Annotated in this window: 55 protein-coding genes (1 of these 55 running past the window's edge); 32 read left to right on the top strand and 23 right to left on the bottom strand. The window is 63.5% G+C overall.

What is annotated here, in order from left to right; all coding sequences use genetic code 11:
• The 5 genes from XI06_RS31600 to XI06_RS31580 all read left to right on the top strand — a co-directional run.
• On the top strand, positions 1 to 327 hold the end of the coding sequence (locus XI06_RS31600; RefSeq protein ID WP_237864768.1) for an S-(hydroxymethyl)glutathione dehydrogenase/class III alcohol dehydrogenase. It extends 783 nt beyond the left edge of the window; 327 of the gene's 1110 nt are visible here — the last part of the coding sequence; the start codon falls outside the window, past its left edge; the stop codon is at positions 325 to 327.
• 30 nt (positions 328 to 357) lie between these two features.
• The gene (gfa, locus tag XI06_RS31595; protein WP_237864769.1) at positions 358 to 921 is read left to right on the top strand and encodes an S-(hydroxymethyl)glutathione synthase; all 564 of its coding nucleotides are present in this window, start codon (positions 358 to 360) and stop codon (positions 919 to 921) included.
• 635 nt (positions 922 to 1556) lie between these two features.
• Positions 1557 to 2009 (top strand): (2Fe-2S)-binding protein, encoded by a 453-nt coding sequence (locus XI06_RS31590; RefSeq protein WP_128950514.1) that lies wholly within the window; start codon positions 1557 to 1559, stop codon positions 2007 to 2009.
• 1 nt (position 2010) lies between these two features.
• Complete coding sequence (locus XI06_RS31585; RefSeq protein ID WP_271607171.1) at positions 2011 to 4323, top strand: xanthine dehydrogenase family protein molybdopterin-binding subunit; 2313 nt, start codon at positions 2011 to 2013, stop codon at positions 4321 to 4323.
• A gap of 53 nt (positions 4324 to 4376) precedes the next feature.
• Complete coding sequence (locus tag XI06_RS31580) at positions 4377 to 4640, top strand: hypothetical protein (RefSeq protein WP_237864772.1); 264 nt, start codon at positions 4377 to 4379, stop codon at positions 4638 to 4640.
• Positions 4641 to 4729: 89 nt separating this feature from the next.
• On the opposite strand, the gene XI06_RS31575 is transcribed toward XI06_RS31580, so the two are convergent.
• The 4 genes from XI06_RS31575 to XI06_RS31560 form a co-directional block, all read right to left on the bottom strand.
• Entirely contained in the window at positions 4730 to 6454 is a 1725-nt protein-coding gene (locus XI06_RS31575) for a methanol/ethanol family PQQ-dependent dehydrogenase (RefSeq protein ID WP_237864924.1), read from the bottom strand.
• 129 nt (positions 6455 to 6583) lie between these two features.
• Positions 6584 to 7231 carry a Rieske 2Fe-2S domain-containing protein gene (locus XI06_RS31570; RefSeq protein WP_237864773.1) on the bottom strand — a complete coding sequence of 216 codons (648 nt, stop codon included), beginning with the start codon at positions 7229 to 7231 and terminating at the stop codon, positions 6584 to 6586.
• Between the two features lie 262 nt (positions 7232 to 7493).
• Positions 7494 to 7958: a group III truncated hemoglobin gene (locus XI06_RS31565; RefSeq protein WP_271607170.1), complete on the bottom strand. Its 465-nt coding sequence runs from the start codon at positions 7956 to 7958 to the stop codon at positions 7494 to 7496.
• A gap of 264 nt (positions 7959 to 8222) precedes the next feature.
• Positions 8223 to 9074, bottom strand: coding sequence for a 3-hydroxybutyryl-CoA dehydrogenase (locus tag XI06_RS31560; RefSeq protein ID WP_237870971.1), 852 nt, complete (start codon positions 9072 to 9074; stop codon positions 8223 to 8225).
• Between the two features lie 272 nt (positions 9075 to 9346).
• Between XI06_RS31560 and XI06_RS31555 the strand changes: the two genes are divergently transcribed.
• From XI06_RS31555 to XI06_RS31540, 4 genes are all read left to right on the top strand, one after another.
• Positions 9347 to 9691 carry an ArsR/SmtB family transcription factor gene (locus XI06_RS31555; protein ID WP_237864775.1) on the top strand — a complete coding sequence of 115 codons (345 nt, stop codon included), beginning with the start codon at positions 9347 to 9349 and terminating at the stop codon, positions 9689 to 9691.
• A 55-nt stretch (positions 9692 to 9746) separates the two neighbouring features.
• Positions 9747 to 10157: an arsenate reductase (glutaredoxin) gene (gene arsC / locus XI06_RS31550; RefSeq protein WP_271607169.1), complete on the top strand. Its 411-nt coding sequence runs from the start codon at positions 9747 to 9749 to the stop codon at positions 10155 to 10157.
• Positions 10157 to 10861 carry an aquaporin gene (locus XI06_RS31545; RefSeq protein WP_271607168.1) on the top strand — a complete coding sequence of 235 codons (705 nt, stop codon included), beginning with the start codon at positions 10157 to 10159 and terminating at the stop codon, positions 10859 to 10861. Before arsC ends, XI06_RS31545 begins: the two co-directional genes overlap by 1 nt.
• Positions 10862 to 10998: 137 nt before the next feature.
• Positions 10999 to 11697, top strand: coding sequence for an ABC transporter permease (locus XI06_RS31540; protein WP_237864778.1), 699 nt, complete (start codon positions 10999 to 11001; stop codon positions 11695 to 11697).
• Here the strand turns inward: XI06_RS31540 and XI06_RS31535 are convergent.
• On the bottom strand, positions 11671 to 12480 hold the full coding sequence (locus XI06_RS31535) for an extracellular solute-binding protein (protein ID WP_237864779.1): 810 nt from the start codon (positions 12478 to 12480) through the stop codon (positions 11671 to 11673). The genes XI06_RS31540 and XI06_RS31535 overlap by 27 nt on opposite strands.
• Positions 12481 to 12733: 253 nt before the next feature.
• On the opposite strand from XI06_RS31535, the gene XI06_RS31530 reads away from it, so the two are divergent.
• On the top strand, positions 12734 to 13006 hold the full coding sequence (locus XI06_RS31530) for a hypothetical protein (RefSeq protein WP_271607167.1): 273 nt from the start codon (positions 12734 to 12736) through the stop codon (positions 13004 to 13006).
• Between the two features lie 143 nt (positions 13007 to 13149).
• Complete coding sequence (locus tag XI06_RS31525) at positions 13150 to 14268, top strand: hypothetical protein (RefSeq protein WP_271607166.1); 1119 nt, start codon at positions 13150 to 13152, stop codon at positions 14266 to 14268.
• 91 nt (positions 14269 to 14359) lie between these two features.
• Here XI06_RS31525 and XI06_RS31520 read toward each other — a convergent pair whose 3' ends face one another.
• A complete protein-coding gene (locus tag XI06_RS31520) occupies positions 14360 to 15676 on the bottom strand; it encodes an alpha/beta hydrolase (RefSeq protein ID WP_271607165.1) in 1317 nt (438 codons plus the stop codon).
• A gap of 68 nt (positions 15677 to 15744) precedes the next feature.
• Between XI06_RS31520 and XI06_RS31515 the strand changes: the two genes are divergently transcribed.
• The 3 genes from XI06_RS31515 to XI06_RS31505 all read left to right on the top strand — a co-directional run bounded on the left by XI06_RS31515 (position 15745) and on the right by XI06_RS31505 (position 19140).
• Positions 15745 to 15873, top strand: coding sequence for a hypothetical protein (locus tag XI06_RS31515; protein WP_271607164.1), 129 nt, complete (start codon positions 15745 to 15747; stop codon positions 15871 to 15873).
• Between the two features lie 66 nt (positions 15874 to 15939).
• Positions 15940 to 16830: a BJP family subclass B3 metallo-beta-lactamase gene (gene blaBJP / locus XI06_RS31510; protein ID WP_237889971.1), complete on the top strand. Its 891-nt coding sequence runs from the start codon at positions 15940 to 15942 to the stop codon at positions 16828 to 16830.
• 300 nt (positions 16831 to 17130) lie between these two features.
• The gene (locus XI06_RS31505) at positions 17131 to 19140 is read left to right on the top strand and encodes a putative bifunctional diguanylate cyclase/phosphodiesterase (RefSeq protein WP_271607163.1); all 2010 of its coding nucleotides are present in this window, start codon (positions 17131 to 17133) and stop codon (positions 19138 to 19140) included.
• 18 nt (positions 19141 to 19158) lie between these two features.
• Here the strand turns inward: XI06_RS31505 and hutU are convergent, their stop codons facing one another.
• From hutU to hutI, 3 genes are read right to left on the bottom strand one after another with little or no spacing between them, the layout of a single operon-like run.
• Positions 19159 to 20829 (bottom strand): urocanate hydratase, encoded by a 1671-nt coding sequence (gene hutU / locus XI06_RS31500; protein WP_271607162.1) that lies wholly within the window; start codon positions 20827 to 20829, stop codon positions 19159 to 19161.
• 27 nt (positions 20830 to 20856) lie between these two features.
• Positions 20857 to 22416 carry a histidine ammonia-lyase gene (hutH, locus tag XI06_RS31495; protein WP_271607161.1) on the bottom strand — a complete coding sequence of 520 codons (1560 nt, stop codon included), beginning with the start codon at positions 22414 to 22416 and terminating at the stop codon, positions 20857 to 20859.
• The gene (gene hutI / locus XI06_RS31490; RefSeq protein WP_237889974.1) at positions 22413 to 23627 is read right to left on the bottom strand and encodes an imidazolonepropionase; all 1215 of its coding nucleotides are present in this window, start codon (positions 23625 to 23627) and stop codon (positions 22413 to 22415) included. Before hutI ends, hutH begins: the two co-directional genes overlap by 4 nt.
• 102 nt (positions 23628 to 23729) lie before the next feature.
• On the opposite strand from hutI, the gene XI06_RS31485 reads away from it, so the two are divergent.
• The 7 genes from XI06_RS31485 to XI06_RS31455 all read left to right on the top strand — a co-directional run bounded on the left by XI06_RS31485 (position 23730) and on the right by XI06_RS31455 (position 31136).
• Entirely contained in the window at positions 23730 to 25088 is a 1359-nt protein-coding gene (locus XI06_RS31485; RefSeq protein WP_237889976.1) for a formimidoylglutamate deiminase, read from the top strand.
• Entirely contained in the window at positions 25085 to 25813 is a 729-nt protein-coding gene (gene hutC / locus XI06_RS31480) for a histidine utilization repressor (protein ID WP_237889978.1), read from the top strand. The genes XI06_RS31485 and hutC overlap by 4 nt, the downstream gene beginning before the upstream one ends.
• Positions 25814 to 25917: 104 nt before the next feature.
• Complete coding sequence (locus XI06_RS31475) at positions 25918 to 26862, top strand: ABC transporter substrate-binding protein (protein WP_237870999.1); 945 nt, start codon at positions 25918 to 25920, stop codon at positions 26860 to 26862.
• Positions 26863 to 26932: 70 nt separating this feature from the next.
• On the top strand, positions 26933 to 27706 hold the full coding sequence (locus tag XI06_RS31470) for an ABC transporter permease (protein WP_237871475.1): 774 nt from the start codon (positions 26933 to 26935) through the stop codon (positions 27704 to 27706).
• Positions 27703 to 28488: an ABC transporter ATP-binding protein gene (locus XI06_RS31465; protein WP_271607160.1), complete on the top strand. Its 786-nt coding sequence runs from the start codon at positions 27703 to 27705 to the stop codon at positions 28486 to 28488. The genes XI06_RS31470 and XI06_RS31465 overlap by 4 nt, the downstream gene beginning before the upstream one ends.
• Positions 28481 to 29713 (top strand): Zn-dependent hydrolase, encoded by a 1233-nt coding sequence (locus tag XI06_RS31460; protein ID WP_237889980.1) that lies wholly within the window; start codon positions 28481 to 28483, stop codon positions 29711 to 29713. Before XI06_RS31465 ends, XI06_RS31460 begins: the two co-directional genes overlap by 8 nt.
• Positions 29714 to 30044: 331 nt before the next feature.
• Positions 30045 to 31136 (top strand): FkbM family methyltransferase, encoded by a 1092-nt coding sequence (locus XI06_RS31455; protein ID WP_271607159.1) that lies wholly within the window; start codon positions 30045 to 30047, stop codon positions 31134 to 31136.
• 87 nt (positions 31137 to 31223) lie between these two features.
• On the opposite strand, the gene XI06_RS31450 is transcribed toward XI06_RS31455, so the two are convergent.
• Together XI06_RS31450 and XI06_RS31445 are read right to left on the bottom strand one after the other, a co-directional pair.
• Positions 31224 to 32114 (bottom strand): sigma-70 family RNA polymerase sigma factor, encoded by an 891-nt coding sequence (locus XI06_RS31450; protein WP_271607158.1) that lies wholly within the window; start codon positions 32112 to 32114, stop codon positions 31224 to 31226.
• Positions 32115 to 32134: 20 nt separating this feature from the next.
• On the bottom strand, positions 32135 to 32443 hold the full coding sequence (locus tag XI06_RS31445) for a hypothetical protein (RefSeq protein ID WP_271607157.1): 309 nt from the start codon (positions 32441 to 32443) through the stop codon (positions 32135 to 32137).
• A gap of 264 nt (positions 32444 to 32707) precedes the next feature.
• Between XI06_RS31445 and XI06_RS31440 the strand changes: the two genes are divergently transcribed.
• Positions 32708 to 34114 (top strand): DHA2 family efflux MFS transporter permease subunit, encoded by a 1407-nt coding sequence (locus XI06_RS31440; protein WP_271607156.1) that lies wholly within the window; start codon positions 32708 to 32710, stop codon positions 34112 to 34114.
• 25 nt (positions 34115 to 34139) lie between these two features.
• On the opposite strand, the gene XI06_RS31435 is transcribed toward XI06_RS31440, so the two are convergent.
• From XI06_RS31435 to XI06_RS31415, 4 genes are all read right to left on the bottom strand, one after another.
• The gene (locus XI06_RS31435) at positions 34140 to 34535 is read right to left on the bottom strand and encodes a lysozyme inhibitor LprI family protein (protein ID WP_271607155.1); all 396 of its coding nucleotides are present in this window, start codon (positions 34533 to 34535) and stop codon (positions 34140 to 34142) included.
• A 247-nt stretch (positions 34536 to 34782) separates the two neighbouring features.
• Positions 34783 to 35589: an ATP-binding cassette domain-containing protein gene (locus XI06_RS31425; RefSeq protein WP_237871010.1), complete on the bottom strand. Its 807-nt coding sequence runs from the start codon at positions 35587 to 35589 to the stop codon at positions 34783 to 34785.
• Complete coding sequence (locus XI06_RS31420; protein ID WP_237864799.1) at positions 35586 to 36668, bottom strand: ABC transporter permease; 1083 nt, start codon at positions 36666 to 36668, stop codon at positions 35586 to 35588. The genes XI06_RS31425 and XI06_RS31420 overlap by 4 nt, the downstream gene beginning before the upstream one ends.
• 117 nt (positions 36669 to 36785) lie before the next feature.
• A complete protein-coding gene (locus XI06_RS31415; RefSeq protein ID WP_237864800.1) occupies positions 36786 to 37805 on the bottom strand; it encodes a sugar ABC transporter substrate-binding protein in 1020 nt (339 codons plus the stop codon).
• A gap of 215 nt (positions 37806 to 38020) precedes the next feature.
• Here XI06_RS31415 and XI06_RS31410 point away from each other — a divergent pair, with 215 nt between their 5' ends.
• Genes XI06_RS31410 through edd form a run of 4 tightly spaced genes read left to right on the top strand, consistent with a single transcriptional unit; the run spans position 38021 to position 43663 of the window.
• Positions 38021 to 39256 (top strand): ROK family transcriptional regulator, encoded by a 1236-nt coding sequence (locus tag XI06_RS31410; RefSeq protein WP_377807326.1) that lies wholly within the window; start codon positions 38021 to 38023, stop codon positions 39254 to 39256.
• Between the two features lie 34 nt (positions 39257 to 39290).
• Positions 39291 to 40247, top strand: coding sequence for a carbohydrate kinase family protein (locus tag XI06_RS31405; protein WP_271607154.1), 957 nt, complete (start codon positions 39291 to 39293; stop codon positions 40245 to 40247).
• Between the two features lie 58 nt (positions 40248 to 40305).
• Positions 40306 to 41784 carry a glucose-6-phosphate dehydrogenase gene (gene zwf / locus XI06_RS31400; protein ID WP_271607153.1) on the top strand — a complete coding sequence of 493 codons (1479 nt, stop codon included), beginning with the start codon at positions 40306 to 40308 and terminating at the stop codon, positions 41782 to 41784.
• Between the two features lie 49 nt (positions 41785 to 41833).
• Entirely contained in the window at positions 41834 to 43663 is a 1830-nt protein-coding gene (gene edd, locus XI06_RS31395; protein WP_271607152.1) for a phosphogluconate dehydratase, read from the top strand.
• Positions 43664 to 43903: 240 nt separating this feature from the next.
• On the opposite strand, the gene XI06_RS31390 is transcribed toward edd, so the two are convergent.
• Positions 43904 to 45082 carry a hypothetical protein gene (locus XI06_RS31390; RefSeq protein WP_271607151.1) on the bottom strand — a complete coding sequence of 393 codons (1179 nt, stop codon included), beginning with the start codon at positions 45080 to 45082 and terminating at the stop codon, positions 43904 to 43906.
• 76 nt (positions 45083 to 45158) lie between these two features.
• Here XI06_RS31390 and XI06_RS31385 point away from each other — a divergent pair, with 76 nt between their 5' ends.
• Positions 45159 to 45485, top strand: a complete 327-nt coding sequence (locus tag XI06_RS31385) for a hypothetical protein (RefSeq protein ID WP_271607150.1) — start codon at positions 45159 to 45161, stop codon at positions 45483 to 45485.
• Between the two features lie 299 nt (positions 45486 to 45784).
• Positions 45785 to 46969: a response regulator transcription factor gene (locus XI06_RS31380; RefSeq protein WP_237871026.1), complete on the top strand. Its 1185-nt coding sequence runs from the start codon at positions 45785 to 45787 to the stop codon at positions 46967 to 46969.
• Positions 46970 to 47082: 113 nt separating this feature from the next.
• Here XI06_RS31380 and XI06_RS31375 read toward each other — a convergent pair whose 3' ends face one another.
• Positions 47083 to 47994, bottom strand: a complete 912-nt coding sequence (locus tag XI06_RS31375; RefSeq protein ID WP_237871027.1) for a hypothetical protein — start codon at positions 47992 to 47994, stop codon at positions 47083 to 47085.
• 345 nt (positions 47995 to 48339) lie between these two features.
• The gene (locus tag XI06_RS31370) at positions 48340 to 48609 is read right to left on the bottom strand and encodes a hypothetical protein (RefSeq protein WP_237864808.1); all 270 of its coding nucleotides are present in this window, start codon (positions 48607 to 48609) and stop codon (positions 48340 to 48342) included.
• A gap of 252 nt (positions 48610 to 48861) precedes the next feature.
• Between XI06_RS31370 and XI06_RS31365 the strand changes: the two genes are divergently transcribed.
• Positions 48862 to 50037, top strand: a complete 1176-nt coding sequence (locus XI06_RS31365) for an alpha/beta hydrolase family protein (protein ID WP_271607149.1) — start codon at positions 48862 to 48864, stop codon at positions 50035 to 50037.
• On the top strand, positions 50034 to 51176 hold the full coding sequence (locus XI06_RS31360) for a dienelactone hydrolase family protein (RefSeq protein WP_237889995.1): 1143 nt from the start codon (positions 50034 to 50036) through the stop codon (positions 51174 to 51176). Before XI06_RS31365 ends, XI06_RS31360 begins: the two co-directional genes overlap by 4 nt.
• 30 nt (positions 51177 to 51206) lie before the next feature.
• Here XI06_RS31360 and XI06_RS31355 read toward each other — a convergent pair whose 3' ends face one another.
• Positions 51207 to 51395, bottom strand: a complete 189-nt coding sequence (locus XI06_RS31355) for a hypothetical protein (RefSeq protein ID WP_237889996.1) — start codon at positions 51393 to 51395, stop codon at positions 51207 to 51209.
• Positions 51396 to 51475: 80 nt separating this feature from the next.
• Entirely contained in the window at positions 51476 to 51694 is a 219-nt protein-coding gene (locus tag XI06_RS31350) for a hypothetical protein (RefSeq protein ID WP_237864812.1), read from the bottom strand.
• Between the two features lie 296 nt (positions 51695 to 51990).
• On the opposite strand from XI06_RS31350, the gene XI06_RS31345 reads away from it, so the two are divergent.
• On the top strand, positions 51991 to 53187 hold the full coding sequence (locus tag XI06_RS31345; protein WP_237889997.1) for an alpha/beta hydrolase: 1197 nt from the start codon (positions 51991 to 51993) through the stop codon (positions 53185 to 53187).
• A gap of 74 nt (positions 53188 to 53261) precedes the next feature.
• Entirely contained in the window at positions 53262 to 53666 is a 405-nt protein-coding gene (locus tag XI06_RS31340) for a DUF5413 family protein (protein ID WP_237864814.1), read from the top strand.
• Here the strand turns inward: XI06_RS31340 and XI06_RS31335 are convergent.
• From XI06_RS31335 to XI06_RS31325, 3 genes are all read right to left on the bottom strand, one after another.
• Positions 53663 to 54535 (bottom strand): dienelactone hydrolase family protein, encoded by an 873-nt coding sequence (locus XI06_RS31335; RefSeq protein ID WP_271607148.1) that lies wholly within the window; start codon positions 54533 to 54535, stop codon positions 53663 to 53665. The two genes, XI06_RS31340 and XI06_RS31335, sit on opposite strands and share 4 nt — an antisense overlap.
• A gap of 166 nt (positions 54536 to 54701) precedes the next feature.
• Entirely contained in the window at positions 54702 to 55568 is an 867-nt protein-coding gene (locus tag XI06_RS31330; RefSeq protein ID WP_237889998.1) for a hypothetical protein, read from the bottom strand.
• Between the two features lie 508 nt (positions 55569 to 56076).
• The gene (locus tag XI06_RS31325; protein ID WP_237864817.1) at positions 56077 to 56262 is read right to left on the bottom strand and encodes a hypothetical protein; all 186 of its coding nucleotides are present in this window, start codon (positions 56260 to 56262) and stop codon (positions 56077 to 56079) included.
• Positions 56263 to 56572: the final 310 nt, after the last annotated feature.

Genomic DNA, 56572 nt, shown 5'->3' with positions numbered 1-56572 from the left:
GACTGCACCGGCAACACCACGGTGATGCGCCAGGCACTGGAAGCCTGCCATCGCGGCTGGGGCACCTCGATCATCATTGGCGTTGCCGAAGCCGGCAAGGAAATCGCCACCCGTCCGTTCCAGCTCGTCACCGGCCGCAACTGGCGCGGCACCGCCTTCGGCGGGGCCCGCGGCCGCACCGACGTGCCGAAGATCGTCGACTGGTACATGAACGGAAAGATCCAGATCGATCCGATGATCACCCACACGCTCAAGCTCGAAGATATCAACAAGGGCTTCGACCTGATGCATGAGGGCAAATCAATTCGTTCAGTCGTCGTGTTCTAGCTCAAGCGTCACCCCCAAGGAGGATCGGCCATGACTGTTGCACTCCACCCATCGATCGATAACGGCCTCAAACAAGGTACCGGGCACTTTGCCGGCGGCACGCTCGCCTGCAAATGCAGGGATCATCAGGTCAAGGTCGGCATCAAGGGCGACGTGGCGCACAACCACGCCTGCGGCTGCACCAAGTGCTGGAAGCCGCAGGGCGCGACCTTCTCGGTCGTGGCCGTCGTCCCGCGCCAGAACCTCACCGTGCTCGAGAACGGCGACAAGCTCCAGATCGTCGATGCCTCCGCGGTGATCCAGCGGCACGCCTGCAAGGCCTGCGGCACCCACATGTTCGGCCGCATCGAGAACAAGAACCATCCGTTCTACGGTCTCGACTTCATCCATCCCGAGCTGTTCCAGGAACAGGGCTCGCAGGCGCCGCAATTCGCCGCCTTCGTTTCCTCTGTCATCGAATCCGGCGTGAAGCCCGAGCAGATGGCTGGCATCCGGTCGCGGCTGAAGGAAATCGGCCTCGAGCCCTATGACTGCCTGTCGCCCGCGCTCATGGATGCGATCGCGACCCACGTGGCGAAGGCCAAGGCCGCCTGAGCAACGTTGCCTGACAAGGCTGAGTGACAAGCCGCTTGACGATGTCCCGTCCGCTCGCTGGTTCGCCAGCGGGCAGGATGGGTGCGGCTCTCGAATGATCGCGGCCATCCTGCCGCCAGTGCACCATGCGTATGCGAGCGCGTTCCGCTCCCTCAGTCCTGGTCTTTGAATGACTGCGCAGTGTCGCCCTCTTCCGTCTTGAAGTCAGCGCGGCCTAGCGATTCTCCCTCCCTCGACTGAGGACTACTGCTTCGTCCGCTCAGTCCCTCTGGCGGACGAAGCTTTTTTGTCTTTCGATTTTACGACCGTCCGTCGCGCGACCTCTTGCTGCGCCCTGCTTTTGACAAACCCAGGATGCAATCTGTTCACGTCAAGAACACCCGGCTGTGAACGCCGGTTCGACACGATCTCTGCTAGGGTCGCGTCGTCACGATGCCGCGCGAGTTCAATCAAATAAGAACAAAACGGGAGGTATCGAGCACATCCGGACATCACGATTCGCATTCCAGCTTCCTGCCGGGACCTGCCCGTGTGGGACGACGGGTTGGCGTGCGGTCACACGACGCTACGGACATTGCGCCGACCGAAATCGGCAATGTTGAAATCAGCAAGCTTATGAAGAGCGAGGGACGATCATGATCAAGGTGAAGATCAACGGCCAGGAACAGAGCTGGGATGGCGACCCGGATCTCCCGCTACTCTGGTTCCTGCGCGACGAAGCCGGGCTGACCGGCACAAAGTTCGGCTGCGGCCAGGCGCTGTGCGGTGCGTGCACCGTCATCGTCGACAAGGAGGCGGTGCGCTCCTGCATCACCTCGATCAACGACGTCGCGGGGCGCGAGGTTACCACGATCGAGGGGCTGCATCCGGACGGCGATCATCCCGTCCAGAAGGCCTGGCGCCAGGTCAACGTTCCCCAATGCGGCTTCTGCCAAGCCGGCCAGATCATGCAGGCGGCAGCGCTGCTGATGGACAATCCCAAGCCGTCACACGACCAGATCCGCGAGGCGATGTCCGGCAACATCTGCCGCTGCGGTTGCTACCAGCGCATCGAGAATGCCGTCCATCTCGCATCGACGGGAGTGTGACATGAATTTCATCGACAATCCCGGCAAGCTCCGTGGCTTCGAAAAGAACATTAAGGTCGAGAAGGTCTCGCGCCGCAGCATCCTGAAGGGGCTCGGCATCACCGGTGGCTTCGTGCTCGCGGCCCCCGTGATGACGCGCCAGGCCTTTGCCTATGAGACCGGCGCCGGCAAGATGCCGCATGGCGTCGTGGTTGATCCGCGCGTCTTCGTTGCGGTCGCGCCTGACGGCACCGTCACCATCCTCGCCCACCGCTCGGAGATGGGCACCGGCGTGCGCACCAGCCTGCCGCTCATCGTGGCCGAGGAGATGGAGGCCGACTGGTCCAAGGTCAAGGTCGAGCAAGCTCATGGCGACGAGGTCAAGTTCGGTAATCAAGACACCGACGGCTCGCGCAGTACGCGGCACTATCTGATTCCGATGCGCCAGATCGGCGCCTCCGCCCGCACCATGCTGGAGCAGGCCGCGGCCAAGCGCTGGAACGTGCCGGCGACTGAGGTGAAGGCGGTCAATCACGAGGTCGTCCACAGCGCCAGCGGACGCAAGCTCGGCTTCGGCGAGTTGGCTGCCGATGCCGCCAAGGAATCGGTGCCTGCTATCGAAGGGCTCAAGCTGAAAGACCCCAAGGACTTCCGCTATCTCGGCAAGGGTCAGGTCAGCATCGTCGATCTCCACGACATCACCACCGGCAAGGCCCGCTACGGCGCCGACGTGCGCCTGCCGGGCATGAAATACGCCGTGATCGCGCGCCCGCCGGTGACCGGCGGCAAGCTCACCTCGTTCGATCCGGACGCGGCACTGAAAGTGCCCGGCGTCGAAAAGGTGATGAAAGTTCAAGGCTGGCCGTGGCCATCGAAATTCCAGCCGCTCGGCGGCGTTGCCGTGATCGCGCGCAACACCGGCGCAGCGATCAAGGGCCGCGACGCGCTGAAGCTGGTCTGGGACGACGGCGCCAACGGCAAATACGACTCGGTCGCCTACCGCAAGGACCTCGAGGAGGCCTCACGCAAGCCGGGCCTGGTCGTACGCCAGGAGGGCGATGCGGATGCTGCGCTCAAGACGGCCGCCAAGGTCGTCGTCGGCGAATATTATTTGCCGCATCTCGCCCATGTCAGCATGGAGCCGCCGGTCGCGGTGGCCGACGTCAAGGGCGACAAGGCTGAGATCTGGGCGCCTGTGCAGAGCCCCGGCGGCACGCGTGAGGACGTCGCCAAGACGCTCGGCATTCCCGAGGGCAATGTCACCGTCAATGTCACGCTGCTCGGCGGCGGCTTCGGCCGCAAATCGAAATGCGACTTTGCGCTGGAGGCTGCGCTGCTGTCGAAGGAGCTCGGCGTGCCCGTGAAGGTACAATGGACGCGCGAGGACGACCTCCACCACGACTTCCTGCATACCGTCTCGGTGGAACGGATCGAGGCTGGCCTCGACAAGGACGGCAAGGTGATCGCCTGGCGCCATCGCAGCGTGGCGCCGACCATCGCCTCGACTTTCGCGGCCGGTGCCAACCATGCGGCATCGTTCGAGCTCGGCATGGGGCTCGTCGACATGCCGTTCGAGATCGCCAACATCTCCTGCGAGAACCCCGAGGCCGCGGCGTTCACCCGCATCGGCTGGTTCCGCTCGGTCTCGAATATCCCGCGCGCCTTCGCGGTGCAGTCCATGGTCGGCGAAATCGCGAATGCGACCGGGCGCGACCAGAAGGAGACGCTGCTGGCGTTGATCGGCAGCCCACGCATCGTCAAGCCCAACGTCAAGGACCTCTGGAACTACGGCGAGCCCTATGACAGCTACCCGATCGACACCGCGCGCCTGCGCAAGGTGGTCGAGCTGGTCGCCGAGAAGGGCGAGTGGGGGCGGACGGTGCCGAAGGGCAACGGCCTCGGCATCGCCGTGCACCGCAGCTTCGTCAGCTATATCGCGACCATCGTCGAGGTGGCCGTGGACGAAAAGGGCAAGCTCACGGTGCCACGGGTCGACACCGCGATCGACTGCGGCACCTATGTCAACCCGGAGCGCATCGCCTCGCAGATCGAGGGCGCGGCGATCATGGGCCTGAGCCTCGCCAAATACGGCGAGATCAGCTTCAAGAACGGCAAGGTCGAGCAGAAGAATTTTGACGGCTTCCAGGTCGTCAGGATCGACGAGGCCCCGCTGGTGACCAATGTCCACATCGTGCCGCCCGGGCCTGATACGCCGCCGAGTGGCGTCGGCGAGCCCGGCGTGCCGCCCTTCGCGCCGGCACTGATGAACGCGATCTTCGCGGCGACCGGCAAGCGCATCCGCGCGCTTCCGATCGGGAAGCAATTGGAGGCGTAAAGGAACAGACGCGGCCTCGCGCCGTTTCTCTTCGATCTGACAGGAGCAGATCGATGACCAATATCTCAAGGGCGCTCGCAGTCTCGCTGCTGTCGAGCGCCTTTCTTTTGACTGTTACGGCCGCGTTCGCGCAAAGCAGCACCACCACGCCGCCGACCACGGCGACGCGCCCCACCACGCCGGACCAGAGCTCGCTTCCCAACACCAGCGCCCCGCCCGCCTCGACCACCCAGACAACCGGGCAGAGCAGCACCGATCCGAAGATTCGGGAGATGAATCAGACGGAGAAGGACAAGGTGGACAGGCAGGGGAAGTAGGTCCGGTCGCACACGCAAAATGCGGCGGACGTTGCCGTCCGCCGCATTTGCCCCCTGTCGCTCCGCCGTCTTCGATCCGCCTGCGGAGCTTATTTCTTCAGCGCGAACACCCAGACCACGCCGCCTTGCGGCACGTTGGACTCGATGCCGATATTGTTGGTCGCGAGCGCATCCTGGATGCGCTGCGCGTCGACGCCCCAGCCCGACTGGATCGCGATGTATTGCGTCCCGTCGATCTCATAGGACATCGGCATGCCCATGATGCCGGAGTTGGTCTTCTGCTGCCAGAGCAGCTCGCCGGTCTTGGCGTTGAAGGCGCGGAAGTTGCGGTCGTTGGTGCCGCCGGCGAAGACGAGATCGCCTGCGGTTGCCGTGACCGATCCAAACATCTGCGACTTCGGGAAGTCGTGCTGCCACACCTTCTTGCCGGTCGCGGGATCCCAAGCCTGGATCTCGCCGAAATGATCGGCGCCGGGCTTGGTCTTCAGGCCGATGTCCTCAGGCTTGGTGCCGAGCCAGAGCTCGCCTGGCTTGAGCGGGATCTTCTCGCCGGTGAAGCCGCCGCAGAAATTCTCGTTGGCGGGCACGTAGACGAGGCCGGTCTTCTGGCTGTAGGCCGCCGATGGCCAATCCTTTCCGCCCCATAGCGACGGGCAGAACTCCACGCGCTTGCCGACCGCAGGCTTGTGCGCGGGATCGACGATCGGCTTGCCGTTTTCGTCGATGCCCTTCCAGACATCGGTCGAGACGAACGGCCAGCCGGCGACGTAGTTGATCTTAGTCGGCGTGCGCTCGAGCACCCAGAAGATCGCATCGCGGCCGGGATGGACCAGGCTCTTGATGCTGCGGCCGTCACGCTGCAGGTCGATCAGCATCGGCGCGTCGACCTCGTCCCAGTCCCAGGAATCGTTCTGGTGATACTGGTGATAGGTCTTGATCTTGCCGTTGCCGGGATCGAGCGCGAGCACCGACGAGGTGTAGAGATTGTCGCCGGGATGCATCTCGCCGGGCCACGGCGCGGCGTTGCCGACGCCCCAATAGATCGTCTTGGTGTCCTTGTCGTAGGTGCCGGTCATCCAGGCCGAGCCGCCGCCGTTCTTCCAGTCGTCGCCCTGCCAGGTGTCGTGGCCGGGCTCACCCTCGCCGGGAATGGTGAAGGTGCGCCACAGCTCCTTGCCGTCCTTGGCATCGTAGGCGGCGACATAGCCGCGCACGCCGAACTCGCCGCCGGAGCCGCCGACGATGACCTTGCCATCGACGATCAGCGGCATCAGGGTCATGTACTGACCCTTCTTGTAATCCTGCACCTTGGTGTCCCACACCACCTTGCCGGTCTTGGCATCGAGCGCGACGACATGGTCGTCGGTGGTGGCGAGATAGAGCTTGTCTTCCCACAAGCCGACGCCGCGGCTGGTCGGATGCAGCTGGAACAGATCGTCGGGGAGCTGCCGCTTGTAGCGCCAATATTCGTCGCCGGTTTTCGCATTCAGCGCGATCACCTGCCCCATCGGTGTTGCCACGAACATCACGCCGTTATTGACGATCGGCGGCGCCTCATGGCCCTCGACGACGCCGGTGGCGAATGTCCAGACCGGCGTGAGGTCTTTCACATTCGCGGTGTTGATCTGGTCGAGCGGGCTGTAGCCCTGCCCGTCATAGGTGCGCCGATAGAGCATCCAATTGCCGGGTTCCGGATTCTCCAGGCGCTGCTGGGTGACGGGCGCGTAATTCTCGATCGGGCCGGCGATTGCGGCGGTCGAGACGACACATGTGAAGGCGACGAAGCCGGACAGCAGCAATTGCTTTCTGGTCATGTACGTTTTCATGGACGTTCCCCTTTTCATCCGATTGAATTCTTGTTTTGAATTCTTGTCGTTCGTCCCGAAATCCGCCCCTCGGCGGATGCGGCCTCTCGTGAGGCGGGCCCATCCCCGCACCGTCCGTCATCCCGGCTGCGCGCCACCTACCTTTCCGACGAAGCCGCCCGCGACGCTGAGCGAACCGTCAGCGAGTGCCAGCGGCAGCGCGGCGAGCCGCCGCGGCGCCGGGCCGTACACCACCTGCGCGCCTTCGCGCGGGTCGTATTCGGAGTTGTGGCACATGCATTTGAAAACATCTTTGTCGCCGACATCGCTCTTGACCCAGGCGGTGACGGGACAACCGGCATGGGCGCAGATCGCCGAATAAGCGAGGATGCCGTCGACGGCACGCGCTTTGGTTTGCTCGTCGAGCTCGGCGGGATCGAGCTTGATGATCAGGAGCTCGTTGAGCCGCGAGGCGCTGCGCACCACCGATGTCTTGGGATCCTGCGGCCAGGCATGCACCGGCGGACCGCCGAGCGTCAGGTCAGCTGCCTTGATCAGCTTTCCTTCGCTGTCACCTTCGGAGAAGACGAGAAGGTCGCCCTTCTGCGGCCGCTCGTCCGAGCCGGGCGCATCTTCGCCCGCGCGCACCGGTGCGGAACAGCCGAGACACGCCGTGGTGGCGAGCGCACCGAGCAGCAGCGTTCGCCGCGTCTGCTCGGCGCAGGATTCGAGTTCCGCAATGTTGTCGGAGGATGACGATGCGATGTTGGTTGGTGCATTCGACATGCACAGTAGCAGGCGCTGGAACTCTGCCGAAATGAAGGCGAAGAATTGGCGCCGCAGCGCATCAATAAGGCTTTACTCGCTTTGATTGAACACGATTGCACGCATTCAAACGCGTTTTTGCCATTTCAACATCATGTCGCGCGATCGGCATGATGATTTTGCAGATCAGGTCGATGCTGTAGGAATTGGTGCAGCGCGTTTTCGCCACGCGATGCAACCGTGGAGCGATTCAACTGCACGTTATAAAGTCAGCTTCGCACGTTCAAGACCGTAGAACGTGGCGCGGCGACGCAATGCGACCAGCGATGGTGGCCGATGCCATCTCAAAACTGTCAGCGATGCGACGTGCCCTATCGATGAACAGGCTGGCCGCCGGCGGCGGGCAGACCTCGCGCGCAGTCTGTTCGAACAGGTCGAGCCAGCGGTCGAAATGATCGCCAATCAGGCTGAGCGGCATATGCGCTCGCATCGGCGAGCCGTGATAGCGGCCGCTCATCAACACCACCGAAGACCAGAAGTCTTTGAGCTTCGCCAGATGCTCGTCCCAATTCTGGACGATAGCAAAGACAGGCCCAAGCAGCGCGTCCTCGCGGACGCGGCCGTAGAAGCGGCTGACGAGTTCCCCGATCATCTCCTCGGTAATCCCGGTACGCTCGATCGCATCCTGGGTCAGCAGGTTCCGCCGCGCGGCCGCCGCCTCGCGCTCGGCCTTCAGTCGAACCGACATGTCCTTCGTTTTCCGTTTCGTTGTTCCCGCGAGCCGCCCGCTGAACATTGTCGGGCCAAATGCGCACGACGTCTTTGTCATAGCGCAAATTGCGGGATTGGGCGGAGCGGGCGTTTTAAGCCCGCCTGCCTGCCCTATGATCAGCATCGTAGGGTGGCAAAGGCGCACTTGCGCCGTACCCACCATCTCTCTCGATCGCGACAAATGCGTGGGCACGCTCCGCTTTGCCCACCCTACGGCACCGTCATTGTAGCGATTACTGGATCAGGCGCCGTAAGAGTAAAAGCCCTGCCCGGACTTGCGGCCGAGATGGCCGGCATCGACCATTTCCTTGAGCAAGGGGGCTGGACGATATTTAGGATCGTTGAAGCCCTTATAAAAGACCTCCATCACCGACAGCATGGTGTCGAGACCGACCAGATCAGCCAGCGCCAGCGGCCCGATCGGATGGTTGCAGCCGAGCTTCATGCCGGCGTCGATTTCCTCGGCGGTCGCGATGCCCTCCTGGAGCGCGAAGATCGCCTCGTTGATCATCGGGCACAGGATGCGGTTGACCGCGAAGCCGGGGCTGTTCTTGGCCGTGATCGCCACCTTGCCGACGCGCTGGGCGAAATCGAGCGCCTTGGCGTGGGTCTCGTCGGACGTCTGCAGGCCGCGGATGAGTTCCAGCAGCTGCATGACCGGAACCGGGTTGAAGAAATGCATGCCGATGAATCGATCCGGGCGATCGGTCGCTGCGGCAAGCTTGGTGATCGAGATCGACGAGGTGTTGGTGGCAACCAGCGTGCGCGGCGACAGCGTGGCGCAGAGATCCTTCAGGATCTTGACCTTCAGCTCCTCGTTCTCGGTTGCGGCCTCGATGACGAGATCGCAGTCGGCAAGCTTCGCCCGATCAGTGGTGCCGGTGATGCGCTTGAGCGCCGCCTCGCGATCGGCCGCCGAGATCTTCTCCTTCTTGACGAGGCGCTCGAGGCTGCCGCCGACGGTCGAGATGCCGCGGTTCACCGCCGCATCGGAGATGTCGACCATCACGACCGACAGCCCGGCCGCGGCGCAGATCTGGGCGATGCCGTTGCCCATGGTCCCAGCTCCGATGATGCCAACGGTATTGATCATGGAATGACGTCCTTCTCGTTGAACGGGCCGGCCTTGAGCGGCAGCGTGCCCGGTTTGACCTGAATTTCGAGCCGCGGCGCCTTACGTGCTGCACCGCATCCAGGCTCTTCCTTAGCGCATCCGTGGCGAGAATAAAGCTGCCTTTCCGCTCGAAAAGGACATGATTTGGCGACCTCGCGGACTGATCGGCCCGAGTTTTGCGGCTCTTTCCAGCCCCTGAAATGCCGAGATTAAAGTTGACGCGCCACCGTTATTTCAATAATCGTTGAAATATGGAAAAGACAGATGCCGTCACGGCGCTCGCCGCGCTGGCGCAGGACAATCGGCTCGACGTATTCCGCCTGCTGGTGCGGTCCGGCCCTGAAGGCATGACCGCAGGTGCGATCGCGGACGCGCTGGATCTGGCGCCAAACACGTTGACGTTTCACTTCGACCGGCTGCGGATGGCCGGGCTTGCCACTGTCCGGCGCGAGGGACGCTCGATGATCTATGCGGCGCGGTTCGAGACCATGAACTCGCTGGTCGGCTTCCTCACGGAAAACTGCTGCGGCGGCGTATCATGCGCACCCGCCTCGTCTTCGAAACCTGCGCGAAAGCGCAACAAGGCTCCAGCCTGAAAGGACAGACCATGAAACGCCTGCACGTTCACCTGTCCCTCCGAAAGTATCGGCCATGGACGTGATCATCTACCACAATCCCGCCTGCGGCACCTCGCGCAACACGCTCGCCCTGATCCGCAACGCCGGCATCGAGCCGCACGTGATCGAATATCTCAAGACGCCGCCATCGCGCGCGCTGCTGCAACAGCTTGCCGCACGCATGGGGCTTTCGGTGCGTGAATTGCTGCGCGAAAAGGGCACGCCCTATGCCGAGCTTGCGCTCGACAACGCTGACCTGACCGACGACCAACTGCTCGACGCCATGATGGCGCATCCGATCCTGATCAACAGGCCGATCGTGGTTACGCCAAAAGGCGTCAAGCTGTGCCGGCCCTCCGAAGAGGTGCTGGATCTTCTGCCTCCGCAGCAGGGTGAATTCGTCAAGGAAGACGGCGAGCGTATCAGGCTCGACCGCGGCGCCTGATGATGCCAAGCCCTGTACAGCCAAGCCTTGCACAGCGCGCATTTGCCGAATGGCTCGGAACGGCGTTCCTCCTCGCCGCGGTGGTCGGCTCGGGGATCATGGCCCAGAAGCTCGCCGGTGGAAACATCGCGTTGGCGCTCCTCTGCAACACGCTTCCCACCGGCGCCATCCTCGTGGTGCTGATCCTGATGTTTGCTCCCATATCGGGTGCGCATTTCAATCCGGCGGTAACGCTGGCCTTTGCCCTGCGCGGCGAGACCGCCTGGATTGATGCGGCGATCTATATCGCAGCGCAGATTTCGGGTGCGATCATCGGCGTGTGGATTGCGCATCTGATGTTCGAGCTTCCCGTCCTCGAGGTCTCGCTGACCGAGCGCAGCGGCGCGGGACAATGGCTCGCCGAGGCCGTGGCTACCTTCGGCCTGCTGCTGACGATCTTTGGCGTCGCATCGAAAGCCTCGGCTGCCGTCCCCTACGCCGTCGGCCTGTACATCACATCGGCCTATTGGTTCACGGCCTCGACCTCGTTCGCCAATCCCGCCGTCACCATCGCCCGATCGCTGTCCGACACATTTGCAGGTATCGCGCCACACGGCGTGCCGGCCTTCATTGCCGCGCAGCTCATCGGGGCGATCGTTGCCCTTCCGCTTGCGAGCTGGCTGTGGGGCGGAGCAAGCCTGAAGCACGCTCCTGCCCACGAATGAAAGGAGTGCCCAAGCCGCTCCTCCCCTGTATTCTCCGACAGTCGTCACAACGGCAGGGGGCGGGTTTTGAAGCGAGATCGCGGCCACGACAGTGACCATCCCTTGACATCAGGCCTGGCGCTGAGACATCACGCCGGATGAACGATTTCGCGCGATCCATCGCTGCCGCATTCACGCTGATTGGCCAAGCCGATCCCGAACTTCTCGGCATCGTCGCGCTGTCGGTGCGCGTCAGCCTGACGGCCAGCATCATCGCGCTGCTGATCGGCGCGCCGTTCGGCGCTTTGCTGGCGATCACGCGCTTTCGCGCGCGACAGGTCATCATCGTGCTGACCAACGCGCTGCTCGGCCTGCCGCCGGTTGTGGTCGGACTCGCGCTTTATCTTTTGCTGTCGCGCTCCGGCCCGCTCGGCGCGGCCGGCCTGTTGTTCACGCCGGCGGCCATGGTGATCGCGCAGACGTTGCTGGCAACCCCGATCGTGGTTGCGCTGGTGCACCGGCCCGCAACCCTGTTGTGGGCCGAATATGGCGACCTTGCACGGATTGACGGACTATCGACGCTGCGCAGCATCGGCCTGTTGTTCGCGCTCGGCCGGACCTCGCTGCTGACGGCGTTCCTGGCCGCGTTCGGGCGCGCCATCGCCGAGGTCGGCGCCATCATCATCGTCGGTGGCAACATCCGCGGCTTTACCCGCACGATGACGACGGCCATTGCGCTGGAGACCAGCAAGGGCGACCTGCCGCTGGCGCTCGGCCTCGGCTTGATCCTGCTCGCACTCAGCGTCGCCGTGTCGACCGTCGCCTTCCTGCTAGTGGGACGCGTTGGGGAAAAATAGCTGCTCGCTGCCGACCTTGTAGCCGGCAATCGCATCCTGGCCCTTTGGCGAGATCAGCCAGTCGATGAAGGCCTGCCCGTCCCTGGCCTTCACGTTGGGATGCTTGTCTGGATTGACCAGCATGACGCCATATTGGTTGAACAGGCGCTTGTCGCCCTCGGTCAGGATCGCAAGCTCGCCCCGATTCCTAAACGACAGCCAGGTGCCGCGGTCCGACAACAAATACGCATTCGACGACGACGCCATGTTCAACGCCGGGCCCATGCCCTGGCCAATCTCGCGATACCAGCCGTCTTTGCCGTTGGCGGGCTCGATGCCTGCTTCTTTCCAGAGCCGCAGCTCGGCGGCATGTGTGCCGGACTTGTCGCCGCGCGAGATGAACGTCGCTTTTGCAGCAGAAATCTTGCGCAAGGCATCGGCGACGTCCTTGTCGCCCGCGATCTTTGCGGGGTCGCTCTTCGGGCCGACGATGATGAAGTCGTTGTACATGACGTCGAAGCGCTTCACGCCCTGCCCTTCCGACATGAACTTGTCCTCGGCCGGCCTGTCATGGACGAACACAACGTCGGCATCACCGCGCCGCCCGATGTCGAGCGCCTGGCCGGTGCCGACCGCGACGACCTTCACCTCGATCCCCTCCGCCTTCGTGAACAGCGGCAGCAGATAGCCGAACAGGCCGGACTGCTCCGTCGACGTCGTGGAAGCCACGGTGATGCTGCGATCCTGCGCCCATGCGCCCGTCGACAAGATTAGAACCGCTGCGATGGCGGCAAGCTTCTTCATGACATCTTCCTCATTCCCAGATGATTCAAATTAGGCGGAGACAATGACGTGGGAAAGCCCGACGTTGGGCGCGTTCGCCCCATAGGCGCCAGCGCTATCATGAGGCCGGACTGCCTGGCAGACGTGTTGGCGGGCGCTTCACGCCGGCCTCACGGCTCTTGAACCTCGCGTGATCTGTCCCGCGATCACGTGACGGCGCGGAATATCGCACATTCCGATCGATCCCTAGGGATAGAACAGTTTGGAGCCTCCCATGACAAAAACGAACATCATCGCCACCTTGCGGATCGTGTTGTCGCTGGCGATTGCGGGCCCGGCGCAGGCCTGGCCGGGACAGCCCTCAAGCATCGACTGCGCCTGGGGCGGCGAAGCCGGGGACTGCGAAGCACTGACCATGGCGCTCCTCCGCAAGCACGCGCTGGCGCATGCGCGCAGCCACAAAGCAGAGCACTCCGTCGTGCCGTTTGCGTCGTCGCATCTGCCCGATCACGACGAGGATCCGCTTGCGTCGATGCATTTCGAATGAACGCAGTGGCGCGCAGGTCTGTGCAGATGTTCTGCAATTGGTCCCGCCTCAATTGACAGGGGCGTAACAGCCGGGGCAGTTTTTCACATTGCTGGCGAATCAGCGATTGCCCACGGCCCAGAGTACCTCTTGGACAATTCCCAGTGCTTTCGAGACTGATATCGTTGCTGAACCGCATTCCTGCGGTGAAATGGGCGTTCAATCGGCTTCGGCCCCTGCCGCACAGCGGCAGCATCGACGTGACGCCGAGCGCCGCGGATGAGCAGCCCGTCGTCGCAGCGATCACAGAAGCCGCTCCGACCGTCGATACGAGCGCCAGCGAGGATTCATTCCCGGAAACGTCGGCTGAAGCTGAGCCCGCCGCCGTCGAAGCGAGTTCAGTCCCTTCGGTTGAGGTCGCGAGCGAGCCGATTGCTGCGCCCGAACTCATCAGCAGCGATCCGCCGGTGGAACTCTTGGCGAATGTTGAGCCCGACGTCGTGGAAGAGGTCGCGGTCTCTTCTGCCGCAGTCGAAGCGATCGAACCTCAAGAGCCTGTCATCAGCAGCGGTGCATCATCGGATGATGACGCGGAGGTTGCGCCTGATGTTGCAGAGCAGGCCTTTGTTTCGCCGGTCGAGGTCGAGACCGTCGCGGTCTCCGAGTCCGTCATTGAAGACCAACCCGCCTCTATCGTTTCCGAGGAGATCGAAACCGTCGACGAGACGCCCGCTGTTGTGCACGACAACGACATCGCGACGCCTGCGGTCGCCGAGGTCAGGATCGACAACGAGCCCGCGCCTGATGTCGTGATGGAGATCGAGCCGGTCGTCGCAAGCGATCCAGCGCCGGTCGCGGCCGACGTCGCTGAGGATACGATCACCGACGCACCTGTCGGCGCAGCAGAGATTGAGCCTCCGCCAGCGCCCGCGCCGAAGAAGATCCGCCCAAAGGTCGTCGAGCCTGCCGATCGCGCCGCGCTGATCCGGCAGCGCTGGGCCGAGACCGGGATCAGGATGTGGAATCCGCGGCTGCATGGCACCGGCGAAGCCACTCTGAACATCCAGGGCCGCATCGGGCTGCTGCCGCCCGAGCCCGGCGAGACCATGCCGCGCTACGACAAGCTGGAATTCAGGATGCTCGGCGGGCAAGTCGCCTGCGAAGGCGTCATCGTCGAGGCGCCCGTGCACGCCGGCCAGCGCAGCTTCACCCGGCTCGCCGAACCGCGCAGCGCCGATCGCAGCCGTGAGCCGGTGCGGGAACGCCAGGCCGCCCTCGCCTGATCCTTGTCCTCACGCGATGACGCAACGAGCCTGCGCGGCGCCATGCGCTCGACCGCCGCGATGACGATCGGGCGCCGAACATCTCTCGCACTCACGGAATTGGATAGCCCTTCCAGAGCCATTCCAGCGCAGCCGGCAGCGTTTGCGCGATGGTCGGGCGATCGACGTGCTTGGCGTTGCGCACGAACAGGAACAGATAGTGATAGCCCTTCTCGGCGAGCACCTTTGCCATCAACTCGTTCGATAAGGTCCAGTCGTGCATGCCATCTGGAATGGTGGGGTTGGGATAGTACAGATCCTGGTCGCCGCCAAAGTACCAGAAGCGGATCGGCTTGGTCGGCGCGGCGACGATCAGCGGCACGCCAGGTGGATCGGCCGGCGTCAGCACACCCGCCTTTGAGATGAGATTGGGCGTGGCCGGCCCCGTCCATGCGCTGTGATATTCCCAGGCGCCGCCGCGCAGCGACGGATCGTGCGGCCATTGCTGATTGACCATGGTCGGCGAGAACGCCAGCACACGGTGATAGAGATCGGGATAGAACCAGGCCATGGTGAAGGCCGCAGCCCCGCTGGAACTCAGGCCCATGGTGGCGCGGCCCTCAGGATTTTTGGTCAGCTTGACGTCCGCATTCTTTTCGACCAGCGGCAGCACCTCGCGTTCGATGAAATCCGTATAGACCCCCGACACCGCATCATATTCGCGGCCACGCTGGCTGCCCTGCGCATCCTGCCCGCCATTGCCGACCTGGATCGCGATCATCGGCGGTACCCGGCGCTGCGCGATCAGATTGTCGAGCGTGGTGGCGATATCCTTGTATGCGTTGGAGCCGCCATCGCCGACCACGATGAACGGCGCCTCGGTGCCGCGCACATATTGCGCCGGCACGTAGACGTCGATGGTGCGCGACCAGATGCCGGGATGGCTGGTGGTGACGATCATGTTCGACTTGTCATCAGGCGCGGTCACGGTCGTCATGATCGAGGAATTGGTGCAGCCGGCGACATCGTCGCGGATCAGGCCCGGATTGTAGATGGTGCTGTCGTTCGAGGAAAGCGTGAACGATTTTGTCGTGCCGCGCGGCACGCCCTCCTTCGCGACGGTCTCGGGCGCGGGATTGTGGGTCGGACCGACGATGAAATTGCCCTCGGCGCCGGGCGGCGGCAGCGTGCCATCAGGCAACTCGGTCGCGCGTGGATATGCGGGATTGGAGGGATCGCGCGTCGGCGGCGCCGTCTTGAAATCGAGGCCAGTGGTGTCGATGAAGAACGGCGCGGCTTTATCCGTGGTGTTGGCGCTTGGCGGCACGGCCATGTTCTGGGTCACGCAGGTCGGCTGGGCGAAGCCGATCGAAGCGAAGGAGACGACGGAAATCAGCGTCCCCGCGAGGACGGAGAATGATCTGGTCATGTGAGCTCCCGGTGCTGACGGGTCTTGCTGGCCCGTCTTGAAGCAAAAGTATGGCGGGCGCCTCGCGCATGGTCAAACGCGACGAACGCAGTGCAGCGGCAATCGCCATGCTCAAATCGGACAGCGATCATTATTCCGCGCATGGCGCGGAATTTTTCCAACCCCAGGCCGTTGCTGCCGGAGCGCGCAACATCTAGCGTGCGGCTGGGTGATCCGCGCAAAGAAGCGGTCGCGACGACAAAAACACATCGGGAGGACAATCCATGAGAAAGCTCGCGGCCGCGCTGTGTGCGCTGGCGCTCCTCGCACCTGGCGCACAGGCGCAGACCATCAAGGATTTTCTGGCGCAGGTCATGGTGAAATGGACCGCGCCATTCGAGCCGTTCCGCCTGATCGATAACATTTACTATGTCGGCACCGAGGGCATCGCCGTCTACGTCATCAGGACGTCGCAAGGCTTGATCCTGATCGACACCGCGATGCCGCAGTCGACCGGCATGATCAAGGACAACATCGCCAAGCTCGGCTTCAAGGTCGCCGACATCAAATACATCCTCAACTCGCACGCCCATCTCGACCACACCGGCGGCTTTGCCGAGATCAAGCAGGAGAGCGGCGCGCAACTGGTCGCGGGCGAGCGCGACAAGCCGCTGCTCGAAGGCGGCTATTATCCGGGCGACGAGAAGAACGCGGACCTCACCTTTCCGCCTGTCAAGGTCGATCGTGCGGTGAGGGAAGGCGACAAGGTCACGCTCGGCGACACCACGCTGATGGCGCACGCGACGCCCGGTCACTCGCCCGGCTGCACCAGCTGGGAGATGACGGTGAAGGACGGCGGCCAGGACCGCCAGGTGCTGTTCTTCTGCAGCGGAACCGTGGCGCTGAACCGGCTGGTCGGCCAGCCGACCTATCCCGGCATCGTCGACGACTATCGTGCGACTTTCGCCAAGGCCAAGGCGATGAAGGTCGACGTCCTGCTCGGGCCGCATCCGGAGGTCTATGGCATGCAGGACAAGCGCGCCCAGCAGATCAAGAGCGAGACGCCCAACCCGTTCGTCAAGCCGGGCGAGCTTACGACCTACGCCACGGGTCTGTCGGAAGATTTCGACAAGGCGCTCGCCAAGCAGACGGCCGCGCTCCAGGCCGCGAAATAAACGACAGCGCGCGGCGGTCATCAGCGATGACCGCCGCGACATCAGGCCGCGCCACGCGGCGGAGGAAGCTATGGTTAGCGGAACGTAGCCGCGATCGATTTCGGACGATCTGCCGCGCCAGAAGCGGCTTCCTTCCGCCTCCCATCCTTAACATCGCCTCACCAATGCACGCGGGTGGAAAATCATGCGGTAGCGCGCAACCTGCGCTAGCGCATCCGCGTCAACTGCATCTAACGCGGTCTTTACCCCCGCCGTGCAAGATCGCCTTCGTTTTTGAAGGGATTTGGGGCGCGTATTGCAATGCCTGCCGTCAATTTGAAAGCCTACCTCGTCGCAGCGATAGAGCTGTTTCGCGTGTCTGACGACGCGGACCTGACGCGCGCCCAGTTCGACGCCTTCTCCAAGCAGATCCCGCTGCTTTACTTCATCCTGATCAGCAACACGATCGCGGTGGCCTATACCTACGTCAACGTCGCGCCGGACTGGTTGGCGATGATCGTGCCGAGCGTGCTCACGGCGCTCGCCGCGCTTCGGACCTTCTGGTGGTTGCGCCAGCGCCATCTCGTGCGCAGCGATGCCGACATCCTGCGCAATCTGCGCGCGACCAACTGGATGACGCTGCCGATCGCCGCCGGCTTCACCGCCTGGTCGTTCGCGCTCTACCCCTATGGCGATCCCTTCGCCAAGAGCCAGGTCGCGTTCTACATGGCCGTGACCGTGATCGGCTGCATCTTTTCGCTGATGCATCTGCGTTCGGCGGCGCTGATCGTGACGCTGATCGTCGACGTGCCCTATGTGCTGTTCTTCTGGGCCACGGGCGAACCGACGCTGAAGGCGATCGCGGTCAACAACCTCCTGGTCTCCGGCGCGATGGTAACGGTGCTGTTCATCTATTACCGCGACTTCGCCGATCTCGTCGCCAGCCGCAAATCGCTGCTGGTGCAGCAGGCGGCGACGCAGGCGCTGTCGGACGAGAACTTCCGTCTCGCCAATCTGGATTCCCTCACCGAGCTGCCGAACCGCCGCCGCTTCTTCGCCGAGCTGTCGAGCGCCTTCAACGACGCCGAGCGCAGGCACGTGAGCGTTGCGGTCGGCATCATCGACCTCGACGGCTTCAAGCCGATCAACGACAATTACGGGCATTCGGTCGGCGACCGCGTGTTGATCGAGGCCGGCCGTCGCATCCGCGAGGTCTGCCAGGGGTTTGGTCCGCAGCGTGTGGAGTTCGCCCGCCTCGGCGGCGACGAGTTCGGTCTCGTCGTCTGCGGCGACCCGGAGGATGCCGACCTTGAGCGGCTCGGCGAACGCATCTGCGAGCAGGTCAAGCTGCCCTACCAGCTCGACACCGCTCATACCGGCCTGTCGTGCTCGATAGGCTTTGCGCTATTCCCGCGCTCGGCGTCGACGGCCGAAGCGCTCTATGAATGCGCCGACTATTCGCTCTACCACGCCAAGCGTCATCTGCGCGGCCGCACCGTGATCTTCTCGAGCGAGCACGAGGCCGAGATCCGCAGCCGCGGCGTGATCGAGACCCTGCTGCGCACGGCCGATTTCAGCGCCGAGATGGATCTGATGTTCCAGCCGATCGTCGATGCCATGAGCGAGCATACCGCGGGCTTCGAGGCGCTGGCGCGCTGGCAAAGCCCACGCCTCGGCTGGGTCTCGCCGGCCGACTTCATTCCCGCTGCCGAGCGCATCGGCCTGATCCGTCCGCTGACGCAAGCGCTGCTGGTGCGCGCGCTCGCGGCCGCCAGGACCTGGCCGGATCACACCCGCCTGTCGTTCAACCTCTCGGCCCACGACATCTGTTCGCCCGACGGAATCCTGCCGCTGATCGCCATCATCGAGAAGAGCGGCGTGCCGCCGCGCCGCCTCGACTTCGAGATCACCGAGACCGCCGTCACCTTCGACTTCGCGCGCGCGCAGCAATCGATCGCGGCCCTGAAGGCCATGGGCTGCGGAATTTCGCTGGACGATTTCGGCACCGGCTATTCATCGCTGAGCCACGTGCATCGCCTGCCCCTGGACAAGCTCAAGATCGACCGCAGCTTCGTCGCCGACATCAACGAAAATCCCGTGAGCCACAAGATCATCAAGTCGCTGACGGGCCTGTGCGACGACATGGAGATCGCCTGCGTGGTCGAGGGTGTCGAAACCCGCGCCCAGCTCGATAGCCTGCGCCGCCTCGGCTGCGACTTCGTGCAGGGCTACTACTTCGCAAAGCCCATGCCAGGCGCGGCGATCGAGGACTACCTCGCCAGGGAGGGCGAGCGGCTCGACGCCGCTCACGGCGCCAAGGTCGTGGCCTGAGGCAGATTAGCCTCTTGGCTACTTCGCAAGGCTCGGCAGATCGAGCCCCTTGTCGCGGGCACAGTCGATCGCGATGTCGTAGCCCGCATCCGCATGGCGCATGACGCCACTTGCAGGATCGTTCCAGAGCACGCGCTCGATGCGCTTGGCCGCCTCCGGCGTGCCGTCGGCGACGATCACCATGCCGGCGTGCTGGGAATAGCCAATGCCGACGCCGCCGCCATGATGCAGCGAGACCCAGGTTGCGCCGCTGGCGCAATTGAGCAGCGCGTTGAGCAGCGGCCAGTCGGATACCGCATCGGATCCGTCCTTCATCGCCTCGGTCTCGCGGTTCGGGCTTGCCACCGAACCGCTGTCGAGATGATCGCGGCCGATCACGACAGGCGCCTTCAACTCGCCGCGCGCCACCATCTCGTTGAAGGCAAGGCCAAGGCGATGACGATCGCCGAGGCCAACCCAGCAGATCCGCGCCGGCAGGCCCTGAAACTTGATGCGCGCCTTGGCCATGTCGAGCCAGTTGTGCAAGTGCTTGTCGTCAGGCATCAGCTCCTTGACCATGGCATCGGTCTTGAAGATGTCCTCGGGATCGCCTGACAGCGCAGCCCAGCGGAACGGCCCCACGCCGCGGCAGAACAGCGGGCGGATATAGGCCGGCACGAAGCCCGGGAAATCGAACGCGTTCTTAAGGCCCATGTCCTGCGCCATCTGGCGGATATTGTTGCCATAGTCGAGCGTCGGAATGCCCTGCGCATGGAAATCCAGCATGGCCTGGACGTGCTCGACCATCGAGGTCTTCGAGGCGCGCTCAACGGCCTTTGGATCGGAAGCGCGCTTAGCCTCCCAATCGGCCAGCGTCCAGCCCTTCGGCAAATAGCCGTTGATCGGATCGTGCGCGCTGGTCTGGTCGGTGACGATATCGGGCTTGACGCCCCGGCGGACCAGCTCCGGGAAAATCTCTGCGGCATTGCCGAGCAGCCCGACCGAGACCGCCTTCTTGGTCTTCGCGGCCTCCGCCATGATCGCGAGTGCTTCGTCGAGCGTTGCCGCCTGGCGATCGAGATAGCCGGTGCGCAGGCGCATCTCGATGCGGCTCGGCTGGCACTCGACCGCGAGCATCGATGCGCCGGCCATGGTCGCCGCCAGCGGCTGCGCGCCGCCCATGCCGCCGAGGCCGGCGGTGAGAATCCATCTACCGGCAAGGCTGCCGCCATAATGGCGACGGCCGACCTCGACGAAGGTCTCGTAAGTGCCCTGAACGATGCCCTGGCTGCCGATATAGATCCACGAGCCCGCGGTCATCTGGCCGTACATCATCAGGCCCTGGCGATCGAGCTCGTTGAAATGGTCGAGGGTCGCCCAATGCGGCACGATGTTGGAGTTCGCGATCAGCACGCGGGGCGCATCGGCATGGGTGCGGAAGATGCCGACCGGCTTGCCGGATTGCACCAGCAGGGTCTGGTCGTTCTCGAGCTTGCGCAATGCCGTCGTGATGCGGTCAAAACTCTCCCAGTCGCGCGCGGCGCGGCCGATGCCGCCATAGACCACGAGCTCGCTCGGGCGCTCGGCGACATCAGGATCGAGATTGTTCATGAGCATGCGCAGCGGCGCTTCCGTCAGCCAGCTCTTGGCGCTGATCTCGCTGCCACGGGGCGCGCGGATGGTACGGTCATTATCCAGTCGGCGGTTCATGCGAAAAACCCCTTAGTCGAGCCCTGTTCAGTCAAGTTTTGGAAACGGATCGGATGATAGCGCAGTAAGCGCGACGGCCGGCAGCGCGTCGGCCTCGACCAACGCGGCGGCCTTGGCGAGATCGCCGGCCATATAGCGATCTGCGCCTAGCGCCGGCACCTGCTCGCGCAGCTTAGCGATCACCGCGACAAGCGGCGCGCTGGTGGCGTGCGGCGCACGCAGCGTGATGCCTTGCGCGGCGACCAGAAGCTCGATGCCCAGGATCGACGCGAGATTGTCGGCCATGTCGGACAGGCGCCGCGCGGCATGCGCGGCCATCGAGACATGGTCTTCCTGGTTGGCGCTGGTCGGCGTCGAATCGATCGAGCAGGCTGCGGCGCGCTGCTTATTCTCGGCGTAGAGCGCAGCCGCCGTCACCTCGGCGATCATGAAGCCGGAATTGATGCCGGGATCCGGGGTGAGGAACGGCGGCAGCCCGAAATTCAGCGCGGGATCGACCAGCGTCGCGATGCGCCGTTCACTGATCGCGCCGATCTCCGACAAGGCGAGCGCGATCGTATCGGCGGCGAAGGCGACCGGCTCGGCATGGAAGTTTCCGCCGGAGACGATCTCGCCCGTTTCGACCAGCACCAGCGGATTGTCGGTGACGGCGTTGGCCTCGACGATCAGCGTGCGCGCGGCCTGCGTGATCAAATCGAGCGCGGCGCCAGCGACCTGCGGCTGGCAACGCAGGCAATAGGGATCCTGTACGCGCTCGTCGCCCTCGAGATGCGACAGGCGGATATCGCTGCCGTCAAGCAGCGCGGTCAACGCAGCGGCCGCAGCGACTTGCCCGGGAAGACCGCGCAGGGCCTGAATCTCGGGGCGGAACGGCGCGGTCGAGGCCATGGCGGCATCGACCGACAGAGCACCAGTGACCAGTGCCGCACGGGCGAGACGAAATGCACGCAGCACGCCGGAGATAGCATAGGCGGTCGAGAACTGCGTGCCGTTGATCAGCGCGAGCCCCTCCTTGGGCCCGAGCGTCAGCGGCACAAGGCCAGCAGCCGCCAGCGCCTCGGCACCGGACACGGTTTTCCCGTCGACGATCGCCTGCCCCTCGCCGATCATCACCGCGGTCATATGCGCGAGCGGCGCGAGATCGCCGGAAGCGCCGACAGAGCCCTGCTGCGGCACCAGCGGACAAACGCGTCGCGCCAGCATGGCCTGCAATTGCTCGACCACCGCGCCGCGCACGCCCGAGGCTCCACGCCCGAGCGAGATGATTTTCAGCGCCATCATCAGCCGCACGATCGGCTCGGGCGTGGCCGGCCCGACGCCGCAGCAATGCGAGACGATGAGGTTGCGCTGAAGCAGCGCGGTCTGATCGGGCGGAATGCGTTTCGAGGCCAGCTTGCCGAAGCCGGTGTTGATGCCGTAGACCGGCGCGGCGCCGAACGCCGCCTTTGCAACGATCTCCGCAGCCGCCTCGACGCGCGGCCAGAACGATGGATCGAGTTCGACAGCAGCACCCGCCAGGACGCATGCGAGATCGTCAAGGCTCACCCTTCCGGGCTTGACGACGATCGCTGTGCCCTGCCCAGTCACTGGCCCCTCCACACCCGTCGATGCAGCGGATTGAAGCCAATGCGGTAGACCAGCTCGGCGGGGCGCTCGATGTCCCAGATCGCGAGGTCGCACCATTTTCCGGCCTCGAGCGTGCCGGTCTCATCGAGCACGCCGAGCGCCCGCGCGCCTTCGCGGGTAATCCCCGCGAGGCATTCGACGACAGTCATCCGGAACAGCGTCGCGCCCATATTCGTCGTTAGCAGCAGCGAGGTCAGCGGCGAGCTGCCGGGATTGCAGTCGGTCGCGAGCGCCATGGCAACGGCGTGCTTGCGGAACGCCTCGACCGGCGGCTTTTGCGTTTCACGGATGAAGTAGAAGGCGCCGGGCAGAAGGACGGCCACTGTGCCGGCCTTTGCCATCGCGGCGGCGCCGGCTTCGTCGGTATGTTCGAGATGGTCGGCCGAAAGCGCGGAGAATTGTGCGGCGAGCGCGGTGCCGCCAAGGTTCGACAGCTGGTCGGCATGCAGCTTGACCGGTAGCCCGAGTGCCCTCGCCGCCGTGAACACCCGTGCCGTCTGCTCGGCCGAGAATGCGATGCCCTCCATGAAGGCGTCGACCGCATCGGCAAGGCCTGCCTTTGCGACGGCCGGCAGCATCTCCTTACATACGAGATCGATGTAGCGATCCTTGTCCCCTCCGGCTTCCACCGGCAGTGCGTGCGCGCCGAGAAAAGAGGTGCGGATCGCAACCTTTCGCTGACGGCCAAGGCTGCGGGCGGCAGAAAGCTGCCGCATCTCGGTCTCGGTATCGAGACCATAGCCGGACTTGATCTCGACCGTGGTTGCGCCCTCGCCGATCAACGCATCCAGCCGCGGCAGTGCGCTCGCGATCAACTCGGCCTGACTCGCCTTGCGCGTCGCGGCGACCGTCGAGACAATGCCGCCGCCGGCACGCGCGATCTCCTCGTAGCTTGCGCCCTTCAGGCGCAGCTCGAACTCGCGCGCGCGGTTGCCGCCATAGACAAGATGAGTGTGGCAATCGACGAGGCCTGGCGTGATCCAGCGTCCTTCGCAATCGATCCACTGAATGGCGTCGGCATCGCCAGGAAAATCGGCCGCGGCGCCGGCATAGATGATGTGGCCGCCGCGCGCGGCAATCACACCGCGTTCGATCTCGCCGAGATCGGGACGATCGGCCCGCATGGTGGCGAGCCGGGCGTTATGCCAGATCCGGTCGAAGCGCTCTGCCATGCCACTGTCCCTTCGCGAAGTCCCTGCGCCCTGGGATGCTTGACTTATATGTCTAGACATATAATCGTACGGCGGTTCTGTCCAGCCGGCGTGTAATCAATCATGACCCGACTGCATTTCGCCTCCGCGCTCCTGCCCTCGGGCTGGGCCAATGACGTGCAGGTGGTGATCACCGCCGGCGCGATCGCGGCGGTGACGCCCGATGTGGCGCCTGCTGCCGACGACGAGCGCCACGCCATCGCGCTTCCGGGGCTTGCGAGCCTGCACAGCCACGCGTTTCAACGCGGCATGGCGGGACTTGCGGAGCTGCGCAGCGATTCCACCGACACGTTCTGGACCTGGCGCGAGACGATGTATCGCTTCGCGTTGGCGATGACGCCTGATGACGTCGCCGCCGTCGCAACGTTGCTGTATGTCGAGATGCTGGAGCAGGGTTTCACCCGCGTCGGCGAATTCCATTATCTGCATCATGATCGCGACGGCGCGCACTATTCCGACATTGGAGAAATGGCCGCGCAAATTGCGCAGGCTGCCGAAGCCTCCAGCATTGGCCTCACGCTGCTGCCGAGTTTTTATGCGCATGGGTCCTTCGGCGGCGCGGCGTCGCATGACGGCCAGCGTCGCTTCATCAACTCGGTCGATCAGTTCGCCGCGCTGATGGCGGCCTCGCGCAAGGCGATCGCAACATTGCCGGGCGCCAACATCGGCATCGCCCCGCATAGTCTGCGCGCCGTGGCGCCGGACGAGCTCGCGGCGATCGTTCCGCTCGCAAATGGCGGCCCGGTGCACATTCATGCCGCCGAGCAGGCGAAAGAAGTCGAGGATTGCCTGGTCTGGTCGGGGCATCGTCCGGTGCAATGGCTGCTTGAGCACGCGCCGGTCAATCAACGCTGGTGCCTCATCCACGCGACGCATATGACGGACCAGGAAATCAGCGCATTCGCCAAGACCGGAGCGGTCGCGGGGCTCTGCCCCGTCACCGAAGCGAGCCTCGGCGACGGCATCTTCCCGGCGCGCGAATTTCTCGATGCCGGCGGTGCTTTCGGCGTCGGCACCGATTCAAATGTGCTGGTCGGTGTCGCCGACGAGTTGCGCCAGCTTGAATATGGCCAACGGCTCAAGCATCGCGCGCGCAACGTGCTCTCCGGCGGGGCAGGCCGTTCCACTGGTCGCACGCTGTTCGATGATGCCCTTGCGGGCGGCTCCCGGGCGCTGGCGCAGCCAACCGTCGGGCTGATCCCGGGCGCGCGTGCCGACATTGTCACCCTCGACGCCATGCATCCGTCGCTGGCAGGACGCGCGCGCGATGCCGTGATCGACGGCTGGATCTTTGCAGCCGGCAACGGCGCGATCGATTGCGTCTGGGCCGGCGGCAACAAGGTGGTTGAGGGCGGCCAGCATAAACTGCGCCGGGACGCGCGCGCGCGCTTCAACACCGCCGTGCGGAGGCTCGTCGCATGAGCCTCGCCACCGACGCGGCCGACAAGCCGACGCTCTACAAGCGCATCCGCGCCGATATCGAAAGGCGCATTCTGACCGGCGAATGGCCGCCCGGGCATCGAATTCCGTTCGAGCACGAGCTCGTGGCGCGCTATGGTTGCTCGCGCATGACGGTGAACAAGGCGCTGTCGGAACTGGCACAAGCCGATCTGATCGAGCGACGGCGGCGTGCCGGCTCGTTCGTGCGTAGGCCGCAACATCAATCAGCGGTCCTCAAGATCGCCGACATCCGCGCCGAGATTACCGCGCTCGGCCGCACTTACGGCTACGAGCTGATCGGTCGCAAGCTGCGCGCGGCAACCGCCGCCGACCGCGAGCGGCTCGGCGTCAAGAAAGCCGGCAAGGTGGTCGCGATCTCCTGCCGCCACAGCGCCGACAACGTGCCGTTCGCCGTTGAGGACCGACTAATCGATCTTGCGTCCGTGCCATCTGCGGCGACCGCGGATTTCTCGCGCGAGCCGCCCGGATCGTGGCTGCTTCATCATGTTCCATGGACGGAAGCCGAGCATACGATCAGCGCCATCGTAGCGGATGACCGCACGGCTGAGGCGCTCGACATCGCCATCGGTGCGCCCTGTCTTGTGATCGACCGCTATACTTGGCGCAGTGCGCGCACGATCACCGCGGTGCGCCTGCTTTATCCCGGTGACTCTCACCGCCTTGTCGCGCGATTCAAGGGAGGCTGAGAGGAAATATGTCGGCACAAATCGTGCAACGTTTCGGGCAACGGTCCATAGGGCCGGCAGAGATCAACAGGACGTCAAACCATCTGGGCAAGAGGACGACAATCATGCGTAGTTCGACAGTTTTTGCGACAATCATTGCGCTCGCAGCCGCCACTCCCGCGCTCGCCGACGACGTCAAGGTCGGCATCGGCATCTCCGGCTGGACCGGCTTTGCGCCGCTAACGCTGGCGAAGGAAGCCGGCATCTTCAAGAAGAACGGCCTCGACGTCACCATCAAGAAAATCCCGCAGAAGGACCGCCACCTCGCCATCGCCTCCGGCGACGTGCAGTGCGCGGCAACCACGGTCGAAACCTGGATCTCCTGGAACGCCAATGGCGTCGCCACCAAGCAGATCTTCCAGCTCGACAAGAGCTATGGCGCCGATGGCATGGCCGTGCGCAACGACGTCTCCTCGATCAAGGAGCTGAAGGGCAAGACGGTTGCGGCCTCCGCGCCCGGCACCTCGCCCTATTTCGCGCTGGCCTGGATGCTGAAGAAGAACGGGCTCACGGTGAAGGACGTCACCGTCGTCAACCTCGAGCCGGCCGCCGCCGCGCAGGCCTTCGTCTCCGGCCAGAACGATGCCGCGATGACCTATGAGCCTTATTTGTCGACCGTGCGCGCCGCACCCGATAAAGGCAAGATCATCGCAACCACGCTGGACTATCCCATCGTGATGGACACGTTCGGCTGCACGCCCAAATTCCTCAGCGAGAACCCGAAGGCGGCGCAGGCGCTGGCCGACAGCTATTTCGAATCGCTCGAGATGATCGCCAAGGACCAGGCCAAGTCCTATGAGATCATGGGCGCCGACGTGAAGCAGACCGGCGAGCAGTTCGGCAACTCGGCAAAGTATCTGCGCTGGCAGGACAAGGCCGCGAACCAGAAGTTCTTCACGGGCGACTTCCTCGCCTTCAACAAGGACGCCACCGAGCTGCTGCTCGACATCGGCATCATCAAGGCAGCGCCGAAGGTCGAGGACCTCTTCGACGCCAGCTTCATCAAGTAAGTCTCTCATGATCGCTGGTCCTGCACAGACGCGGGACCAGCACATGATCGACCATTCGGATCACCTATCGATGCGTCCCCTGGATTCCGTGACATCGAAGCAGCGCGTGGCCTATGGCCTCGCCTTCTTCATACTGTTCGTCGCCCTCTGGTCCTGGGCGACCTTCGGTGGCCATGTGTCGAAGACCTTTCTCGCCAACCCGCTGACCATGGTGCAGGAAGGCTATGACCTGCTGGTCAAGCAAGGTTTTGTGTTCGACATCGGCATGACGATCTGGCGTGTCGTGGGCGGCTTTGCGCTCGCGGCCATCATCGCCGTGCCGCTCGGCGTGCTGATGGGCGCCTACAAGCCGATCGAGGCGTTCCTCGAACCGTTCGTCTCCTTCGCACGCTATCTGCCGGCCTCGGCCTTCATTCCGCTGCTGATCCTGTGGGCTGGCATCGGCGAGTTGCAGAAGCTGCTGGTGATCTTCATCGGCTCGGTGTTCCAGGTCATCCTGATGGTCGCCGTCACCGTCGGCGCGACCCGACGCGATCTGGTGGAGGCCGCCTACACGTTAGGAGCCAGCGACCGCGGCATCATCCGCCGCGTGCTGCTGCCCTCCTCCGCGCCCGAGATCGCAGAGATCCTGCGGCTGGTGCTGGGCTGGGCCTGGACCTATGTCATCGTCGCCGAGCTGATCGGCTCGTCCTCCGGCATCGGCCACATGATCACCGACAGCCAGGCGCTGCTCAACACCGGCCAGATCATCTTCGGCATTATCGTGATCGGGCTGATCGGCCTGCTCTCGGACTTCATGTTCAAGGCGTTCAACGCCTGGCTGTTTCCGTGGAGGCTCGCATGACGATCCTCAAGGTCGAGCAGGTCTCGCGCACCTTCCCGGCGCGCCACGGCAATGCGCCGACACGCGCGCTCGAGCCGACGGACCTTACCATCGGCAACAACGATTTCGTCACCATCCTCGGCCCGTCCGGCTGCGGCAAGTCCACCTTGCTGCGCATCGTTGCCGGCCTCGACCGGCCGACCAGCGGACGCGTCACGCTCGACGGCCGCGTGGTCACCGGCCCCGGCGCCGATCGCGGCATGGTGTTCCAGTCCTACACGCTGTTCCCGTGGCTGACCGTGCGCGAGAACATCGCCTTTGGCCTTCGCGAGCGCGGTGTGCCGGAGGCGGAGCGCAACAAGGTCGCCGACGGTTTCATCCGTCAGGTTGGGCTTGCCGGTTTCGAGAACCACTGGCCGAAGCAGCTCTCCGGCGGCATGCAGCAGCGCACGGCGATCGCGCGCGCGCTCGCCAATGATCCAAAGATCCTGCTGCTCGACGAGCCCTTCGGCGCGCTCGATAACCAGACCCGCGCCCTGATGCAGGAGATGCTGCTCGGCATCTGGGAGCGCGACCAGAAGACGGTGCTGTTCGTCACCCACGACATCGAGGAAGCGATCTTCCTCGGCAGCCGCGTCGTCGTCATGAGCGCCCGCCCCGGCCGCATCAAGGCCGAGATCGCCGTGGACCTGCCGCATCCGCGCTCCTACAAGATCAAGACCACGCCCGAATTCGTCCAGCTGAAGGAACGGCTGGTCGAAGAAATCCGCACCGAGGCGCTGAAGGTTGCTGAACATGCCTGACACTCAGCCGCGCGCCTATGGCGAGCGTGTCCTCGCCGATCTCAATGCGCTCCGTGCGCTCGGCACCTACAAGACCGGGGTGCACAAGCCGACTTTCTCCGAACCGCACAAACAGTCGCTGGACTGGCTTGTGCGGAAGCTGCCCGAGGCCGGGCTCACGGGTGCGATCGATGGCATCGGCAACATCCTCGGCACCAGCGCCAAGCCCGGACAGAAGCTGCTCGCGGGCTCGCATCTGGAAAGCCAGAACTACGCCGGCTGGCTCGATGGCCCGCTCGGTGTCGTCTATGCGCTCGAGGCCGCGCGCGTGCTCAATGCCGATCCTTCCGTGAATGGCGCGGTCGAGGTCGCCGCATGGGTTGACGAGGAAGGTCACTTCGGCAGCTTCCTCGGCTCACGCTCCTATGTGGGACAGGTGAGCGAGGCCGAGATCGACGCGGCGCGCGACCGCACCAACGGCCGCGCCATGCGCGATGCACTCGGCGAGATGGGGCTCGCTGGACGTCCACGCGTCGCGGCTGAACCGGGCCGACACATCGGCTACCTCGAGGCGCATATCGAGCAGGGCGACACGCTCGAAAGCGGCAAGCTTGCGATCGGCGTCGTAACTTCCATCGTCGGTATCTGGCAATACCGCATCACCTTCACCGGTGAGCAGAACCACGCCGGCACCACGCGCATGGCGGTGCGCAAGGATGCAGGGCTCGCGCTCGCCAAATTCTGCGTAGCGATCGACGAACGTTTCCCGGCGGCGTGCGGACCGCGCACGGTGTGGACCACCGGCCGCATCACGCTCGATCCGGGCGCACCCAGCATCATTCCCGGCGGCGCCGAGATGCTGTTCCAGATGCGCGACGACGATCCTTCTGTCATCGCGCGGCTGGAAGAGTTGCTGCGGACCATGGCGGATGAGGCTGGCGCCAAGGGCCCCTGCACCGTCGCCGTGGAAAGGATCCGCACCGGCGCCCCCGCGATGATGAACGCCGGTTTCCAGGACGCGATCGAAGCCGCGAGCAAGTCGCTAGCCGGGGGACGATCGCTGCGCATGCCGAGCGGCGCCGGCCACGATGCGCAGATGCTGGCGACCATCATGCCCGCGGGCATGCTGTTCGTCCCGTCGATCGGCGGCATCAGCCATCACTGGACCGAGAACACCGCCGACGCCGACATCGTTACCGGCGCGCAGGTGTTTGTCGAGGCCTGCCGGCGGATACTCGCCGGTTAGAACGACGTTCCGCCGCCGAACCACCGTCACCGTAATTCCCGCAATCCGAACACGCTCCCGCAATTGCGACGACCCGCCCCGCGCGCCTTGATGGACGAGGGCGCCGCGCCAGCTTCGCACCAGCATCGCACCGGAAACTCCCTTAACCGGGAGCACCGGCCGCGCCCGGTGGACCCCGCAAGCACGGCTGAACGCGAACTGACGGCGCGAGAGCGCAAGCTTGCGGTACCAACGCGCTCAACGACTAAGGTCAGAACCAGGCGCACCGCCGGATTCTGCCAACCGCCGGATCAAGAGAGGCTCAGCCATTCACATGTCTTCAGACGTTCAAATGTCTCCAGAGGTCGCAATTTCATTCCTGTCTCACTTGCAGGCCAAACTGTACGAGATAGCCACGAGAGATCTTGAGCAGAACCACGAGGCAGATCGTTATGGACCCGAGCCCAGGCGAACGCTGGGCCCCGATCTTCAAAAGCATCAGAGCAGGCTCGAGGCCGTCGCGCGATTGAAGAACTCGAAGACGCTTCCTCTGGTCTTGCTGGATACCTATCAGTTGCTGGAGGACGACTATTCCAGGGACGTCCTGCTGGAGCTGTACCTTCAACGTGTGATCGGGCACGACCTCGTCAAGATCTTCCGAAACTCTCCAAAATACTGGCAGGAACGGAGCCTGGCACGGAGCCTGCAAACGAACCGCCTGCCTGCGAAAAAAATAAGGAATATGACCTTCGAGCTGACTCACTTCGATCTGAAGGAGCTCGGCTACGATCTCAATCTGTTTTCCGCTCCCATCGGGATCGACGCCACCTTCCTGAAAGCGCAGTACGAGTACAGCGGGGTCAAGCCGGCGATCGCAGCAAAGACCGGAGACGTCGTCATCGAGGCCGGAAGCTGCTACGGCGATACGAGCCTGTATTTTGCATCGAAGGTGGGCCCCACGGGGAAGGTCATCGGGTTTGAATTCATACCGGACAATCTCGATATCCTGCGCCAGAACCTGGAGCTGAATCCCCGATATTCGTCAAATATCGAGATCATCGAGAGACCGGTATGGGAGTCATCCGACAAGATTCTCTATATGCTGAACAATGGCCCGGGAAGCCAGGTTTCCGAACGCCCCCTCTCCCACGGCGCGACCGAAATCAGAACCATCTCCATCGATGATGTGGTTCGCGACAGAAATCTGCCGCGTGTCGATTTCATCAAAATGGACATCGAGGGCGCCGAGCTCTCCGCACTCAAGGGCGCCGTGCGCACGCTCGATCGATTCAAGCCGACGTTGGCGATTTGCGTCTATCACAAGCCCAATGATTGGGTCGAGCTTCCCCTCTTCATCAATTCCTTGAACCTCGGCTACAAGATGTGGCTGGATCATTTTACGATCTACCCCGAGGAAACCGTGCTGTTCTGCAAGGCCGTCTGAAGAAGGCTGTCTGGAGCGGGCTGCGCCGCACTGAAGCGTTGCCAGCGAGACGTTGCCGTCCTTTGGATCGAGCAGGCGAAGGCGAGCTCACCCTCGATCCACTACGCACTCCGCACCATCGATGACATACGCCGCGTGACGAAAATCCCTGATGGTGGCGAGCTTGTCGGCGGACCAGTTCAGCAGCACGAAATATTTCGGCCGCCCGTTCAGCTCATTGGGATCGAACACCAGGATCGCGGGACGTCCATCGACCTGCCCGGCCACCAGGTGCCAGTCGCTGATCTTCGAATAATTGCCGAAGTAAGTTGACACCTCGGCCTTGCCTTTCAGCCTGGTGCGGTTAACGAGCTCGAGCCTGACGTCGTCGGCGATCATGGCGCGGATCGCGTCGAAGTCGCGGGCATTGAAATGGCTGACATAGGCGTTGAGCCGCATCCGATCGGCGTCCGATAGGCCCGGCTGCGGCGCATCATCAGGCTCCTCGGCGAACTCGCGCAGCTGAGTGCGCCCGCGATGCAGCGCGGCCTTCACCGCCGGCATGCTGAAATCCATGATGTCGCAGACCTCTGCAAGGGAGCAGCCGAGCACGTCCATCAGAATCACGCTGGAGCGCTGTGCCACCGGCAGCCGCATGAAGGTACGCAGGCTGGTCGCGGCGATCTGGCGGCTTTCCACCTCGTCGAGCTGGCCGGCGATCATGTCCACCTCCTCAGCCGAATGCAGCGCCTCCTGCCGGTTGCGGCGACGCAGGAAATCCAGCGCGGTGTTGTGCGCGATGCGGAACAGCCAGCCTTGCGGATTGACGACGGGCGAGACTGATGGCAGCGCGTCAATCGCCTTGATCAGCGCATCCTGCAGCACATCCTCACCATCAATGACCGAGCCGACCATGCGGGCGCAGTAGCGATGCAGCTTCGGCCGCATCTGCGCCAGCAGGGCCTCGATGTCGACATTAGCCAGCGGGTCTGGCGCCATTGCTCCTCCGCCTCGCCTGGTCAGGACTGATCCAGCATACGATAATTGCCGACAATCTTCACATCACGAACGAGCGGCGGCTCCGCGCAGCGGTCACGGATGCCGTCCTGGAACGCCTGAAACGCCTTCAGCTTCGGGATCGGGCTCGAGCCGTCCTCGGCCGCGGCCTCGACAAGATGGATGAAAGTGTCGTCCTCCAGCCGCAGCGTCAGATAGCGTACGCCGTCGGGGCTCGCTGCCTTCAATTCCGCAAATACGGCCGAGACCAGCTCGGCGTTCTTGTCAGCCAGCTCCGGCTTGGCCTTGTATCTGATCAACGTCCTTCTCATCGCGCGCTCCTCAGCTCATGTTGCGACCCGGTTGCTCATCACGCGCCATCGTCCACTTTAGCATGACCTTCCCGGAAGTCCGGCGCCCCGATTTCCCGGATCAAGCTCGCGTCAATGGCCGCGTCACCCCCCAAAGACGTTTGCCCGTTATCAAAGGATTCGGTCCGCAAGAGATTATTTCCGGGCGCACCCTTTGCCCCATCGGCCGCGTCTAGCCCGCAGAACGCGCCGCGACAGGGCGGCGCGAGACACGGAGAGAGGGCGATGCAGACCCCGACCAATCGCGGCGAGAAGAATTGGGTGCTTGGCGTCACCGCGCTGGCATCCTTCATGATGGCGCTGGACGCCATGATCATTACGACGGCGTTCGCGGCCATCCGCGCCGATTTCGGCAGCCCGGTCGAGACGCTGCAATGGACCGTCAACGCCTTCAACCTGATCTTCGCCGTGCTGCTCCTGACCGGCGCCGCGCTCGGCGATCGCTTCGGTCGCCGCCGCATGTTCGCGACCGGGATCGCCCTGTTCGTCGCCGCATCGGCCGCTTGTGCGCTGGCAGGCAACGCCGCCGCGCTGATCGCCGCCCGCGCGCTGCAGGGCGCCGGCGCCGCGCTGGTAATGCCGCTGGCGATGGCAATCCTGAGCGGCACGTTCGGCCAGGAGGAGCGGGCCCGCGCGCTCGGCATTTTCAGCAGCCTCACCGGCTGCGCGCTGATCATCGGCCCGGCCATCGGCGGCTTCATCACCGAACATTTCGGCTGGCGCTGGGTGTTCTGGATCAACCTGCCGATCGGCGCAATCGCGATCGCCCTGGTGCGGGCAAGGTTGCGCGAAAGCGTCGGACCTTCCGCCGCACTGGACATCCCGGGACTATTGCTCGTGGCCCTGGCGGCGCTCGCGCTGGTCTGGAGCCTGTTGCGTGGCAATGCCGTGGGATGGGCGAGCGCCGAGGTCATGGGCACGCTGATGTCAGGCCTGGTATTCACGGCGGGCTTCGTACTCTGGGAATTGCGCGCGGCCGCGCCGATGGTGCCGATGCGGCTGTTTGCATCGCGCGCCCTCGCCGCCGGCATGTCGGCGAGCGTGCTGTTCTACGCCGCGATGTATGGCGTCTTGTTTCTGCTGCCGCAGTTCCTGCAGACCACGCTGGGCTTCGATGCCTTCAGCGCCGGACTTCGCCTGCTGCCCTGGACGGCGACGCTGTTCGTCACCGCCCCGATCGCCGGCGCGGTCGTCAACAGGCTCGGCGAGCGGCCGCTGGTGGTGGCGGGATTGCTGATGCAGGCGATTGGCCTCGGCTGGATCGCGGAGATCGCCAGTCCCGCAGTTGCCTACTCCGCTCTGGTGGCGCCGCTGGTGCTGGCCGGCGTCGGCGTCTCGATGGCGATGCCGGCCGCGCAAAACGCCATCCTAAGCTCGGTCGCGGTGGCCGAAATGGGCAAGGCGTCCGGTGTCTTCAATATGGGCCGCTTCCTCGGCGGCATGTTCGGCATCGCGGCGCTGGTGGCCAGCTTCTCGGCCCACGGCGGGTCCTACTCGGCCGCGCATTTCGATAGCGGATTTGCCGCGGCGATGCGCCTTGCCGCAACGCTGTCGCTGGGCGGCGCGATTGCGGGATGTTTCCTGCCGGCACGGCGACGGGCCGCCGTCGCAGCCGCGCCACAAGACGCGTGACGCTCACGACAACAGAGCTTCGCTATCAAGGCTTGCCGCCGACGCGCTTTTCAAGCTGCAACGTTCGCGCGACCAGGTCATCCAATTCAAAAGACTGGGAGTCGAGAAATGCGACGGACCCATTGTCGGGATCAGCAGCCAGACGGTGGGTCTCGGTCAAATGGTGTTTGAGCCAGGCCCTCTGCTCCTGCTGCAATTGCGCTCGCGTCTTGTCCCCGGACCTATGCATAAGGGTCTGATAGGCGGCATTCAGCCTCACGTCCCACTTATCGATCTCGGCCTTGCCGCAATCCAACATTTTGGAGGAAACGCCGTCGGCCTGGGCCACGCACGCATCGAACTCCGCATTTTGCTGCGCGCTTGCAGAAAATGCGGCGACATAGAGCGCTGCTGCCAAAACAAGAGATGATTTCCAGAGCATCGTAACGGTCTCATGCGTCTGTCTGCCGAAACCTGGCCCGCGTGTTATGGCAATTTCGCGACGACTTTGAAAGGCAACGACATTGGCATCGAGAGTCAAAGTGCCGCCACGATGGCAAAGCCGTGCTCCGCACGGCGCAGCCAATCGGCGCCGGTACCAGCTGCCAGGGCATGACCATTGGCGATCGCCTTGCTCCAGGCGGACAGGTCGGGCCAAACACCAAGCCCTTCCCGGCTACCCGCGGCATTCAGGCGGAAGCCGCTGCGACTTCGATCGGTGCCCGAGCGCCGGTCATGAAGGCGACCGCATCCGACATTGTGTAGGCCTTGGGATCGATCACCGTGAGCCGGCGACCGAGACGGTGGATATGGATGCGATCGGCGATCTCGAACACATGCGGCATGTTGTGGCTGATCAGGACGACCGAAACGCCTCGCCGCCGCACATCGAGGATCAATTCCAACACACGACGCGATTCCTTGACCCCGAGCGCTGCGGTCGGTTCGTCCATGATGACAACGCGCGAGCCGAAGGCCGCCGCCCTTGCCACCGCCACGCCCTGGCGCTGACCGCCCGACAATGTCTCGACGCGCTGGTTGATGCTCTGCACGGTCATGAGACCAAGCTCGGTGAGCTTCTCGCGGGCGATGCGCTGCATGGCCTTGCGATCGAGCATGCGGCAGATCGTGCCGAGCGGCCCGGCCCGGCGCAATTCGCGGCCGAGGAACATATTGTCGGCGATCGATAGGCTCGGCGACAGAGCAAGCGTCTGGTAAACGGTCTCGATGCCGGCCGCCTGAGCGTCAAGCGGCGAACGAAATGCGACCGTCTTGCCGGCGAGCTTGATCTCGCCTGAATCAGGAACGAGTGCGCCCGAGAGTGCGCGGATCAGCGATGACTTTCCGGCGCCATTGTCTCCGATCACAGCCAGGATTTCGCCTGGATAGAGATCGAAGTCCGCATTGTCGAGCGCCGTCACACGGCCATAGCGCTTGTTGAGGCCGCGCGCCTGCAGGAGTGGCAATGCTCCGGGAACGTTCGATCCTGTGCTCATGCAGACACCTTGCGAATCCATTGATCAAGCGCCACGGCGATGATGATCAGCCAGCCGACGGCAAATTCCTGCCAGAGCACGTCGACATCGGACAACGCGAGCCCGTTGCGAAATACGCCGACGATCAGAGCGCCGATCAGCGTGCCGATAATCGAACCACGCCCGCCGAACAGACTAGCGCCACCGACGACCACCGCAGTGATGCTGTCCAGGTTGGCTGTCTGCCCGGCCTGCGGGCTGATCGAGCCAATGCGCCCGATCAATGCCCATGCGCCAAGTGCGCAAATCACACCGGCGATCACGTAGACACTAAAGAGAATGCGGTCCGTCCGGATGCCGGAAAGCCGCGCCGCATCAGGATCGTCGCCCACCGCGTAGAGATGGCGTCCGAAGGCCGTGCGATTCAGCACGAACCAGATCAACGCCACGAGGCCGACCATAAAGAAGGAGCCGTAGGTGAAGCGGGCGCCAAGAACGTTGACCGGCGTTCCCAATGCTTGCAGCAATGGGGCGATTTTCGCGACCTCCTGCGAGCGGATGGTCTCAGACGCCGAATACCAAAGGTTGAGAGCAAAAAAGATCGACCACGTCCCGAGCGTGACGATGAACGGCGGCAGCTTGAGCCGGGTCACCAGCGTACCGTTGAGCACGCCGCAGCCGGCACCCGCGGCAACGCCGACAACGAGCGCGATGGGAGCTGGCAATCCCACGGTGACCGCGAGCTTGCCCATGATGACGGAGCACAGCACCATGATGGCCCCAACAGAGAGATCGATGCCGGCGGTGATCACGATCAACGTCTGTGCCGCCCCGATCACGCCGATGATCGTGACCTGCTGGATGATCAGCGACAGGTTGAACATCGACAGAAAACGCGAGCCGACGGTGAAGCCGAATGCTGCGACGCTGAGCAGGAGCACGATTGCCGGCACCGCCGTCGGATTGGCGTGCAGGAAGTGCTGAAGCTTCTGCAGCGGCGATCTCGCACGAACCTCGAATTCGGCCACGCGACTCTCGCCCTTGTCGAGCACGAGCTCGAAGGCCTGGGCGGCCGGGCGGCTACTGCCGATATCGGTCATGGCCATTTTCCTCGTTGCATGCAGAGATCTGCCCGTCCAATCGCGGAACGGTTTCCGGCTTTGGCGCCCGGCTCGCGGGCGCCAATTCTTGCCGTTGGCTACAAGTCGAAGCTGCGATCAGCCCCAGCACTTCTTCAAGGCGGCAGCGCTGTCGATCGACGGCATTTCGCCGACCGGCTTGTCGGTAACGAGCTCGACGCCGGTGTTGACGAAGTCGAGACCGGGCGACGCTTTCGGCTTGCCGCCGCCGGCGGCAAAAGTCTTCACCGCCTCGACCCCCTTCGCCGCCATCAGCAGTGGGAACTGCATCGAGGTGGCACCGATGACGCCGTCCTTCACGTTGCGCACGCCGGGGCAACCGCCGTCGACGGAAACGATCAGCACATCCTTGTCGCGGCCGACCGAGCGCAGGGCCTCGTAGGCTCCCGCCGCCGCAGGCTCGTTGATTGTATAGACGAGCGAGATGTCGGGATTCTTCTGGAGCAGGTTCTCCATTGCCTTGCGGCCACCCTCCTCGCTGCCGAGCGTCACATCGTGACCGACGATACGCGTATCCTTCTCGTCACCGATCTTGGCGGGGTTGCCGAGATTGATGCCAAAACCTTTCAGAAAGCCCTGATCGCGGGCAACATCAACCGAGATCTGGTTCACGTTGAGGTCGAGCAGCGCAATCTTCGCCGATGCCGCCTTGGCGCCCAGCGTCTTGGCGGCCCATTGGCCGATCATTTCACCTGCCAGAAAATTGTCGGTGGCAAACGTCGCATCCGCCGCATTGGCCGGATCAAGCGGCGTGTCGAGGGCGATGACCAGAATGCCCGCCGCCCGCGCCTTCTCGACAGCCGGGACGATCGCACGGGAGTCGTTCGGCGTGATCAGGATGCCCTTGGCACCGGCGGCGATCAGGTTCTCGATGGCCGCGACCTGGCTCTCGTTGTCGCCATCGACCTTTCCGGCAAACGAGCGCAGCTCGACATCATTCGCCTTCGCCGCCTCGTCGGCGCCGGCCTTCATCTTCACGAAGAACGGATTGGTGTTGGTCTTGGTGATGAGACCCACGATCGGCTTGTCGGCCGCGAAACTGCTCGTGCCGCCCAGAGCCAGCGCGAATGCTGTGAATAGTCCGAGTGACTGACGCATCTATTCCCTCCTCGTTTGACGCCTTGTTGGCCTGCACGGTTTCGACCGCGTGTTGGGGCATCCTAGAGAGCGCCAAACGACCTTGTCAATAAATAAATCATCCCGACTTATTAATTGACAGGCATCGCCGATTGCGTTCATTGTTGCGGCCGACTGCCGGGAATGGGCCAATCGACCTGTCACAAGGACAGATTCCCCATTGTGAGGAGCCGAGAATGGAAGAAACAGCACCGGTTGCTGGAGCTACGGTGGCCTTCCCGGGCGACAGCCGCGGCACCACTCAAAGCGGCGTGCGACTGTACAACGAGCGCCTGATCCTTTCCCTCATTCGGCGCCATCGTAGTCTCGCCAAGGTCGAGATCGCGCGCCTCACTGGCCTTTCGACCCAAACCACGACCGTGATCATCAATCGGCTGGAAGCCGATGGACTGCTCCTACCGGGCGAGCCGCAGCGAGGCCGCATCGGCCAGCCTTCGGTCCCCTATTCGCTCAATCCGGACGGCGCATTCGGATTGGGTTTGATGATCGGCCGGCGCAGCTCGGATCTGGTGTTGATGGACTTCACCGCCGGCATCCGTGCCAGGCGACGCATGATCTATTCCTACCCCGCGCCCGAAGAGATCATGGCCTTTGCCGAACGCGAGATGCCGGGCCTTCTCGCCGAATTGCCCGACGCCCAGCGTGGCAGGATCAGCGGCATCGGCGTCGCAATGCCGTTCGAGTTGTGGAACTGGGAAGCTGATCTGCAGACACCACCCGGCGCGCTCGGCAAATGGCGTGACTTCAACGTCGGCGCCGAACTGTCGCGCCGTTTCGCTCCTTGGCCGGTGCGCGTCTGCAACGACGCGACTTCGGCATGCGCAGCCGAACTCACCTTCGGTGCCGGCGCGGCGTATCGGGATTTCGCCTATTTGTACATTGGCACCTTCATCGGCGGCGGCATCGTTCTGAACGGCAGCCTCTTCCCGGGCCGCAGCAGCAATGCCGGCGCGCTCGGCTCCATGCCGATCATGCGACGGGAGGAAAACGGCGAGGCAAGCCTTCAGCAGCTGATCCGCACCGCTTCCATCTATCAGCTCGAGCGCCGGCTGATCGCCGCCGGCCGACCCGGCACCGATATCTGGCTCTCGCCCAACGACTGGTCGAGCTTCGAGGAGCCGCTCGAAGCGTGGCTTTCCGAGGCTGCCGCGGCGCTGGCGCAGGCGATCACCGCCCTGCTCGCAGTGATCGACTTTGAAGCCGTCATTATCGACGGGGCCTTTCCGGTCGATGTGCGCCGTCGTCTCGTCGAGCGCACAAACGAACATTGGACCCGCATGGACCGGCAAGGCCTCACCGACGCTGTGGTGGTGGAAGGCTCGATCGGGCGCGATGCGCGCGCGATCGGCGGCGCGGCGCTGCCGTTGCTCGCGGCGTTCGCTCGCGACCACGACGTGCTCTTCAAGGATTGAGCATGGTCATCCTGATGAACGAGGGTCGCACATCATGATTCTTGTCTGCGGCGAAGCCGTGATCGATCTATTTGTGAGGGCGCACGGCGGGTCCAACATGACGACCCATGCCGTTGCCGGCGGCTCCCCCTTCAATGTTGCTGTTGGCCTCGCCCGGCTCGGGGTTCGAACGGCCCTCCTGAGTGGCATTTCGCGCGATCACTTCGGCGCGTTTCTCGCAGACAGGCTCGCTCGCGAGGACGTCGATGGGCGTTTTGTTGTGCGCACCGATCGGCCGTCCCCGATCTCGATCGTGGTGACGACCGACGATGGCCAGCCGAACTACACTTTCCACGGCGATGGGGCGGCAGACCGCTCGCTAGGGCTTGCCCACCTGCCCCGCACGCTGCCGGACGATATTCAGGCTCTGACCTTTGGCTCCTATTCCATGGCTGTCGAGCCGGTCGGCACCACGTTCGCCGCGCTCGCCGAGCGCGAGCATGGCCGCCGCGTCATCAGCGTCGATCCAAACGTGCGACCGACCGTCGTCGGCAACATGAAAGGCTGGGCCGACGCCGCGGAACGCTTCTACCGAACCGCCACAATGATCAAGGCGAGCGACGAGGATGTCCGCATTGCGTGGGGCGGTCGCGCCTCGATAGCCGATGCGGCCGCCTACTGGCTCGCGTGCGGTGCGCAGCTGGTGGTCGTGACTGAAGGAGCAAAGGGAGCAACCGCCTTTTCGACCACTGGCAGCGTCTCGGTGCCCGGTCGTTCCGCGATCGTGCGCGACACCGTGGGCGCCGGCGACACATTCCACGCCGCGCTGCTTGCGCAGCTTGCGAAAACCGGCCGGCTCCGTCCTGAAGCCATCGCGGCGCTCGACCTGCCGGCAATCCGCGAGTTGCTCGCTTACGCGACGGCTGCCGCGGCCATCACGGTATCCCGCGATGGAGCCGACATGCCCACCGCCGCCGATATCGATGCGAGTACGGAGCCATGCCATGCTTGACAGAGTGACGGACACAACGGGGCACATCAAAGGGGTTCGAATTGAAAAGGCGGTGGGCATGACAAGCCGCGTCATCCCGGTGGCCCCCTTCGTCCTGACCGTTTTCGGCGTGACAGGTGATCTCGCACGCCGAAAGCTGTTGCCGGCGCTGTTTCGCCGCGATTTTGCGGGTCAGTTGCCGGATGAAGCAACCATTCTCGGCGTCGCGCGCGGTGCAATGCCGCAGGATGACTTCCTCGCGATGGTGCGCGAGGCGATCGTCAAACATGTGCCGGCATCGGAGACGACGGGACCCGAACTCGATCGCTTCCTGGCCCGCATCTCCTACATGGCTGCCGATGCGGAAGGCGAGAACGGCTGGACCGAACTCGCGGGCCTTCTATCAGCCTATGCCGACCGCATCCAGGTCCACTATCTGGCGACGGCACCGCATCTGTTCGGACCGATCTGCGAAAGGCTCGGTCACTACGGTCTTTCAACAGGCGATTCCCGCATCGTCATCGAGAAGCCGATCGGCAAGGATCTCGAATCCGCGATCCGGCTCAATCAAGCCGTCGGGATGATCTTCCCGGAGGAGCGCGTCTACCGGATCGATCACTATCTAGGCAAGGAGACCGTGCAAAATCTGATGGCGCTGCGCTTTGCCAATGCGCTGTTCGAACCGCTGTGGAATGCAGCCCACATCGACCATGTGCAGATCACGGTCGCCGAGTCCATCGGCGTGGAGGAACGCGGCCCCTACTACGACAAATCCGGCGCGCTGCGCGACATGGTTCAGAACCACCTTCTGCAGCTGCTCTGTCTGGTGGCGATGGAGCCGCCACATTCGCTCGAAGCCGATGCCGTACGCGACGAGAAACTCAAGATCCTGAAATCGCTCGAGCGGATCGACGAGACAAACGCGGCGTCCCTGACCGTGCCGGGTCAATACCGCCCGGGCGCATGCAACGGCATCGCCGTCCCCGGTTACGCGGAAGAGATCGATGATCGCCAAAGCTCGACCGAGACTTTCGTCGCGCTCAAGGCTGCCGTTGCGAATTGGCGCTGGACCGGCGTTCCCTTCTATCTGCGCACGGGAAAGCGGCTGCAGCAGCGCAGTTCCGAGATCGTCGTGACCTTCAGAAAGGTTCCGCATTCGATCTTCAATTTGAATTCGGGAAAGGCGGTGCAGACGAGGCTCGCCATCCGCCTGCAGCCTGACGAGGGAATCAAGCTCTGGCTCATGATCAAGGAGCCCGGACCGGGCGGCATGCGATTGCAGTATGTCCCTCTCGACATGAGCTTTGCGGAAGCGTTCGACGTCTCGGTACCGGACGCTTACGAACGGCTATTGATGGACGTGGTCCGCGGAGACGCGACCCTGTTCATGCGCCGGGACGAAGTCGAGGCGGCTTGGCGCTGGATCGACCCGATCCGTCAGGCGTGGAGCCAGACGAATGAAATCCCGCGCCCCTATGTTGCCGGCAGCTGGGGTCCCTCCGCTGCCGTCGCACTGATCGAACGCGACGGTCGAACATGGATGGAGGACGGTCCGTGACCACGGGGCAGTGCATCGCCAATGCCAAACCCGCAAACAGGAGGCCAGTATGACGATCGCAGCAAGGGTCAATGCGCGGGTCGGCGAGGTGACGGATCGCATCATCAGGCGCAGCCGTGATAGCCGACAACGGTATCTCGACCGCATTGCGAACGCGGCGAGCACGCCGGTACGCCGGCAGCTGGGATGCGCCAACCAGGCCCATGCCTTCGCGGCTTGCGGCGCGCACGACAAGACTCTGATGCAGGATGGTCGCGTCCCCAATCTCGGAATCGTCACGGCCTACAACGATATGCTGTCGGCGCATCAGCCCTACGAACGTTTCCCTGAGCTCATCCGACGGAGCGCGCGCGCAGCCGGTGGCGTTGCCCAGGTCGCAGGCGGAGTTCCGGCCATGTGCGACGGCATCACCCAGGGCGAAGCGGGAATGGAGCTCTCGCTGTTCTCGCGCGAGGTCATAGCCTTGTCCACCGCGGTCGCGCTGTCACACCAGACTTTCGACGCCGCGCTATTTCTCGGTATTTGCGACAAGATCGTGCCGGGTCTCGTGATCGGCGCCCTCTCGTTCGGGCATCTACCTGCAGTCTTCATTCCATCCGGTCCGATGACGTCGGGCCTGGCCAATGACGCAAAAGCAAAGATCCGGCAGGCTTACGCGGAAGGAAAGGTCGGCCGCGACGCTTTGCTGCAAGCCGAGGCGCAGGCCTATCACGGCGCGGGGACCTGTACATTTTACGGGACCGCAAATACCAATCAGATGCTGATGGAGATCATGGGCCTGCAGCTGCCGGGCGCATCCTTCGTGAATCCGAACACGCCCTTGCGCGATGCGCTCACCTGTGCCGCGACCGAGCGCGCATTGGACATCACTTCGCTCGGCAATCAATACATCCCGATCGGTCGCGTACTCGACGAGCGCGCCTTCGTCAACGGCATCGTCGGACTGCATGCCACCGGCGGTTCGACCAATCTGACGCTGCATCTGGTTGCCATGGCCGCGGCGGCCGGCCTCACTTTGACCTGGGACGATTTCGCCGACCTTGCCGAGGTGACGCCGCTGATCGCGCGCATCTATCCCAACGGCTCCGCAGACGTGAACCATTTTCATGCCGCCGGCGGGATGAGCTTCCTGGTCCGGCAGTTGCTTGCTGCCGGGCTCCTGCACAGCGACGCCCTGACCGTCTGCGGCGCCGGGCTTGATGCGTACCTGCAAGAGCCGCGGCTCGATGCCGAGGGAGCGCTGACGTGGCACGATGGGCCGGCTGCAAGCGGCGATTCTGCCGTGCTCCGAGAGATCGGTGACCCGTTCCAGGCATCAGGCGGCCTTCGGGTTCTGAACGGCAATCTCGGACGCGCCGTCGTCAAGACATCCGCGGTCGCGCCGCAGCGCCATGTGATCGAAGCGCCGGCTCGTGTCTTCCATTCCCAGGAGGATCTGCAACGGAGCTTCGCTGCAGGCGAGCTCACGAATGATCTGATTGCCGTGGTGCGCTTCCAGGGTCCCAAGGCAAACGGAATGCCGGAGCTGCACAAGCTGATGCCGCTCCTCGGCGTCCTTCAGGACCGCGGGCTGAGAGTGGCACTCGTGACCGATGGGCGGCTTTCGGGCGCCTCGGGTAAGGTTCCCACGGCCATACACGTCACGCCTGAAGCGGCTGACGGCGGTGAGATTGCGCGGATTCGCGATGGCGACGTCATCAGGCTCGACGCCAAATCCGGTCGGCTTGACGTGCTCGTCGCCCCGAGCGAGTGGGCCACGCGAACCTGCGCGCAAGCCGATCTCTCCGCGGCGCATACAGGGATTGGCCGCGAGCTCTTCGGCTTCTTCCGCGAGCGCGTCAGCTGCGCAGATCGCGGCGCAAGCGTTTTTGTGACGTAAATGCAATAGGCGGCCAGCGGAGTTGAGATTTCGATACGTCTACGGACCGCCGCGCGCCGTAGAGGAGGTGTCTTGCTTGCGGAGGAGACGATCAGTCAGCTGTTGCACGGGAATACGCAACCAACGCAATACCGGCATTCGGCTCGAGCTACGATTTGATTGGTGCGCGCCGTAAGATCGTTTGGGGGCTGACGTGGTCAGCCCCCAAACGCATCTTGAGACAAGCGAACTCGTTCGATCTCAATGCGCCATAGCGGCACCCGCTATCAGATTTGACTGGCTGGGATTACCGCCGCCCGGCTGGACTTTCACGCCACCCATCGAAGTGCCACCCTCACGCGTGTCCGAGCTGCCGCCGTCGCCATTCTCCTTGCGCGCGAGGATCGATCCCGCCGCCAGCGTGCCGTCGTTACCGACATGATTATTGTCGCCACGACCGTCATTGCCGTCTCCATTGCCGGTGCGGCCGGACGTTGTGCCAGGCGCAAGCTGGCTGGCTTGGCTGCTCGCGGACTCGGTGCCGTTGTTGTCCGTGCCGCCACCCTGGCCCATTCTGCCGAGCGAGCTGCCGGCCGCGATGCCGCCGATGTCATGGCTGTTGCTGGAGTCGTCGTTGGGCGTGTTGTTCTTGCCGTCGCCGCCGGTCGTCGTCGTGTTGGTCCAGATGACTGTCCCGGTATTGGGGACGTAACTGGTGGTCTTCGTCGTCGTCTTGCCATCCTTGGTGGTGTGCACGATCGTCGTCTGGTCGAGCGTGTCGCTGCTCGCGTTGGTTACGACGACCGTGCCGCCGTTCCCGTCCGATCCCTTCGACGTCCAGACCTTCATCGGCTTTCCCGTGTTGACGACGGGATCGACCGGCTTGCCGGTGTTGACGAAGTTCGCGCCTGCAGCGCCGCTACCCGTTTCGGCACCATGCTTGTCCGATTCCCGTTCGCCGGGTGTGAGGCCGGCCGACGTATTGAGCGAATTGACGCCGCCCTTGGTGGCTTGATTCAGCAGTTGCTGGTCCGCTTTCTCCAACTCGGAGAGTTTCTTGTTGGCGTCGTCGACGCCATGCTGGTCCATGGACCCTGGCACATTCAAATGCCCGGCGCCTCCGGTGCCATCGCCAAAGCCCGGCACTTCACGCGGCCCGTGCTGGTTGAATTGCGAGCCGGGAAGATTGACGTCCGGTCCGTCCGGATTCTTCACGCCGGGCACTTTCGGAATGCCACCCGACTGGTTCTGTCCCACGACGAGTCCATCCGCTCCGGCCACGTTGGGCACGTTGTTCGTCGTGCCAGGCCTCGGCAGCCTGCCGCGCAGTTCTTCGGCATTCCTGATCGCGGCGATGGAATCGTTCGACCTGACAATCCCGGCGGCATCGATGAATGGACGCTGGATGCCGGTGACGGCCGAAGCGGCGGGATTGATCATGACGCGCGAGCCCGGTTGAAAGATGGTGCCGCCACCGGTCGTTTGTTGCTCGACCCTCGGCGGCAGTGGTTGCGGGTTGATCGAGCTTTTCGCGCCCGGTGCCACGCTCTGCCCGCCATTCAGAATTATTTTTCCCCGTTCGGATACAGCTGTGGTCGAACTGACCGAAGCAGGTCGATCGAACCGGCCGCCGTTGAAGCTGATCATCGATCGCGCGGGAGCCTGTGGCATGGCGGCGACCATAGGCGGTCTGGATGCAAACGCGGCGCCGCCGCCAAATCCGCCGAAGCCGTGGGCAGACGCCGGGCCAACGGCCGTCAGCGAACCGACAGCGATGAAGATGGTGGTTGCAAGCAACATCGAACGACGAGACATGATAGGCTCCTATTTTGACAGGATGTGACTATTCACACCTTGCCTTTCAGTCGCCGCAGCCACTTCGCGCGTTTTTTGGATTCAGATGCATTTACAGGCGTTTACATCCGGTTCACCGCCCATTAATCGCGCCGCATCCAGATTTGGCGAATTTTTTCGGCGTGCGCTGTGCGAGGTGATGATCTTGCGGCCCGCGCGCCATCGCCGCGCCGAACCGCTTTCAAGAGTTTTTGCTATAGTTGCCCGTGAGGGGGAGCCGATGAGCATGTCGCCTGAGAGGGGATCCGATCGCCGAGAAGAGTCCGTGTCAGCGGATCTTGTTGGCGCATGGTGAAACCGGGAATCCTGATCGTTGCAGACGATGCCTCGCTTCGCGCGACGGTTGCCCGCTGGCTGATTCAGGCCGGCTACGCCGTCGAACTCGCCGAGAGCCCGAAGCGTGCGCACGAGGTCGTTGCAAAAGCTACCATCGCCCTGGCGATTGTGGCACCGCAGGGCTCGGGTATCGAACTCGCACACAAGCTTGAGGACGCGGTCGAGCACGTCATGTTTTTCGGGACGCCCGACAACATCGCTGCGGCCGGTGAACCGCCAGTCTCGTCGGATCTCTGCATCACGCTGCCATTGAGCGAGCAGGACGTGCTGGCCAAGGTCAAGTCCGTGCTGCGTCCGGTCGCGGCCCGCGAAGCGCCTTCCACCCCGCAGCTCCTCCGCTTCGAGGGCTATACGCTCGACGCCGGTGCACGCACCTGCCTCGACGCGCGGGGCAAGGAAATGACGCTGACCCGCGCGGAGTTTTCCCTGTTGCTGGCGTTCGCGCAAAACCCGGGCCGCGTGCTCTCGCGCGACGAACTCACGCGCGTCGTGACCGGTCGCGGCGCGGAGCCCGAAGACCGCAGTGTCGACGTGCTGATCTCGCGCCTGCGGCGCAAGATCGAGACGGACCCAAAAACACCGCGGCTCGTCGTGACCGTACCCGGCGAGGGTTACAGGTTCACCGCCCGACCGCAGGCCATCATCGCGCCCGATCAGCCTGCAACGGCCCAGTCGGCAGCGGTCCAGGCATCGGATGCACCTGCCCCGCCTTTCGATCGACAACGATCGAACAGATTGCCGGTGTTCGCTGTGGCTGCTGCGCTCGCCGTCGTACTGGTCATGACCGTCGTTGGGTGGAAGGAGTGGAGCAATCGGGAGGCCCTGAAACGAGATGCCCAGTCGCCGACGCTCGCGGCCTCGCCAGACTTGCGGCCTTCGCCAACGCCCTCGCAATCAACGACTTCGCGCGAAGAGCAGCGCGCGACCGTCTACAAGCGCATGGTCGCGGCGCTGCAGGACAATCAATACACTTGGCGCACGGTCGAGCGACTGGCGATCCTGTCCGGCGTCGACGAGAGCGAGGCGCACGAAATATTGGCGGAACACCCGAACGAGGTCGTGCTCGGAAAATCGCAGGAGGGCAAGCTACTTGCTAAATTGGCCGGGCGCTCAGGCGCGGCGTCCGACTTGAAGTGACAGACGTCGCGCGCTTTGCCGGCGGCGTCATTGATGATCGGTACATGGTATTCAAAGGAAATCGGAGGCAACACGTTGGCGCGTTGCCTCCGCCTGCACAAGTCCCCGCGGCTTCATTTGGACTGATCCGCGGTCCGAACCGCGTCATTGTAGACGACCGGCGCCCAGGCGAAGGTGCCCAGCCCGCATTGGAGCCAGATCTTCTGGTAGCCGAGATAGAACATGGCAACTTCTTCGACGTTGCGCGCGGCGGCCACTTTTCCGTCCGTCGCCAGATCCTGAATCATCTGCCGAAGCTCGGCGACCTTTGCGCGGTCATCGTTCGAGAGTTGGGCGTTGGGCAGCAATTCGTCGATTCCCGCTGCGAGTGCAGGAATGGCATCGGCCTGGCACTGCGGAGCAGCGGGCTGTGCACTGACAGCGGGTCTCGTTTGCGCGGTGACGCCGGCGCTGCTTGCATTGGCCACGTGCACCGGGAGATCGGCGGGGACGGCTACCGGCACCGGAACGGCGACCGGGGGCGTCAGGATCACGATCGGACCGTGGCCCTTATCTGAATCATCATCGTCCTTCTTCTGCTTCGGCGGACACTTGTACGGATTGAGCGGGCAGACATTGTCGACGCCGGGACCAGGCTTGTAGGGCGGCGGCGGCAATTCCGAGACCGGGATCTGCGGCGGCTTCATCGTCGGGCTCCCGACGGGAAGCTTCGACACCGGGATCTCGGCCCTACCGTCGAGTGAAGTCTTCGCCTGGCCCGGCGGAATTTTCATCGGCACCTCGGGCGCAGGGGGGGTGGGTTTCTTGGGGGCCAACACATGAACGGCGTCCTGGCTCGCCTGCACGCCGGTTGTTGGGTGAAGTTGCCCGGCGATGTGCGGGCTGACGCCACCAAAGACCTGCGACGGCAAGGCCGCTGCCGGGGTGGCGGCGGAAGCGATGGTGGTGACACCGAGGGCAATCGCCATAAGGGTCGAAGTGCGTAACATGACTGTCTCCAGGGTTGGTTCGCGGCGGTTGAACATTCGGAGCTCACCGCCGTCGGGATGGGATGTGACCATTCACACCTGCACATCTGTACTCCCGCCACATCACGCCGTTCACGAGATTCCCAAGCGTTTACAGGTGTTTACACCATGTTAACCGGCCGTTTACGCACCAGCTCGCCGCTTTGGCTCACGGCCGCGGAGGCGGGCTGCGTCCTGCCCTCTGAATGCTCTCCATGTCGTGAGGCGCAGATCGTCGTGTGGTGTCCGCCGGCAGGATCGGAGGCACGAAAAGAAACAGGCCGCCCAATGAGGCGGCCTGTTCTCTGCCGATGATGATCTGATCCAGCGCCCGAACGAGCGACACGTGCCAACACGCTGCCGTTACCCGTTGGGCCAGCAGTACTTGCCCTCGTAGCCCAGATGGGTTCCGGCTGGACAAGCACGCGGACGATTGGGCCAGCAATATTTGCCCTCGTAGCCGGCATGCGTGCCCGGAGGACACGACAGCGCAGCCTCGATGATGTTCGCCCCGATCGACAGCGAAACGCCGTCGAACGGGGAAGCGGTGGCGACTCCGGTCGAGATGGCGAGAGCCAGAGCGCTTCCAGCGAGAAGCAACTTCGCGTTCGAGAGGATTGATTTGCGGGACATGACGATCTCCTTTGGTTGGTTCGAGATGGGTTGAGCATCCGGGGCTCGCGGCCCGTTGGGATGGATGTGAACATTCACACCATGCCCGTCTGTCATCGGGCCCGGCTTCGAAGTTCGCCAGATTTGCGAGCTTTTACTGCCGTTTACATGCGGTTCACTGGCCATTAACGCGCCCCGCGAAACCACCGTCGGCCTGGAATGACTACCGCCTGCGCAAGACCCGTGCACAATGCGGCCGTGCCACGTGGACCTTTGCAGAAGGACAACGCCGTGATGGGTGCCCGCCTTGCGATCCTGCTTGCGACGTTCGTCTGCATGGCGGCCTCGCCCGCATGGTCCGACGATCTCACGGAGACGCCTGTGTCGTTTCCCGTCACCATCGGGGCGAATACGGTTCGTCTGGAGGGGCTCGTCGTGAAAAGGTCCGACGCCCAGGGCCGGTTACCGATCGCCCTCTTTACCAACGGCGGCGCAGCAACCGCGACGGCCGGAGCGACCGTGACCACGGCAACCTACGCACATAACGCGCGGGACATGGCGCGACGTGGGTGGCTGGCGGTCGTCTTGATAAGGCGCGGCTTTGGCAGCTCCGAAGGCCCGAGACCGACACCGGTCGCGTGCCAGCCAGCTTCATTCGACGCATGGGCGACCACGGCGGCGGACGATCTGCAGTCAACCATCGGTGACATTTCGCAACGGCCCGACGCCGACGCTAGCAGAGTGATTGTAATCGGATCCGAAATAGCGGGCGTCGCGGCCGTGGCGCTGTCCGCGCGCAACCCGCGCGGACTCCTTGGAGTCGTTTCAATCTCGGGCGGGCTTCAGTCTGAATCGAACTGCCCGATGAATGACGTCCTGATCGACGGATACAGGAAATTCGGGAGCACGAGCCGCGTACCGAACCTCTGGATCTATTCCAAGAGCGACAAGATATTCGGCCCCGATCTTGCCGAGCGTTTGCACACCGCATTTCTCGACGCCGGCGGCGATGTCAAATTCGTCATGTTCTTCCACGACGGCGACGTGGGCACCCCCATCTTCGGCCAGGCGACCCGGGCCTGGTATGTGCAAATGGATGGCTTCCTGCGGGCAAGAAACCTGCCGACCTGGGGAATGACGGACGTGAAGGATGTGATCGACAGACTGAAAATTACGGACAGGATCGAACGAGAGAATCTTCAAGGGTTTCTCGTGCAATATTATTCGGCACCGGGCGAAAAGGCGCTCGCCTTCTCGCCGACCTTGCAAGCGGCATGGGTCCGTCCCCAAAACAAGCTCGGCGCTGAGCCGCGCCTGCCGGTGACCTATCAAATCAGCTCCAAAAGCCTGGACGACGCTCGCAGCGGCGCCCTGGCGACTTGCCAGAAAGCCGCACAGGACTGCGCCATCGTCATGGAGAACTTTCATTGGATCGGGGAAGAACGATGATTGGCGAGCGAAAGTCCGAGCGGGCCGCAACATCGCAGCTCTGCGCCAAGGCAATTACCGTAGCGATCGCCCTGTCGATCGGGATGGTGACATCGGCGATATCAGGTGACCTGGTTCAGGAACGGCAATATCTGCGCGTCAATATCGGAGGCAAGGACGTCCGTCTGGAAGCGCTGTTTGTCAAACGCGCCGATGCCAGGGGACGATTGCCGATTGTCTTCTTCAATCACGGCAGGCCCGCCTATCGTGAAATGACGTTGGATCAAAGTCTCACCGTCAACGATCCCGGCATCAATCTGTTGGCTGACATGGCACGGCGCGGCTGGCTCGCCGTGGCGATCCATCGGCGCGGGTACGGACTATCCGACGGTCCGGCCCAGGCGGATTCGTCATGTGCAGCGGATGCATTCATGGCGTGGATGAATGCGGACGCCGACGATATCGAAGCATCAATCGGAGTCGTCGCGAAGCGGCCAGATGCCGATCCAACAAGAATGATTGCGGTGGGTGGATCGGCAGGCGGCGCAGCCTCCGTCGCGCTGGGCGCGCGGAACCTTCCGGGTCTCGCGGCCGTCGTCAACATCGCCGGCGGCGAGCATTGGGCCGGCTGCGCGGCCGTGCGCGAATCCATTCCCGTCGATTTCAGGAACCTCGGCGCGCGCAGCCACACTCCTAATCTCTGGCTGTTTGCGAAGAATGATCTCAATCATCCGCCCGATCAGATCGAGGTCATGCGGTCGTCATTTGCTGGAGCCGGAGCCGATCTCAAGCTCGTACTGCTCGAGCCGATCGGCGAGGACGGGCATACCGGGATGTATTCGATCGTCGGTCGAACGCAATGGCTGGTGGAGCTCGACAGTTTTCTCAGGGCGCACAATCTTCCGACCTGGCCGATCTCCAACGTGGACGTCGTGCTGCAGAAACTGCAGTGGCCGCAGTCGTTGCGCGCCTATGTACAGGCCTATCTGGCCGCTCCAGGCGAAAAGGCCTTGGCGCGAACGCCCGGAAAACAGAATGCCTCATACCAGAGCGCGCTCACTCTCGACGACGCGCGCAAGCTCGCCCTGGACGCCTGTCAACGAAAGGGCGAGCCTTGCGTGATCGTGATGGAAGACGATCGCTGGACTGGATCGCTATGAGCAAGACCCCACCAGTCGAGGTTAGAAAGGTCACTTCTTCTTCCTGGGGGGAGGCGGGTACATTCTCGGATGCGCCGATGTAATCGGATGATAGTGCGCATAGACCTGTTCGTTGCGGGCGCCGAAAACCTGCGAGGGGAACGCGGGCGCCGGGCTGACGGCAGAACTCATCGCTGCAATTGCAAGTGCGATCGTCAAGAGGATGGAAGCGCGGAACATGACTGTCTCCTGTTGATACGAGGTGATTGAGCATGGCGGATGTGAGCATTGGCATTTGCGGCCCAACACCTGCCATGGCCTTAGCGGTCGCCGCCGGGCCGGGGCGGCATCAGGCAGTTGTGAGTCTCGCAATACTGCGGAGCCACTTTCAGCTGGCGTGGCGGCAGCGGCAACTGCTGGCCCTGAACCTCGACCGGGTGCAGCATCGTGCCTGCGTGCGGAAATGCCGACGCCGGAGCGACAGAGCCAAGCGACGCAACACCGAGTGCGATCGCCAGCAAACATTGAGTGCGCAACATGATGACCTCCTGGGGTACGGAATGGATGAGCATCCGGGCTCGCGACCGGTCTGCACGGGATGTGAATGTTCACACCTGCACATCAGTCACTCGGCCACCGCCCAAGTTCAGGGTATTGCGCAGCGTTTGCGGCCGTTTACATCGCGTTTTCAGCCTGTTTACAGGACATCTGTGCCGCCACCCCAGAGGCCGTGATGATCCCAACGCATTCGCTTCACCCGAACCGGTTCGCCGCCGTCACCGCCGTGGCCATCCTGTGGTGTGCCATTTCGCCGCTTCCCTTTGAAGGAACACTCATGGCGTTTGCACAGAATGACGCTTCCCGGCCGACGGAAGCTCCGCTGCGAAAAATCATCGCGGATTTGCAGCAGGGAGCTCCCGATACCGGCAGCATGGAGCCGGAGCTGGGCTCTGCCGTGCAGGCGCAGGCCGCGGCGATCGCGGGATTGCTCCAATCGCTCGGCCGCGTTCAGCAGCTCGAATTCACGGGCACCGAGAACGGCACTGATGTCTACAAGGTGACGTTCGAACGCGGCGCCGCCAGCTGGCGGATCCTCATGGCGCCGACCGGCAAGATCGCGGGCCTGCTGTTCAAACCAGTCGCGGCTCCCGAAACCAGGGGCGACGACGTTGCCATGGACGGCCTGTCGGGGACGTTGCTCAAGCCCAGGGATGTCGAGCACCCGCCGGTCGTGCTGCTCATCGGCGGCTCCGGCCCGACCGACCGGAACGGCAACCAGGGCGGCACGGGTCCCGGCGAACTACGGCAGCTTGCCGAACAGCTCGCCGAAAAGGGCATCGCGTCGCTGCGCTACGACAAGCGCGCCGTCGGACGCAGTGCCGTCGCCGGCCTTCGCGAGAAAGATTTTGTGCTCAACTCCTTCGTCGACGATGCCGTCACCTGGCTTGATTGGCTGCGACGGCGCCCCGATCTCGGACCCCGCATCATCGCCGGGCACAGCGAAGGCGGCGTGATCGCCCTGCTCGCTGCCAAACGCACCTCTGTTGCCGGCATCGTACTGCTCGCCACGCCCGGCAGGAAGCTCGGCGACGTCATCCGGGAGCAGTTGCAGGGATTTAGGATGGATGCTGCGCTCCAGAGCGAGGCGTCGACTATTTTGGCCACACTCGAGCGAGGTGAGTTGGTCCCCAACGTGAGCCCGGCTCTGCACGCACTGTTCAGGCCGAGCATACAGCGCTACATGATTTCCGAACTGGCGATCGACCCGGTGACAGAGATCAAAACTCTGACCTTGCCGGTGATGATCGTCTCCGGCGGGCACGATCTTCAGATCAGCTCCGCGGACGCCGACGCGCTATCCGCCGAACGCCCCGACGCGATTTGTCTCACCATTTCTGGTATGAATCACGTGCTGAAGATGGCGCCAGCGGATCGCGCAAGCCAGCAGGACGCATATTCGAACCCGAATCTCCCGCTCGCTCCCGGCCTCAGCGATGCAATTGCGAACTTCGTTCAGCAAGCGGCGCGCTGATTAGCCAAGGTTTGAATCCAGGTGCCGGACATGAACAGCATAGGCAGCGCTGCCAGCATGCAAATGGAGGAAACATGAGGCGATTTGTGGTGTTCGCAGTCCTGTTTCCGCCGCTCGCATTCATCGTTGCGTTCTGGGGAATGCTGCAAATCCTGAACTGGGCATTGGGCGAGAAAGGCACGGCAGACTATGGTCAATTGGTGCTCCTGCCGCTGGCCTATATGCTCGCACTGCTGCCGGCGCTGCTGACAGCCGTGGTGGACGATGTCCTGGCAAGGAGAAACATAAGGTATCGCATCCTTTGGACGGCGTTCGCCGGGTATGTGTTCATCTTCACGCCGCTGTTGGCGGCGCTGCTGACCGGCTCAATTCACGGGCCCTACCTCTTTCTGTTTGGAATCATCGGCGCGGTGCCCGCGGCCATCTGCTCATGGCTGACAGGAAGAACAACACCCGTGCCACGCGGCACGACGTCCTAGTGCCCGGCGGCGTTGACGATCGCAATCGCGCGCGACATCGCATCGGCCTTGGCCGCGACATTACCGGGTACGGACTGACGCTTCTCGCCGGGATCGTCAAAATCATGGGTCGCGCCGGGATATAGCAGCGCATCGACCGGCGTGCCGGCAGCGCGCGAACGCTCGGCCACATGCTGGCAGATCTCCGGCGAGACCTCTTCATCATCCGTCCCGAGGAACATCGTGATGGGTGTCGTTGTCAGGACGGTCGAGTCAAGCAAAGCTTCCTTTCCACAGCCGGGATAAAAGGCCAACGCGGCACGAAAGCCTGTCTGTTTGCCCTGCCGGATCATCACGTTCAGTGTCGTGCTGCCGCCATTGGACCAGCCTTGCAGAAAGACGCGGTTCTGGACGACGTCGCCACGCGCAAGCAGGTAAGTAAGCGCGCCCTCGGCATCGAACGGCCGCACCGTCAACTCGTTGACGCTATCGCGGTCCGGATCGTGGTGGGTGAACCGGCCAAAGCCGTGCGCCTTGCCGCGCGGGCCGAAACTGTCGGGCAGGAGCGCGAAATAGCCGCGCTCCGCCCAAAACTGCCCCCACATCTGATGCCGCATCGACAGGGTCGCCGCGTTGCAGGGGGACTGGACGGTTCGTCCGACAAACGTGCACCCGGCGTTGTCGTTTGCGGAGTAAGGTCCAGCGCGGCCATGTAGCATTACGACGGCCGGATGTGGCCCGCCGGTTGCTGGCTTGAACAGGTAGGCAACGATTTCGGCCTGGCCGTCGGCGCTCTTGAAGTAAACGGTTTCGGGAACGGCCGCAGCCGCCGACACCGCGAGCCACTGCGCCAGCACGCTGCCAAGGATCCAACGCCCGAGTGCGATCATGACGCCTGCTCTCTCACTTCGCTTCCACGCGCATCGCGGGGTCGCGGCCATTTCCGAGGTGCCGCCTCTGCAGCCAGCTTAATCGAAGATGTCCGCATGCCACAATGGAGACAACGCCCTGGAGCGTTGCCTCCACCGGATCTGCTGCTTCATTTCACTTGGCCCGTCACTTGGCTTGATTGGCCTGCGTGGTTGCGGCTTGCTTCTCCCACTCGAACGTGCCGAGACCGCAACGGAGCCAGACTTTCTGGTAGCCGAGACGGTTCATGGCGTCTTCTTCAACGTCGCGTGCGGCCGCCACTTTGCCGTCCGTCGCGAGCAACTGGATCAACTGCCTGAGCTCGGTGATCTTGCTCATGTCGGCTGCGGAAAGCTGAGCGGTGGGCAGCAGTTGGTCGATCGCCGCGCCCAACGCCGGAATGTCGGCGGCAGTCACGCAGGCCGGCGTAACAACGGGCTGCGGTTGCGCCGTCGCGGTGGAGGTTGAACCGCTTCCGGTCGCAACGCGCACCGGCGCGCTGTAGGGGACGGCAGCGGGCACGGCAACCGGCACCTGAACCGACGCCTGCGGGACGAAGATCACGACGGGATGGTGATGCTCATCCTTGTCGTTGTCGGGGTCGGGGCCGGGGTTGGGGAGCCCGCGCAAGCACCGTTGCAACGCCTCGCCGGACATGGCCTCACAATGCGGAATGGGTGGCCAAGGCTTGGGCGGCCAGGGCGGGGTGACTGAGGTCTGACACAATTTCGGATTGGTTGTGCAGTTGTCCAGGGCTTTTCCGACCGAGGAGATGCCCGGCGCCGGGATCATGACCTTTTTGTTCACGGACGACATTCCAGGCGCTGCCGGGATCGTCTGGGGAGCGTCGACGACTTTTGTCGGAATATGGCTGACCACCTGGCTCTCCTGCGGCTTGGTCAATACCGGCGCCGTCGAAGGGAGCTTCAGAGGAAAAGCCGCCGCCGGGACGGTGGCAGAGCAGATCGCAGTCGCGCTGAGGGCAATCGCGAGGAAGGTTGAAGTGCGTAACATGACTGTCTCCTGTGTTTGATGAACATCCAGGGCTCACGGCCCGTTGGGATGCGGTGTGACCATTCACACCTGCCCATCTGTCGTTGCGCCACGCCTGGCGTTCAGGAGATTTACGAGCGTTTACAGTCATTTACACCGAGTTTACAGCTCGTTTACGGGACACGCGAGCACCGTCAGGCTTGATTGATCAGGGAGCAGCCTCGGTGCTCGCCGGACGGCATATCGCCGCAGGCGAATGGAGCGATCAGGTCGACGCGTGTCGAGGCCTTCCAGCCGAGACCGCCGTCAAGCTATGGCGGCGCGATGCATCATTTCGATGAATTCGGGAGCAAGCCGACAGGATGATGTGCCGGCAACGTCGCTGGGATACAGGATGCGACGGCGGCCTGTGGCCGGATTTTCCAGGAGCATTTTCAAGAGATTCGAGCGACGGCAGAGGCAGTGCATAACCGCACCTCACCTCTGCCGACGCTGTTTCTTGCTGTTTCGCATGAACTGACGAACCGGCCTAGTTGAACGGATTGCGCCTCACGCGCGGCCACATCGGATCCATCGCGCGTCCCACGGTCGTCCTCATATGCGGATTGTAGGCCTTGGAGACCTGAGGCGTCTTCGTAAATCCCGCCGCTGCGGGGCCGGAGGCGTAAAGAAACACGCTGAGCGCAATCGCGAGGAAACCTGACATACGTAACATGACTATCTCCTGTGGTTGGTCGTGTTGAGCATCCAGGGCTCTCAGCCTGTCTGGACGCGATGTGAGCATTCACACCATGCCCATCTGTCACGCCGCCACGCCTCGCGTTCAGGGTATCTCCAAGCGTTCACAGCCGTTTACACCGGATTTACAGCCCGTTTACGGGACAAGGCGGCGGCGTCGGACTAGATTGATCAACGAGCGATGCGGGAACCTTGCATGGATTTCGCGCTCGCAATTCAGCTAGGCTCCCCTTCGTTTGTGATCAATCATTTGAGGTGCCGTCGTGATTTCTGCTCGCCCGTTTTCC

Origin of the sequence: Bradyrhizobium sp. CCBAU 11434 (assembly GCF_028128895.1) — a bacterium.
In the GTDB taxonomy this organism is placed as follows: Bacteria; Pseudomonadota; Alphaproteobacteria; order Rhizobiales; family Xanthobacteraceae; genus Bradyrhizobium; species Bradyrhizobium zhengyangense.
This window is presented reverse-complemented; position numbering and strand designations above follow the sequence as displayed.

Coding starts and splice junctions, on each gene's coding strand:
- gfa (WP_237864769.1), top strand. CDS start 358: ATGACTGTTGCACTCCACCCATCGATCGATAACGGCCTCAAACAAGGT.
- XI06_RS31590 (WP_128950514.1), top strand. CDS start 1,557: ATGATCAAGGTGAAGATCAACGGCCAGGAACAGAGCTGGGATGGCGAC.
- XI06_RS31585 (WP_271607171.1), top strand. CDS start 2,011: ATGAATTTCATCGACAATCCCGGCAAGCTCCGTGGCTTCGAAAAGAAC.
- XI06_RS31580 (WP_237864772.1), top strand. CDS start 4,377: ATGACCAATATCTCAAGGGCGCTCGCAGTCTCGCTGCTGTCGAGCGCC.
- XI06_RS31575 (WP_237864924.1), bottom strand. CDS start 6,454: ATGACCAGAAAGCAATTGCTGCTGTCCGGCTTCGTCGCCTTCACATGT.
- XI06_RS31570 (WP_237864773.1), bottom strand. CDS start 7,231: ATGTCGAATGCACCAACCAACATCGCATCGTCATCCTCCGACAACATT.
- XI06_RS31565 (WP_271607170.1), bottom strand. CDS start 7,958: ATGTCGGTTCGACTGAAGGCCGAGCGCGAGGCGGCGGCCGCGCGGCGG.
- XI06_RS31560 (WP_237870971.1), bottom strand. CDS start 9,074: ATGATCAATACCGTTGGCATCATCGGAGCTGGGACCATGGGCAACGGC.
- XI06_RS31555 (WP_237864775.1), top strand. CDS start 9,347: ATGGAAAAGACAGATGCCGTCACGGCGCTCGCCGCGCTGGCGCAGGAC.
- arsC (WP_271607169.1), top strand. CDS start 9,747: ATGGACGTGATCATCTACCACAATCCCGCCTGCGGCACCTCGCGCAAC.
- XI06_RS31545 (WP_271607168.1), top strand. CDS start 10,157: ATGATGCCAAGCCCTGTACAGCCAAGCCTTGCACAGCGCGCATTTGCC.
- XI06_RS31540 (WP_237864778.1), top strand. CDS start 10,999: ATGAACGATTTCGCGCGATCCATCGCTGCCGCATTCACGCTGATTGGC.
- XI06_RS31535 (WP_237864779.1), bottom strand. CDS start 12,480: ATGAAGAAGCTTGCCGCCATCGCAGCGGTTCTAATCTTGTCGACGGGC.
- XI06_RS31530 (WP_271607167.1), top strand. CDS start 12,734: ATGACAAAAACGAACATCATCGCCACCTTGCGGATCGTGTTGTCGCTG.
- XI06_RS31520 (WP_271607165.1), bottom strand. CDS start 15,676: ATGACCAGATCATTCTCCGTCCTCGCGGGGACGCTGATTTCCGTCGTC.
- XI06_RS31515 (WP_271607164.1), top strand. CDS start 15,745: ATGGTCAAACGCGACGAACGCAGTGCAGCGGCAATCGCCATGCTCAAA.
- blaBJP (WP_237889971.1), top strand. CDS start 15,940: ATGAGAAAGCTCGCGGCCGCGCTGTGTGCGCTGGCGCTCCTCGCACCT.
- XI06_RS31505 (WP_271607163.1), top strand. CDS start 17,131: ATGCCTGCCGTCAATTTGAAAGCCTACCTCGTCGCAGCGATAGAGCTG.
- hutU (WP_271607162.1), bottom strand. CDS start 20,829: ATGAACCGCCGACTGGATAATGACCGTACCATCCGCGCGCCCCGTGGC.
- hutI (WP_237889974.1), bottom strand. CDS start 23,627: ATGGCAGAGCGCTTCGACCGGATCTGGCATAACGCCCGGCTCGCCACC.
- XI06_RS31485 (WP_237889976.1), top strand. CDS start 23,730: ATGACCCGACTGCATTTCGCCTCCGCGCTCCTGCCCTCGGGCTGGGCC.
- hutC (WP_237889978.1), top strand. CDS start 25,085: ATGAGCCTCGCCACCGACGCGGCCGACAAGCCGACGCTCTACAAGCGC.
- XI06_RS31475 (WP_237870999.1), top strand. CDS start 25,918: ATGCGTAGTTCGACAGTTTTTGCGACAATCATTGCGCTCGCAGCCGCC.
- XI06_RS31470 (WP_237871475.1), top strand. CDS start 26,933: ATGCGTCCCCTGGATTCCGTGACATCGAAGCAGCGCGTGGCCTATGGC.
- XI06_RS31465 (WP_271607160.1), top strand. CDS start 27,703: ATGACGATCCTCAAGGTCGAGCAGGTCTCGCGCACCTTCCCGGCGCGC.
- XI06_RS31460 (WP_237889980.1), top strand. CDS start 28,481: ATGCCTGACACTCAGCCGCGCGCCTATGGCGAGCGTGTCCTCGCCGAT.
- XI06_RS31455 (WP_271607159.1), top strand. CDS start 30,045: ATGTCTCCAGAGGTCGCAATTTCATTCCTGTCTCACTTGCAGGCCAAA.
- XI06_RS31450 (WP_271607158.1), bottom strand. CDS start 32,114: ATGGCGCCAGACCCGCTGGCTAATGTCGACATCGAGGCCCTGCTGGCG.
- XI06_RS31445 (WP_271607157.1), bottom strand. CDS start 32,443: ATGAGAAGGACGTTGATCAGATACAAGGCCAAGCCGGAGCTGGCTGAC.
- XI06_RS31440 (WP_271607156.1), top strand. CDS start 32,708: ATGCAGACCCCGACCAATCGCGGCGAGAAGAATTGGGTGCTTGGCGTC.
- XI06_RS31435 (WP_271607155.1), bottom strand. CDS start 34,535: ATGCTCTGGAAATCATCTCTTGTTTTGGCAGCAGCGCTCTATGTCGCC.
- XI06_RS31425 (WP_237871010.1), bottom strand. CDS start 35,589: ATGAGCACAGGATCGAACGTTCCCGGAGCATTGCCACTCCTGCAGGCG.
- XI06_RS31420 (WP_237864799.1), bottom strand. CDS start 36,668: ATGACCGATATCGGCAGTAGCCGCCCGGCCGCCCAGGCCTTCGAGCTC.
- XI06_RS31415 (WP_237864800.1), bottom strand. CDS start 37,805: ATGCGTCAGTCACTCGGACTATTCACAGCATTCGCGCTGGCTCTGGGC.
- XI06_RS31410 (WP_377807326.1), top strand. CDS start 38,021: ATGGAAGAAACAGCACCGGTTGCTGGAGCTACGGTGGCCTTCCCGGGC.
- XI06_RS31405 (WP_271607154.1), top strand. CDS start 39,291: ATGATTCTTGTCTGCGGCGAAGCCGTGATCGATCTATTTGTGAGGGCG.
- zwf (WP_271607153.1), top strand. CDS start 40,306: ATGACAAGCCGCGTCATCCCGGTGGCCCCCTTCGTCCTGACCGTTTTC.
- edd (WP_271607152.1), top strand. CDS start 41,834: ATGACGATCGCAGCAAGGGTCAATGCGCGGGTCGGCGAGGTGACGGAT.
- XI06_RS31390 (WP_271607151.1), bottom strand. CDS start 45,082: ATGATCAATCCCGCCGCTTCGGCCGTCACCGGCATCCAGCGTCCATTC.
- XI06_RS31380 (WP_237871026.1), top strand. CDS start 45,785: ATGGTGAAACCGGGAATCCTGATCGTTGCAGACGATGCCTCGCTTCGC.
- XI06_RS31375 (WP_237871027.1), bottom strand. CDS start 47,994: ATGTTCAACCGCCGCGAACCAACCCTGGAGACAGTCATGTTACGCACT.
- XI06_RS31370 (WP_237864808.1), bottom strand. CDS start 48,609: ATGTCCCGCAAATCAATCCTCTCGAACGCGAAGTTGCTTCTCGCTGGA.
- XI06_RS31360 (WP_237889995.1), top strand. CDS start 50,034: ATGATTGGCGAGCGAAAGTCCGAGCGGGCCGCAACATCGCAGCTCTGC.
- XI06_RS31355 (WP_237889996.1), bottom strand. CDS start 51,395: ATGTTCCGCGCTTCCATCCTCTTGACGATCGCACTTGCAATTGCAGCG.
- XI06_RS31350 (WP_237864812.1), bottom strand. CDS start 51,694: ATGTTGCGCACTCAATGTTTGCTGGCGATCGCACTCGGTGTTGCGTCG.
- XI06_RS31345 (WP_237889997.1), top strand. CDS start 51,991: ATGGCGTTTGCACAGAATGACGCTTCCCGGCCGACGGAAGCTCCGCTG.
- XI06_RS31340 (WP_237864814.1), top strand. CDS start 53,262: ATGAGGCGATTTGTGGTGTTCGCAGTCCTGTTTCCGCCGCTCGCATTC.
- XI06_RS31335 (WP_271607148.1), bottom strand. CDS start 54,535: ATGATCGCACTCGGGCGTTGGATCCTTGGCAGCGTGCTGGCGCAGTGG.
- XI06_RS31330 (WP_237889998.1), bottom strand. CDS start 55,568: ATGTTACGCACTTCAACCTTCCTCGCGATTGCCCTCAGCGCGACTGCG.
- XI06_RS31325 (WP_237864817.1), bottom strand. CDS start 56,262: ATGTTACGTATGTCAGGTTTCCTCGCGATTGCGCTCAGCGTGTTTCTT.